Origin of the sequence: Nocardia harenae NBRC 108248 (genome assembly GCF_001612885.1) — a bacterium.
Classification (GTDB): Bacteria; Actinomycetota; Actinomycetes; order Mycobacteriales; family Mycobacteriaceae; genus Nocardia; species Nocardia harenae.
The window spans coordinates 1-55,481 of record NZ_BDBH01000017.1 but is presented as its reverse complement, the minus strand read 5'-3'; the positions used below and the strand labels follow the sequence as shown (position 1 = coordinate 55,481).

General features: G+C 70.7%; 53 protein-coding genes, 1 tRNA gene and 1 pseudogene (1 of these 55 running past the window's edge). 26 read left to right on the top strand and 29 right to left on the bottom strand.

Annotation, left to right across the window (positions count from 1 at the left end):
- Positions 1-336, top strand: partial view of a S1 family peptidase gene (locus tag NH2_RS27065; RefSeq protein ID WP_157103997.1) — the 3' portion only. The gene continues 933 nt to the left of window position 1, outside the view; 336 of the gene's 1,269 nt are visible here — the last part of the coding sequence; the start codon falls outside the window, past its left edge; the stop codon is at positions 334-336.
- Positions 337-646: 310 nt separating this feature from the next.
- Here NH2_RS27065 and NH2_RS27060 read toward each other — a convergent pair whose 3' ends face one another.
- On the bottom strand, positions 647-1,378 hold the full coding sequence (locus tag NH2_RS27060) for a DUF8020 domain-containing protein (protein ID WP_067660512.1): 732 nt from the start codon (positions 1,376-1,378) through the stop codon (positions 647-649).
- 472 nt (positions 1,379-1,850) lie between these two features.
- On the opposite strand from NH2_RS27060, the gene NH2_RS27055 reads away from it, so the two are divergent.
- Positions 1,851-5,444 carry a (Fe-S)-binding protein gene (locus NH2_RS27055; RefSeq protein ID WP_067660509.1) on the top strand — a complete coding sequence of 1,198 codons (3,594 nt, stop codon included), beginning with the start codon at positions 1,851-1,853 and terminating at the stop codon, positions 5,442-5,444.
- Between the two features lie 70 nt (positions 5,445-5,514).
- Here NH2_RS27055 and NH2_RS27050 read toward each other — a convergent pair whose 3' ends face one another.
- The 3 genes from NH2_RS27050 to NH2_RS27040 form a co-directional block, all read right to left on the bottom strand.
- Complete coding sequence (locus NH2_RS27050) at positions 5,515-6,732, bottom strand: acyl-CoA dehydrogenase family protein (protein ID WP_084505938.1); 1,218 nt, start codon at positions 6,730-6,732, stop codon at positions 5,515-5,517.
- Positions 6,732-7,961 (bottom strand): acyl-CoA dehydrogenase family protein, encoded by a 1,230-nt coding sequence (locus tag NH2_RS27045; protein ID WP_067660505.1) that lies wholly within the window; start codon positions 7,959-7,961, stop codon positions 6,732-6,734. The genes NH2_RS27050 and NH2_RS27045 overlap by 1 nt, the downstream gene beginning before the upstream one ends.
- Before the next feature lie 78 nt (positions 7,962-8,039).
- A complete protein-coding gene (locus NH2_RS27040; RefSeq protein ID WP_067660537.1) occupies positions 8,040-8,543 on the bottom strand; it encodes a YdcF family protein in 504 nt (167 codons plus the stop codon).
- 187 nt (positions 8,544-8,730) lie between these two features.
- On the opposite strand from NH2_RS27040, the gene NH2_RS27035 reads away from it, so the two are divergent.
- Both NH2_RS27035 and NH2_RS27030 read left to right on the top strand, forming a co-directional pair.
- The gene (locus NH2_RS27035) at positions 8,731-10,053 is read left to right on the top strand and encodes a UDP-glucose dehydrogenase family protein (protein WP_067660499.1); all 1,323 of its coding nucleotides are present in this window, start codon (positions 8,731-8,733) and stop codon (positions 10,051-10,053) included.
- A gap of 145 nt (positions 10,054-10,198) precedes the next feature.
- A complete protein-coding gene (locus tag NH2_RS27030; protein ID WP_157103996.1) occupies positions 10,199-11,539 on the top strand; it encodes a DUF7159 family protein in 1,341 nt (446 codons plus the stop codon).
- A gap of 339 nt (positions 11,540-11,878) precedes the next feature.
- On the opposite strand, the pseudogene NH2_RS27025 reads toward NH2_RS27030, so the two are convergent.
- The 3 genes and pseudogenes from NH2_RS27025 to NH2_RS27015 form a co-directional block, all read right to left on the bottom strand.
- Positions 11,879-13,153: pseudogene (locus NH2_RS27025) on the bottom strand (YibE/F family protein); the annotation flags it as partial.
- Between the two features lie 302 nt (positions 13,154-13,455).
- Positions 13,456-14,703 (bottom strand): pyridoxal phosphate-dependent aminotransferase, encoded by a 1,248-nt coding sequence (locus tag NH2_RS27020; protein WP_067660496.1) that lies wholly within the window; start codon positions 14,701-14,703, stop codon positions 13,456-13,458.
- Positions 14,704-14,790: 87 nt separating this feature from the next.
- Positions 14,791-16,149 (bottom strand): helix-turn-helix domain-containing protein, encoded by a 1,359-nt coding sequence (locus NH2_RS27015; RefSeq protein ID WP_084505937.1) that lies wholly within the window; start codon positions 16,147-16,149, stop codon positions 14,791-14,793.
- 250 nt (positions 16,150-16,399) lie between these two features.
- On the opposite strand from NH2_RS27015, the gene NH2_RS27010 reads away from it, so the two are divergent.
- Entirely contained in the window at positions 16,400-16,837 is a 438-nt protein-coding gene (locus tag NH2_RS27010) for a hypothetical protein (RefSeq protein ID WP_067660490.1), read from the top strand.
- Between the two features lie 36 nt (positions 16,838-16,873).
- On the opposite strand, the gene dcd is transcribed toward NH2_RS27010, so the two are convergent.
- Positions 16,874-17,473, bottom strand: coding sequence for a dCTP deaminase (gene dcd, locus NH2_RS27005; protein WP_067660487.1), 600 nt, complete (start codon positions 17,471-17,473; stop codon positions 16,874-16,876).
- A gap of 128 nt (positions 17,474-17,601) precedes the next feature.
- Between dcd and NH2_RS27000 the strand changes: the two genes are divergently transcribed.
- The 5 genes from NH2_RS27000 (at position 17,602) to NH2_RS26980 (ending at position 20,426) form a co-directional block, all read left to right on the top strand.
- Positions 17,602-18,375, top strand: coding sequence for an SDR family NAD(P)-dependent oxidoreductase (locus NH2_RS27000; protein WP_067660484.1), 774 nt, complete (start codon positions 17,602-17,604; stop codon positions 18,373-18,375).
- Positions 18,375-19,202, top strand: coding sequence for a deoxyribonuclease IV (locus NH2_RS26995; RefSeq protein WP_067660481.1), 828 nt, complete (start codon positions 18,375-18,377; stop codon positions 19,200-19,202). Before NH2_RS27000 ends, NH2_RS26995 begins: the two co-directional genes overlap by 1 nt.
- 60 nt (positions 19,203-19,262) lie before the next feature.
- Positions 19,263-19,333 (top strand) — tRNA-Gly (locus NH2_RS26990).
- A gap of 72 nt (positions 19,334-19,405) precedes the next feature.
- Complete coding sequence (locus NH2_RS26985; protein WP_067660478.1) at positions 19,406-20,047, top strand: DUF433 domain-containing protein; 642 nt, start codon at positions 19,406-19,408, stop codon at positions 20,045-20,047.
- Positions 20,013-20,426, top strand: a complete 414-nt coding sequence (locus NH2_RS26980) for a PIN-like domain-containing protein (protein WP_067660475.1) — start codon at positions 20,013-20,015, stop codon at positions 20,424-20,426. Before NH2_RS26985 ends, NH2_RS26980 begins: the two co-directional genes overlap by 35 nt.
- Before the next feature lie 4 nt (positions 20,427-20,430).
- Here NH2_RS26980 and NH2_RS26975 read toward each other — a convergent pair whose 3' ends face one another.
- Together NH2_RS26975 and NH2_RS26970 are read right to left on the bottom strand one after the other, a co-directional pair.
- Positions 20,431-20,847 carry a nitroreductase family deazaflavin-dependent oxidoreductase gene (locus NH2_RS26975; protein ID WP_067660470.1) on the bottom strand — a complete coding sequence of 139 codons (417 nt, stop codon included), beginning with the start codon at positions 20,845-20,847 and terminating at the stop codon, positions 20,431-20,433.
- Positions 20,848-20,853: 6 nt separating this feature from the next.
- Positions 20,854-21,258, bottom strand: coding sequence for a VOC family protein (locus NH2_RS26970; protein WP_067660465.1), 405 nt, complete (start codon positions 21,256-21,258; stop codon positions 20,854-20,856).
- A 108-nt stretch (positions 21,259-21,366) separates the two neighbouring features.
- Here NH2_RS26970 and NH2_RS26965 point away from each other — a divergent pair, with 108 nt between their 5' ends.
- Positions 21,367-21,675, top strand: coding sequence for a hypothetical protein (locus NH2_RS26965; protein WP_157103995.1), 309 nt, complete (start codon positions 21,367-21,369; stop codon positions 21,673-21,675).
- 172 nt (positions 21,676-21,847) lie between these two features.
- Here NH2_RS26965 and NH2_RS26960 read toward each other — a convergent pair whose 3' ends face one another.
- The 5 genes from NH2_RS26960 to NH2_RS26945 form a co-directional block, all read right to left on the bottom strand.
- Positions 21,848-22,345 carry a flavin reductase family protein gene (locus NH2_RS26960; protein WP_067660459.1) on the bottom strand — a complete coding sequence of 166 codons (498 nt, stop codon included), beginning with the start codon at positions 22,343-22,345 and terminating at the stop codon, positions 21,848-21,850.
- Entirely contained in the window at positions 22,338-22,853 is a 516-nt protein-coding gene (locus NH2_RS26955; protein WP_067660456.1) for an NADPH-dependent FMN reductase, read from the bottom strand. The genes NH2_RS26960 and NH2_RS26955 overlap by 8 nt, the downstream gene beginning before the upstream one ends.
- Positions 22,850-23,017 carry a hypothetical protein gene (locus tag NH2_RS29110; RefSeq protein ID WP_157103994.1) on the bottom strand — a complete coding sequence of 56 codons (168 nt, stop codon included), beginning with the start codon at positions 23,015-23,017 and terminating at the stop codon, positions 22,850-22,852. The genes NH2_RS26955 and NH2_RS29110 overlap by 4 nt, the downstream gene beginning before the upstream one ends.
- Entirely contained in the window at positions 23,017-24,129 is a 1,113-nt protein-coding gene (sfnG, locus tag NH2_RS26950) for a dimethylsulfone monooxygenase SfnG (RefSeq protein ID WP_067660453.1), read from the bottom strand. Before sfnG ends, NH2_RS29110 begins: the two co-directional genes overlap by 1 nt.
- Before the next feature lie 134 nt (positions 24,130-24,263).
- Positions 24,264-25,646, bottom strand: coding sequence for a styrene monooxygenase/indole monooxygenase family protein (locus tag NH2_RS26945; RefSeq protein WP_067660450.1), 1,383 nt, complete (start codon positions 25,644-25,646; stop codon positions 24,264-24,266).
- Between NH2_RS26945 and msrC the strand changes: the two genes are divergently transcribed.
- Positions 25,609-26,232 (top strand): free L-methionine (R)-S-oxide reductase MsrC, encoded by a 624-nt coding sequence (gene msrC, locus NH2_RS26940; protein ID WP_369690068.1) that lies wholly within the window; start codon positions 25,609-25,611, stop codon positions 26,230-26,232. The two genes, NH2_RS26945 and msrC, sit on opposite strands and share 38 nt — an antisense overlap.
- A 13-nt stretch (positions 26,233-26,245) precedes the next feature.
- On the opposite strand, the gene NH2_RS26935 is transcribed toward msrC, so the two are convergent.
- From NH2_RS26935 to NH2_RS26925, 3 genes are all read right to left on the bottom strand, one after another.
- Positions 26,246-27,454, bottom strand: coding sequence for an acyl-CoA dehydrogenase family protein (locus NH2_RS26935; protein WP_067660444.1), 1,209 nt, complete (start codon positions 27,452-27,454; stop codon positions 26,246-26,248).
- Between the two features lie 67 nt (positions 27,455-27,521).
- A complete protein-coding gene (locus NH2_RS26930) occupies positions 27,522-27,848 on the bottom strand; it encodes a hypothetical protein (protein WP_067660441.1) in 327 nt (108 codons plus the stop codon).
- A 75-nt stretch (positions 27,849-27,923) separates the two neighbouring features.
- Positions 27,924-28,511 (bottom strand): TetR/AcrR family transcriptional regulator, encoded by a 588-nt coding sequence (locus NH2_RS26925; RefSeq protein ID WP_067660438.1) that lies wholly within the window; start codon positions 28,509-28,511, stop codon positions 27,924-27,926.
- 94 nt (positions 28,512-28,605) lie between these two features.
- Here NH2_RS26925 and NH2_RS26920 point away from each other — a divergent pair, with 94 nt between their 5' ends.
- A complete protein-coding gene (locus NH2_RS26920) occupies positions 28,606-29,382 on the top strand; it encodes an alpha/beta fold hydrolase (protein ID WP_067660435.1) in 777 nt (258 codons plus the stop codon).
- Here NH2_RS26920 and NH2_RS26915 read toward each other — a convergent pair whose 3' ends face one another.
- Genes NH2_RS26915 through NH2_RS26905 form a run of 3 tightly spaced genes read right to left on the bottom strand, consistent with a single transcriptional unit; the run spans position 29,383 to position 32,312 of the window.
- Positions 29,383-30,021, bottom strand: a complete 639-nt coding sequence (locus NH2_RS26915) for a TetR/AcrR family transcriptional regulator (RefSeq protein ID WP_067660432.1) — start codon at positions 30,019-30,021, stop codon at positions 29,383-29,385.
- A 3-nt stretch (positions 30,022-30,024) separates the two neighbouring features.
- The gene (locus NH2_RS26910; RefSeq protein ID WP_067660429.1) at positions 30,025-30,789 is read right to left on the bottom strand and encodes a crotonase/enoyl-CoA hydratase family protein; all 765 of its coding nucleotides are present in this window, start codon (positions 30,787-30,789) and stop codon (positions 30,025-30,027) included.
- The gene (locus NH2_RS26905; RefSeq protein WP_067660426.1) at positions 30,786-32,312 is read right to left on the bottom strand and encodes a TLP1 C-terminal extension domain-containing protein; all 1,527 of its coding nucleotides are present in this window, start codon (positions 32,310-32,312) and stop codon (positions 30,786-30,788) included. Before NH2_RS26905 ends, NH2_RS26910 begins: the two co-directional genes overlap by 4 nt.
- A gap of 210 nt (positions 32,313-32,522) precedes the next feature.
- Here NH2_RS26905 and NH2_RS26900 point away from each other — a divergent pair, with 210 nt between their 5' ends.
- Both NH2_RS26900 and NH2_RS26895 read left to right on the top strand, forming a co-directional pair.
- Positions 32,523-33,629, top strand: a complete 1,107-nt coding sequence (locus NH2_RS26900) for a glycoside hydrolase family 183 protein (protein ID WP_067660423.1) — start codon at positions 32,523-32,525, stop codon at positions 33,627-33,629.
- Between the two features lie 22 nt (positions 33,630-33,651).
- Positions 33,652-34,323, top strand: coding sequence for a class I SAM-dependent methyltransferase (locus tag NH2_RS26895; protein ID WP_067660421.1), 672 nt, complete (start codon positions 33,652-33,654; stop codon positions 34,321-34,323).
- Here NH2_RS26895 and NH2_RS26890 read toward each other — a convergent pair.
- Positions 34,312-34,911: an alpha/beta hydrolase family protein gene (locus NH2_RS26890; protein WP_067660536.1), complete on the bottom strand. Its 600-nt coding sequence runs from the start codon at positions 34,909-34,911 to the stop codon at positions 34,312-34,314. The genes NH2_RS26895 and NH2_RS26890 overlap by 12 nt on opposite strands.
- A gap of 167 nt (positions 34,912-35,078) precedes the next feature.
- On the opposite strand from NH2_RS26890, the gene NH2_RS26885 reads away from it, so the two are divergent.
- Both NH2_RS26885 and NH2_RS26880 read left to right on the top strand, forming a co-directional pair.
- Positions 35,079-36,911, top strand: coding sequence for an acyl-CoA dehydrogenase (locus NH2_RS26885; RefSeq protein ID WP_067660418.1), 1,833 nt, complete (start codon positions 35,079-35,081; stop codon positions 36,909-36,911).
- Positions 36,912-37,045: 134 nt separating this feature from the next.
- Complete coding sequence (locus NH2_RS26880) at positions 37,046-38,143, top strand: glycoside hydrolase family 183 protein (RefSeq protein WP_067660414.1); 1,098 nt, start codon at positions 37,046-37,048, stop codon at positions 38,141-38,143.
- A 71-nt stretch (positions 38,144-38,214) separates the two neighbouring features.
- Here NH2_RS26880 and NH2_RS29105 read toward each other — a convergent pair whose 3' ends face one another.
- The gene (locus tag NH2_RS29105; RefSeq protein WP_157103993.1) at positions 38,215-38,409 is read right to left on the bottom strand and encodes a hypothetical protein; all 195 of its coding nucleotides are present in this window, start codon (positions 38,407-38,409) and stop codon (positions 38,215-38,217) included.
- A 209-nt stretch (positions 38,410-38,618) separates the two neighbouring features.
- On the opposite strand from NH2_RS29105, the gene NH2_RS26875 reads away from it, so the two are divergent.
- Genes NH2_RS26875 through NH2_RS26865 form a run of 3 tightly spaced genes read left to right on the top strand, consistent with a single transcriptional unit; the run spans position 38,619 to position 41,466 of the window.
- Complete coding sequence (locus NH2_RS26875; protein ID WP_369690067.1) at positions 38,619-39,281, top strand: response regulator; 663 nt, start codon at positions 38,619-38,621, stop codon at positions 39,279-39,281.
- Positions 39,248-40,423 (top strand): sensor histidine kinase, encoded by a 1,176-nt coding sequence (locus tag NH2_RS26870; protein WP_067660411.1) that lies wholly within the window; start codon positions 39,248-39,250, stop codon positions 40,421-40,423. Before NH2_RS26875 ends, NH2_RS26870 begins: the two co-directional genes overlap by 34 nt.
- A complete protein-coding gene (locus NH2_RS26865; protein WP_067660409.1) occupies positions 40,420-41,466 on the top strand; it encodes a DUF8320 family protein in 1,047 nt (348 codons plus the stop codon). The genes NH2_RS26870 and NH2_RS26865 overlap by 4 nt, the downstream gene beginning before the upstream one ends.
- A gap of 52 nt (positions 41,467-41,518) precedes the next feature.
- On the opposite strand, the gene NH2_RS29100 is transcribed toward NH2_RS26865, so the two are convergent.
- Complete coding sequence (locus NH2_RS29100) at positions 41,519-41,884, bottom strand: hypothetical protein (RefSeq protein ID WP_067660406.1); 366 nt, start codon at positions 41,882-41,884, stop codon at positions 41,519-41,521.
- Positions 41,885-42,184: 300 nt separating this feature from the next.
- A complete protein-coding gene (locus tag NH2_RS26855; RefSeq protein WP_084505933.1) occupies positions 42,185-44,116 on the bottom strand; it encodes a VanW family protein in 1,932 nt (643 codons plus the stop codon).
- A gap of 1,135 nt (positions 44,117-45,251) precedes the next feature.
- Here NH2_RS26855 and gnd point away from each other — a divergent pair.
- The 3 genes from gnd to NH2_RS26840 all read left to right on the top strand — a co-directional run bounded on the left by gnd (position 45,252) and on the right by NH2_RS26840 (position 47,801).
- Positions 45,252-46,280, top strand: a complete 1,029-nt coding sequence (gnd, locus tag NH2_RS26850) for a phosphogluconate dehydrogenase (NAD(+)-dependent, decarboxylating) (RefSeq protein ID WP_067660532.1) — start codon at positions 45,252-45,254, stop codon at positions 46,278-46,280.
- Between the two features lie 151 nt (positions 46,281-46,431).
- Positions 46,432-46,629 (top strand): helix-turn-helix domain-containing protein, encoded by a 198-nt coding sequence (locus NH2_RS29570; protein ID WP_067660403.1) that lies wholly within the window; start codon positions 46,432-46,434, stop codon positions 46,627-46,629.
- Positions 46,626-47,801 carry a type II toxin-antitoxin system HipA family toxin gene (locus NH2_RS26840; protein ID WP_067660400.1) on the top strand — a complete coding sequence of 392 codons (1,176 nt, stop codon included), beginning with the start codon at positions 46,626-46,628 and terminating at the stop codon, positions 47,799-47,801. The genes NH2_RS29570 and NH2_RS26840 overlap by 4 nt, the downstream gene beginning before the upstream one ends.
- Positions 47,802-47,859: 58 nt before the next feature.
- Here the strand turns inward: NH2_RS26840 and NH2_RS26835 are convergent, their stop codons facing one another.
- Positions 47,860-49,158, bottom strand: coding sequence for an acetyl-CoA C-acetyltransferase (locus NH2_RS26835; RefSeq protein WP_067660397.1), 1,299 nt, complete (start codon positions 49,156-49,158; stop codon positions 47,860-47,862).
- A 108-nt stretch (positions 49,159-49,266) separates the two neighbouring features.
- Here NH2_RS26835 and NH2_RS26830 point away from each other — a divergent pair, with 108 nt between their 5' ends.
- Positions 49,267-50,631: a 3-oxoacyl-ACP reductase gene (locus tag NH2_RS26830; protein ID WP_067660394.1), complete on the top strand. Its 1,365-nt coding sequence runs from the start codon at positions 49,267-49,269 to the stop codon at positions 50,629-50,631.
- Positions 50,628-51,506, top strand: coding sequence for a MaoC family dehydratase (locus tag NH2_RS26825; RefSeq protein WP_439951795.1), 879 nt, complete (start codon positions 50,628-50,630; stop codon positions 51,504-51,506). The genes NH2_RS26830 and NH2_RS26825 overlap by 4 nt, the downstream gene beginning before the upstream one ends.
- A 142-nt stretch (positions 51,507-51,648) precedes the next feature.
- On the opposite strand, the gene NH2_RS26820 is transcribed toward NH2_RS26825, so the two are convergent.
- The 3 genes from NH2_RS26820 to NH2_RS26810 all read right to left on the bottom strand — a co-directional run bounded on the left by NH2_RS26820 (position 51,649) and on the right by NH2_RS26810 (position 54,608).
- Positions 51,649-52,758 (bottom strand): DUF5685 family protein, encoded by a 1,110-nt coding sequence (locus NH2_RS26820; RefSeq protein ID WP_067660391.1) that lies wholly within the window; start codon positions 52,756-52,758, stop codon positions 51,649-51,651.
- 8 nt (positions 52,759-52,766) lie between these two features.
- On the bottom strand, positions 52,767-53,366 hold the full coding sequence (locus NH2_RS26815) for a TetR/AcrR family transcriptional regulator (protein WP_067660388.1): 600 nt from the start codon (positions 53,364-53,366) through the stop codon (positions 52,767-52,769).
- Positions 53,367-53,456: 90 nt separating this feature from the next.
- A complete protein-coding gene (locus tag NH2_RS26810; protein WP_067660385.1) occupies positions 53,457-54,608 on the bottom strand; it encodes a glycoside hydrolase family 3 N-terminal domain-containing protein in 1,152 nt (383 codons plus the stop codon).
- A 326-nt stretch (positions 54,609-54,934) separates the two neighbouring features.
- On the opposite strand from NH2_RS26810, the gene NH2_RS26805 reads away from it, so the two are divergent.
- A complete protein-coding gene (locus NH2_RS26805) occupies positions 54,935-55,474 on the top strand; it encodes an MSMEG_0572/Sll0783 family nitrogen starvation response protein (protein ID WP_157103992.1) in 540 nt (179 codons plus the stop codon).
- Positions 55,475-55,481: the final 7 nt, after the last annotated feature.

Genomic DNA, 55,481 nt, shown 5'->3' with positions numbered 1-55,481 from the left:
CCGGTCGTCGGCGCCCCCGTCTGCAAGTCCGGTTCGCGCACCGGCTTCAGCTGCGGCGTGGTGAACGCCATCGACCAGACCGTCCAGGTCGGCGACCGGGAACTCACCCAGAGCTTCTCCGCCACCATCTGCGCGCTGCCGGGCGATTCCGGCGGCCCGCTGGTCTCCGGCCGGATGGCGCTCGGCATCTCCAGCGCCTCGTCGGTCGCCGATTACCCGGTGTGCGAGATCCCCAACCTGATCGGCGCGCTCACCGGCAATGTGCCGCAGCTCTTCGCGCAGCCCGTGAGCGTCGTGCTCTCGGACAACCCCGGGCTCCGGGTGCGTACCGGCTAGCAGTTACCGGGCAGGAGCAGAGAAGGCCGGGAGCGGTTGCGCTCCCGGCCTTCTCGCTGTCTCAGAGCCGGTGGGTATGGCCGAAACCGCCGCGATGCGACTCGGCGCAAAACGTCACTGTGCGACTGTGGTTTCCGCTCCGCTACCGCCGGGGCCGGAGGATTTCCGGGGCGCTGAGCGCCACGCTCGCGCATCGGAGCGCCGACCGCAGGGTCCCGGTACCCCTCGGCGCGGAGAGCGCCGCACAGCGCGGGAACACGAAACGGCCCGGACCTCGAACGAGGTCCGGGCCCTCCCGGAATCGACGTGCTTACTTGGGCTGGTCGGCCGGCTTCGGCTTGTCGGCCCACTTGGTGGTGCCTTCGGGCGCGGCGATGGTGTTCACCAGGTCGATGCCCGCGATAGCGAGCGCGGGGCCGCCGATGGCGATGGTGCCGAGGATGCCGCCGATGCCCGCACCCGCGATAGCGGCCGGGATGCAGCCGACACCGAAGAGCGGGAGCCCGAGGATGCAGCCGGTCACGCCGCCCGCGATGGCGCCGATGGCGGTGCCGAGGAAGCTGCCGACCGCGGTCGCGATGCCGAACTGGCTGGCGAACTCGTTCTGCGCCCGCTGGTTCTCGATCGGCGAGGCGATCGGCTTGACGTTCACGTTGACCGTGTTCGCCTTCTCCTCGGGCAGCGCCGGCTGCACCTCCGGGGTCAGCTCGAGGACCTTGCCGTCCTCCTTGACCACGGGCTTCACCGGGACCGAGATGTCACCGAGGGAGAAGTCGACCGGCAGCGTCATGACGACGTTGCCCGCGCCGTCCTTGACGTTGTAGTACTCGACCTCGTCGGTGCCGTTGGTCTCCTTGGTGAGCTCGAAGGTGCCGCCCTTGAGCGTGGTGACGACCGTCTTGTCGATCAGCTTCACCGAGTAGTTGATCGGGTCCGCCGCAGGATCGGCAGCCGGTGCGGGGTTCGCGTACGCAGTGCCCGCCCCCACGGTCAGCGCGCCGATGACCAGCGCGGCAGCCGCGGCGGTTCTCCGGAGATTCAATGCAGTGTCCAATCCATTCTCAGGGGATGTTCGCGGCCCGCTCTCTCCATACGCGAGAGCTCGTCATCCCGGAGCACAGGCGACCCGGGACCTCCCCGAGCGGTGTGGAAATCGGGCACGGCGAACAGAACGTCGTGAGCCTAATGGAACGGACCCCGGGATGCGAGATTCCTTACTATTGCTAGCCAGTTAGCGTGCCCTTATCGAGCTGGGCCCTCGCCACTGCATTTACCGTGATCATTGCCCCGCCGCGGGGTGGGCGCGCAGAATTTCCCGTGACGTTCATCACAGGCATTTTTCCGGTCAAGCCCCAGTAAGACGGGGCAAACAGCCGGAGGACGATCGTACGATGGACAGGGTAAGTTACTGGTGGGTAACTTACCCCGGGTTAGGATACGAGCCATTCGAGCACCGGCCGGTTTCCGCGCCCGGCTCGACCCTGCTCGTGTTGCTTCTAAAGAAAGGTCGCGACATGAATGCCCTGACAGTGACGCTGGGCACGATTGGAGCGGCGCTCAGCCTGCTGTGCTGGGCGTCGTTCTTCGGCGGCGTCCGGGACATCGTCCGCGCCATCATGATCGGCCAGCCCGCCCCCGATCGCTGGCGGCCGTTCTTCCCGCGCTTCAAGCAGATGGTGATCGAGTTCCTGGCGCACACCAGGATGAACAAGTTCCGCACCGTCGGCTGGGCGCACTGGCTGGTGATGATCGGCTTCATGGGCGGCGCCATCCTGTGGTTCGAGGCGTACGGGCAGACCTTCGACCCGGCATTCCACTGGCCGATCATCGGCAATACCGCCGCCTATCACCTGTGGGACGAGATCCTCGGCATCGGCACCATCGTCGGCATCGTGACGCTGATCGTCATCCGGCAGCTGAACCACCCGCGCGTGCCCGACCGGCTCTCCCGCTTCAGCGGCTCGAAGTTCGGCCCCGCCTACGTCATCGAGGCCATCGTGCTGCTCGAGGGGCTCGGCATGGTGATGGTCAAGGCGGGCAAGATCGCGACCTACGGCCACGCCAACGCCTACACCGACTTCTTCACCATGCAGGTGGCCAAGCTGCTGCCCGCCAGCCCGACCATGGTGTCGATCTTCGCCTTCATCAAGCTGATGTCCGGCATGGCCTTCCTGTACTTCGTCGGCCGCAACATCACCTGGGGCGTCGCCTGGCACCGCTTCTCCGCCTTCTTCAATATCTACTTCAAGCGCGAGAACGACGGCGGCGTCGCGCTCGGCGCGGCCAAGCCGATGATGTCCAAGGGCCGTGCCCTCGACATGGAGAACGTCGACCCCGACACCGACACCCTCGGCGCGGGCCGGATCGAGGACTTCTCCTGGAAGGGCTGGCTGGACTTCACCACCTGCACCGAGTGCGGCCGCTGCCAGAGCCAGTGCCCGGCCTGGAACACCGGCAAGCCGCTCTCGCCCAAGCTGCTCATCATGTCGCTGCGCGACCACGGCAAGGCGGTGGCGCCGTACCTGCTGGCAGGCGGGCGCAAGGATCCCGGCGGCGACGAGGTCGGGCTGGTCGACGCCGACGGCAAGCCGGACGAGGCCGCGCTGGCGCGCATCTCGGACGCCGCCAAGGCCGAGGCCGAGCGGCCGCTGATCGGCGATCACGAGGCAGGCGGCATCATCGACCCCGAGGTGCTGTGGTCCTGCACCACCTGCGGCGCCTGCGTCGAGCAGTGCCCGGTGGATATCGAGCACGTCGACCACATCATCGACATGCGCCGCTACCAGGTGCTGATCGAGTCGGAGTTCCCCTCCGAGCTGGCCGGGCTCTTCAAGAACCTGGAGAACAAGGGCAACCCCTGGGGCCAGAACGCCAAGGACCGGCTCAACTGGATCAACGAGCTGGACTTCGACGTCCCGGTCTACGGCAAGGACGCCGAGAGCTTCGACGGCTACGAGTACCTGTTCTGGGTCGGCTGCGCAGGCGCCTACGAGGACCGGGCCAAGAAGACCACCAAGGCCGTCGCCGAGCTGCTCGCCACCGCGGGCGTCAAGTACATGGTGCTCGGCCAGGAGGAGACCTGCACCGGTGACTCCGCTCGCCGCGCGGGCAACGAGTTCCTCTTCCAGCAGCTCGCCATGCAGAACATCGAGACGCTGAACGCGGTCTTCGATGGCGTCGACGACCGCAAGAAGAAGATCGTCGTCACCTGCGCGCACTGCTTCAACGCCCTGAACAACGAGTACCCGCAGGTCGGCGGCTCGTACGAGGTGGTGCACCACACCCAGCTGCTGAACCGCCTGGTCCGGCAGAAGAAGCTGGTCCCGGTCGCGCCGGTGGCGCAGAACATCACCTACCACGACCCCTGCTACCTCGGGCGGCACAACAAGGTCTACAACGCGCCGCGCGAGCTCATGGCCGCCTCCGGCTCGACCCTGGTCGAGATGCCGAGGCACGGCGAGCGCTCCATGTGCTGCGGCGCCGGTGGCGCGCGCATGTGGATGGAGGAGCAGCTCGGCAAGCGGGTCAATATCGACCGGGTGGACGAGGCGCTCTCGACCTCGCCGACCAAGATCGCTACCGGATGCCCGTTCTGCCGGGTCATGCTGCACGACGGGGTGACCGCGCGGCAGGAGAGCGGGCAGGGCGAGGGTGTCGAGGTCATCGACGTCGCGCAGCTCATGCTCGATGCCATCGAGCGGGTCGATTCGGCGGTGCTCACCGAGAAGCTGACGGTTGTTCAGGAGCCGAAGGTCGAGGAGGAGCCGGTCGCCGAGCCGGAGCCCGTCGTCGCGGAGACCGAAGCCGAGCCGGAGGCCGAGCCCGCTGCTGCCAAGCCCGCCGGTGGCGGGCTGGCCATGAAGGGCGGCAAGGCGCCCGGTGGCAAAGGGCTTGCCATGAAGGGCCCGGCGAAGACGCCCGGGGCCAAGGCCGCGGCTCCTGCTGAAGCCACCGAAGCTCCCGCTGAGAAGAAGCCTGCGGCGAAGGCCGGTGGGCTCGCCATGAAGGGCGGCAAGGCGCCCGGCGGCAAGGGGCTCGCCATGAAGGGCCCGGCCAAGGCGCCCGGCGCCAAGGCAGCGGCTCCGGCCGATGCCTCGGATACGGATACCGCGACCGCTGAGTCGGCTGCCGAGGCTCCGGCCGCTGCTCCGGCGAAGCCGGTCAAGGGGCTGGCCATGAAGGGTGGTGGCAGGGCGCCCGGCAAGGGCGCGCCCAAGCCGCCCGGCAAGAAGGCCACGGCCGCCGCCGTGACTCCCGCGTCTTCCGAGGCCGACGCGACCCCTGCGTCTTCGGACGCTGTCGCGACCCCTGCGTCTTCGGACGCTGTCGCGACCTCTGCGTCTTCGACGGCGGAAGCGCCCTCCGCGGCACCCGCCGAGGCGACCGAGAGCAAGCCCACCGTCGCGGCCAAGGGCCTGGCTATGAAGTCCGGCTTCAAGAAGGCCGCGCCGAAGGCGCCGGGCGCACCCAAGCCGGGCGCACCCAAGCCGGGCGCCACCGAAACCCCGGCTCCCACCGAAACTTCGGCCGCGGCCGAAGCCTCGGCTCAGGCTGGCTCGCAGCCCCCGGCCGAATCGCAGGCGCCGGCCCAGGCCGATGCCACGGCGACGGCGGAATCCGAGGCTCCCGCTCCGGCGACCGAGAGCAAGCCGACGGTCGCCGCCAAGGGCCTGGCTATGAAGTCCGGCTTCAAGCGCCCCGGCCCCAAGGCCCCCGGCGCCCCCAAGCCGGCCGAGCCCAAGGCAGAGGACTCACCCGCCCCCGTGGCGGAAGAATCCGACGCCCCACAGGCCGAGGAAGCCCCGGCGTCGACGGCCTCCGAGTCCCCCACGCCGCAGGCTGCGGAGACTCCGGAGCCGCAGGCCGAGGAGACCCCCGCACCGCAGGCCGAGGAGACCCCCGCACCGCAGGCCGAGGAACCCTCCAGCTCGGAGCCGGAAACCGCCGAAACCGACACCGCCGAACCGGCGACCACGGCATCCGCCGAGTCCACGAACGGCGCCAACGGCCACAGCGGCAACGGCTCCACCGGCACACCCCCGCCGACCGCCAAGCCCGGCGGCCTCGGCTTCAAGTCCGGCGCCAAGTCCCCCGGCCGCAAGGGCTGACCCCCAACGCGAAAGGCGCCCGGATCACACGATCCGGGCGCCTTTTTCGTTCCCACTCGATCTGCCCGAGCTACCCCGATACACAATCTCCAACGGCACCCGCGCCGCAGGCTGCCTGCTCCGGGCTGGAGCAGTCCCGGACTGAGCGAGAGAGCTTCGCGTACCGCGCCAGATGCTCGTCCGCGGTCCCGAACTCCCGCTGAATAGCCGTGAGCCGCTTGAAGTAGTGCCCGATGGCCAGCTCCTCGGTCATCCCCATGGCCCCGTGCAACTGCACCGCGTTCTGCCCGATGAACCGCGCGGCACGCGCAATCGTCACCTTCGCGGCGGAGGCGGCACGAGCGCGCGCGGCCGGTTCGGCGTCGAGGGCGGCGGTGACCAGGTGCGAGGCGGCGATGGCCTGCTCCAGCTCCATGTACATATCGACCATGCGGTGCTGCAGCGCCTGGAAACTGCCGATCGGCACCCCGAACTGCTGCCGCTGCTTGGCGTACTCCACGGTGTCGGCGAGCACCTTGCCCATGGCCCCGACCGCCTCGGCGGAGACCGCGGCGATGGCACTGTCGATCGTCGGCGCGATCACCTCCCAGGCGGCGCCCTCGACGCCGAGCAGCGCGTTCGGCGGCAGCCGCAGCCCGGTGAAGGTGAGATCCGCGCCGACCCGGTCATCGATGGTGCGGTAGGAGTGCACCTCGACCCCGGCGGGCGGGTTCGCGGCGTCGAACTCCAGCAGGAAGAGCGAGATGCCGCGCTCGTCCCTGCGCTCGCCGGAGGTGCGGGCCGAGACGATCAGGTGGGTGGCGAGCGGCGCGCTGGTCACGACCACCTTGGCGCCGTCGAGCACCCAGTCCGCGCCGTCGCGGCGCGCGGTGGTGCCCACGTCGTGCAGCACGTGCCCGGCGGTCGCCTCGGTCGCCGCGAAGGCGATCCTGGCGTCACCGGAGACGATCTGGGTGAGCACCTCGTCGGCCCGGTCGCCACCGGCCCGGTCGAGCAGCCCGGCGCCGACCACCACGGTGTCCAGGAACGGCTCGACCACCAGCGCGCGGCCCAGCTCCTCGGCGATCACGCGCAGCTCGACCGCGCCGCCACCGGAGCCGTCCACCCGCTCCGGCAGCGTGGCGCCGAGAATGCCGAGTTCGTCGGCGAAGCCGCGCCAGACCGCGGGCTGCCAACCCAGATCGGACTTGGCCGCAACGCGGCTCTTCTCCAGGTCGTAGCGCGCACCGAGGTACGCGGCGAGCGCGGAGCGGAGCAGCTCCTGCTCCTCGGTCAGGGTGAAGTCCATCAGAGCCCCAATGCTGCTTTGGCGAGGATGTTTCGCTGAATTTCATTGCTGCCGGCGTAGATCGAGCCCGCGCGGTCGTTGAAGTAGCGCAGCGGCGCGACGGCCTGCCACTCGGCGCCGCTGTGGTAGCCGTCGGCGGGCGGGGTGTAGCCGGCGACCGGGCCGCCGGGCATGGCCGCGTGCGGCTGGTACACCCGGCCGCGCGGCCCGGCCGCCTCCAGCGCGAGCTCGGTGAGCTGCTGGCTCAGCTCGGTGCCGAGCACCTTGAGCATCGAGGAGGCCGGGCCGGGGTTCTTCCCCGCGGCCATGGCCGCGAGCGTCCGGTACTCCAGCACCTCGAGCACGTCGGTGCGGATCCGCACGTCGGCGAGCTTGGCGGCGAAGGCCGGGTCGTCGATGAGCGGGCGGCCGTCCGGGCCGGGCTGCTCGGCGGCGGCATCGGCCAGATCCTGCGCCAGCACCTGCAGCCACGGCGCCGCGGCCCCGCCGCGCTCGTGCACCAGCAGGTACTTGGCGACGGTCCAGCCCTCGTCGATCTTGCCGAGCACATTGCTCTTCGGCACCCGCACTCCGTCGAAGAAGACCTGGTTCTGCACCTCCTCACCGGAACTCATGACCAGTGGGCGGATCTCGATCCCCGGCTGGTTCATGTCGATCAGCACGAAGGTGATGCCCTCCTGCTTCTTCGTGCCGCGGGTGGTGCGCACCAGGCAGAAGATCCAGTTGGCCTCGGTGGCGTGCGTGGTCCAGATCTTGCTGCCGGTGCAGACGAAGTCCGCGCCGTCGTCGACCGCGGCCATGCGCAGCGACGCCAGGTCGGAGCCGGCCTCCGGCTCGGAGTAGCCCTGGCAGAAGAAGACCTCGCCGGTGAGGATGCGCGGGAGGAAGAACTCCTTCTGCTCCGGCGTGCCGAAGGCGATGATCGCGGGCGCCACCATCCGGATGCCCATGGGCGAGAGCGCGGGCGCGCCGGCCAGCGTGGACTCCCTGGCGAAGATGTGGTGCTGGGTCAGGCTCCAGTTCTGCCCGCCGTGCTCCACCGGCCAGTGCGGCGCCGCCCACCCCTTGCGGTGCAGGATGCGCTGCCACTCCATGCTCGCCTCGTGGTCCGGGTAGACGCTGGTCGCCAGCCTGCCCGCGCGCCGGATCTCCGGCGTCAGCTCGGCGTCGAGGAACGCCCGCACCTCGTCTCGGAAGGCCAGATCGGCCTCGGACCAGTCGTATTCCATCTGTCCTCCCGGAGGGTTGTCCTTTCCCGCACTCTAGAGCAAAACTGATGGCGTCCGCCAGCACATGTATTTCGCTGGTCAGCAGCCATGCAAGGTGAGTTCGGTGAACGCCTTCGCATACCCGGCCGACTGATAGAGGTAGTCCCAGGCGAAGCGGGCCGGGGAGAGCCGGGGCCGGGGGTCGGCGAAGAGCAGTTCGCCGGACCAGCACCGCCCGAGGATGTAGCGGGCGCGGGAGATGTGCGGGGTGAAGGTCACCACGATCACCCGGCGCCAGCCGCGCTCTTCGGCGAGCCGGGCCAGCTCCCGTCCCTCGCCACGGGTGGTGCGCGGGCTCGGGTCGAAGCAGCGGACCTCGAAGCTGTAGCCGCCGTGGCAGATGCGGTTCACGAGGGGGCTGCCGTCGTACGGGTCGGAGAGGAGGACGAGCGGGGCGTAGCCGTCGCGGGCCAGCCGCAGGGCCAGTTCCTCGCGGCCGTCGTGCGCGCCGCCGAGTACCAGGATGGCGTCGGCCGGGGCGGGTTGATCGCGCTGCGGGGTCACGTAGACGGGCCAGAGCGCGGCGACTACCACGGCGGTCATCACCCCGAGGAGCAGCGCCGCGCGACGGAACCCGGTCACCGCGCGATGCTAGCCCAGCGCCCAGCGCAGCGACCCGACCTGGGACAACGCACCACAAAACGCGACTTCTCCGCATGTACATCTACTGTTGCGTCCCCCCTTGCCTCACTGACGTGGCGCGGCCACAGTCGCGGCTTACCAATCGATCATGCGATGCACAGTCTTCGGAACCGGGTACCTGGGCGCTACGCATGCGGCGTGCATGGCCGAACTCGGGCACGACGTGATCGGCGTCGATGTCGACCCGGGCAAGGTCGCCAAACTCTCCGACGGTGTGACGCCGTTCTACGAACCCGGCCTGGAAGCGGTACTGCGCCGCAACCTCGACGCGGGCAGGCTGAAGTTCACCACCTCCTACGCCGAGGCCGCCGCGCACGCGGAGGTGCACTTCCTCGGCGTCGGCACCCCGCAGAAGAAGGGTGAGTACGCCGCCGACCTCGGTTACGTGCACGCCGTCGTCGACACCCTGGCCCCGCTGCTGGAGCGGCCGTCGGTGATCGTCGGCAAGTCGACGGTCCCGGTCGGCACCGCGGCCGCGCTCGGCGAGCGGGCCCGCGCGCTCGCCCCGGTCGACGTCGAGGTCGCCTGGAACCCGGAGTTCCTCCGCGAGGGCTTCGCCGTGAAGGACACCCTGCGCCCGGACCGCCTCGTCCTCGGTGTGGACCGCCAGCGCGACGCCTCCGCCTGGGTCGAACAGCAGGTCCGCGAACTCTACGCCGACCTCCTGCACGCCGAGGTCCCGTTCCTGCTGACCGATCTCGCCACCGCCGAACTGGTCAAGGTCTCCGCCAACGCCTTCCTGGCGACCAAGATCTCGTTCATCAACGCCGTCTCCGAGGTCTGCGACGCCACCGGCGCCGACGTCACCGTGCTCGCCGACGCCCTCGGCTACGACGAGCGCATCGGCCGCCGATTCCTCAATGCCGGACTCGGTTTCGGCGGCGGCTGCCTGCCCAAGGACATCCGCGCCTTCATGGCACGGGCCGGCGAACTCGGCGCCGGGCACGCCGTCGCCTTCCTCCGCGAGGTCGACAACATCAATATGCGCCGACGTAGCAAGGTCGTCGACATGGCCGCGCAGGCCTGCGGTGGCTCCCTGCTCGGCGCCAATGTCGCGGTGCTCGGCGCCGCCTTCAAGCCGGAATCCGACGACGTGCGCGATTCGCCCGCGCTGAACGTCGCCGGAATGATCCAGCTCAACGGCGCCGTGGTGACGGTCTACGACCCCAAGGCGCTGGAGAATTCGCGCCGCATCTTCCCCACCCTCAACTACGCCACCTCGGTGGTCGAGGCGTGCGAGCGCGCCGACGTGGTGCTGGTACTGACCGAATGGGACGAATTCACCGCGCTGCGTCCAGTTGACCTGGAACCGGTCGTGCGGGCCAAGCGCGTCATCGACGGGCGGAACTGCCTCGACCGTGACGTTTGGCGTCAGGCCGGATGGGTATACGCGGGACTCGGCACGTCGTAGAGTTGACGTCGGGCAGGAGCGACTGCCGGACGACCAGTCCTGCCGCCGGCAACGTCGGACGACGACGGTATGTTCGAAGTGAGCTTACCGTCGGCAACCGGCGGGGGCTCGCATGTCGTGCGGTATTCGACGAGATGGGCAGCTGATGAGTTCGGTACTGGGAGTTTCGGTGGGGGCAGGGGCCGTCCGTCTGGCGCGCCCGCACGCCGGCTCCGCCCCCCAGGCCGGCCCGGCCTATGACATCCAGACCATCCCGGTCGGTCGTCAACCGGTCGAGGAGCTGACCGCCGAGGCCATCGGCGTCACCTGCGAGGCCACCCCCGATATCGGCGCCACCGCCATCTCCTACCGCAGCGAACAGCAGGCGCGGGCATTGCGCGCGGCCATGGCGCGGCAGCAGCTCACCAACTACGAGCTGGTGCCCGAGGTGGTCGCCGCGCTGGAGTACGTGCACCGCACCGGTGAGATTCGCGGGATCTCCTCGCTCGTCGTGTACGACCTGGGGAGTTCCGGGCTCACCGTCAGCGTGGTCGACGCGCAGAACCGCGAGGTCAGGCACAGCGAGCGCACGAGCGACATCAGCGGCGACTACCTGGATTCGCTGATCCGGGAGCAGCAGATCGCCTCCGGGCGCATCGCGCACCCACAGGATCCTGCCGGGCTCGCCGCCCTGGACGCGCTCTGCCGCGAGGCCAAGGAGCAGCTCTCCAGCAATACCGCGGTCGCGCTTCCCAGCGAGCAGGGCTTGGTCCTGTTGGCGCAGGAGAACTTCGAGGCTTTGATCATGCTGGCGATCGAGTCGTCGGCGCGGATGGCGCGGGACGTGATCGTGCGCTCCGATCGGCCGGTGCACGGTGTGCTCGCCATTGGCGGGTGCGCGCGGATTCCGCTGGTGGCCAAGGTGCTCGAGCGCTGGATGGGCGTCCCGGTGATCGTGCCCGCCGAGCCGGAGACGGTGATGGCGCGCGGCGCCGCGCTGCTCGCCCGGCCGGTTCGGCCGGTCGCGCCGCCGCAGCAGTCGCAGCCCGGGCACCCGCTCGTCGCGGTACCCGGCCAAAACCGTCTCGACGACGCCGATCTCGCGCCCGCCTGGCTCTCGGCGCCCGCTGCCCGGGGGGAGCGGCGCGGTGTCAGCGGTGCGGTGCTCGCGGTGAGCGCGCTCGCCGTCGTCGCCGCCATCGGCCTCGGGCTCGGGTACGGGCCGCAGGTGCTCGAGCGCGATTCGCACCAGCAGGGTGAGGGTGACACCGCGGTGCCGACCACCAGCGTTCCGCGCACCACGACACTCGACCCGTCCATCGCGGTCGCGCCCGCTACCACCACCGAGACAGTGCACGAGTCGGTCGCTGTCCCGCCTCGGCGCTCCGAGACCACCGAGGATCAGGCCCCGGCTCCCGCCCCGCCCGGGCCGAACACCTTCGTGGTCCCCGGCCTCCCGCCGATCGTCGTTCCGACGATCCCACCCCTCTTCCCACCCCCGCGCTAGCGCATCCACGGGGCCGGCTTCGGGTGGGGACCGCCGCGCCCGAGCCGGCCGGATGCTCCGACGTTCGACGTGTTGGATCTGCCGCTACCGCTCGGGTGAGCCGCCCTACTCGCGCGAGTGCCGCGAGCGAGGCGGCTCATCGTTCCGCGGCCAACCCTGCGGCGGGGGTGTGGGGGCCCGAGTCCCCTGCGGCGGCGTCGGGGCATCCGCCCAGGACGAACTCGGCTTCATGGGCCGCCGCCTCCCGGACTCGTTGGTCCGAGAAGACGAACCCCCGGAAGGCCGCCGCACCCGCTCTGTCCCCTGCCCCGGTGTCCGCGAACCCGCCCGTGCGGGCTTCCGCGCATCGACCGGACGTCGCGCCGCACGAACCGGCTCCTTCGCCTTCCCCCCGAACGGCCGCGCCAGCAATGTCGCGATAATCGTCGTCAGCGGCACCGACAACGCCAAAGCAATACCACCGACCGCGGAACGAGCGATCTCGATCGCTACCGCATCCCCGACCAGCACATCCCGGATGGAACGCCCCGCAACGCTGAACAACAGCAGCAGCGGCAACGCCCCACCGGCGTAGGCGAGCACCAGCGTGTACACGGTGCTGGCGATGTGATCCCGCCCCACCCGCATGGCAGCGGCGAAAATCTCCCGCCGCGAAGCCTTCTCGTCCAGCGCCGCCAACTCGAAAGCAGCAGCCGCCTGCGTAATGGTGACGTCGTTGAGCACACCGAGCGACCCGATGATGAACCCCGCCAACAGCAGCCCGGTAATGCTCACGTGCTGCAAGTACGTGGCGACGTTGGTGTTCTGCTCCTCGGAGAGACCGGTGATCCGCGTCATCTCGATAGCGACCCAGGAGAGCACCGCCGCCAGCACCATCGAGGTCAGCGTGCCGAGCAGCGCCGAACTGGTCCGCAGGTTCACCCCGTGCGCCAGGTACAGCACCGAGTACAGAATCAGCGAACCGGCGACCAGCGCAACCGGAATGGCCGGTTTGCCATCCAAGAGCGCCGGCAGCATGAAGACCACGAGCACCCCGAAGGCGAAGCCGAGCCCGAGCAGCGCCCGCAACCCACGCCACCGCGCGACCGCGATGATCACCACAACGAAGACGATCACGATGAGCGTCAAGGGCAGCCCGCGCGCGTAGTCGTCGAAGGAGTACATCGGCGCGCCCGAGGGGTCGGTCTGCCGGACGATCCGAATCTCGTCACCGACCCGCAGATCCGGCTGCCCGGGCCCGGGCGCGATCTCGAAGAGCGTGCGATTCCCCTGATGCACCCCGGAGTCGATGCTGATCAGCGAACGCTGGCATTCGTAGGCATTCACCCGCGGCGCCTCGGGCACATCGGCGAAGACCTTGCCCTGCGACGGGCTGCCACACGGCCCGATGTCCTGCTGAACCACCGTCCCGGCCTCGGTCTGCACCGCGCCGCCGCCCGCGTTCTGCATGGGCAGCGGGATCTCGACGTGCTGCTTGCTCGGCCACAGCAGCACCGCACCGGCCACCACCAGGACGCCGATCACGGCGAGCAGGCCGACGACCACCCTGGCCGCGGTCGCGCCGATCGCGATGGGACCGGAGTGGTCGTGATGGTGGTGGTGATGATCGCTCACCGGGCGAGCTTAAAGGATGTGGTTGTCATCTCCGCGACCAGCGGGAGGGCGGTGCGGAGGGGGAATTCGGGAAGGGGCGGCGGAGAGCAGGGGGATGTCTCCGCCGCCCGCGAGCCGACGGCCCAGGGGGGTAGGCGGCCGGACCCGATGATCGGATTGTCCAGGGGGGGTAGACAATCCGACCGGGCACTCGAAGTGCCGAGGCCCACTGTACACAAACGTCCTCGTTTTGCGCTAGTCAGTCTTCAAAACTCGGTTGTATCCATACATAAGGTTTGTTTCACCCCGCTTAAACAGGGGACTTACTGCCTGTAGGAGGAGAGGAAGTTCCCGAAGCGCTCGATGGCGACCGCCAAATCGCGGGCCCACGGGAGCGTCACGATGCGCAGGTGGTCGTGGTTCGGCCAGTTGAAGCCGGTGCCCTGGACCATCAGGATCTTCTCCTGCAGCAGCAGGTCGAGCACGAGTTTCTGGTCGTCGTGGATCTCGTGCACCTCGGGGTCGAGGCGGGGGAAGGCGTAGAGCGCGCCCTTGGGCTTCACGCAGGAGACGCCGGGGATCATATTGAGCCGCTCCCACGCGACATCGCGCTGCTCCAGCAGCCTGCCGCCGGGCAGGATCAGATCCTCGATGCTCTGGTGCCCGCCGAGCGCCACCTGGATGGCGTGCTGCGCGGGGACATTCGGGCAGAGCCGGGAGGAAGCGAGCAGGTCGATGCCCTCCAGGAAACCGGCGGCGTGCTCCTTGGGGCCGGTGATGGCGAGCCAGCCGGAGCGGTACCCGGCCACCCGGTACGCCTTCGACAGGCCGTTGAAGGTGAGGCAGAGCAGGTCGGGGGCCATGGTGGCGAGCGAGATGTGCTTGGCGTCGTCGTACAGGATCTTGTCGTAGATCTCGTCGGCGAGCAGCAGCAGCTGGTGCCTGCGGGCCACGTCGGCGAGCTGCTGCAGCACCTCGGCGGAGTAGACCGCGCCGGTCGGGTTGTTCGGGTTGATCACCAGCAGCGCCTTGGTGCGGTCGGTGATCTTCGACTCGATATCGGCGATATCCGGCTGCCAGCCGTCCGCCTCGTCGCAGAGGTAGTGCACGGGGGTGCCGCCGGCCAGGCTGGTCATGGCGGTCCAGAGCGGGTAGTCGGGCGCGGGGATGAGTACCTCGTCGCCGTTGTCGAGCAGCGCCTGCATGGTGATGGTGATCAGCTCGGAGACGCCATTGCCCAGGTAGACGTGGTCGACGTCGAGCTCGGGGAAGCCGGGGACCAGCTCGTACCTGGTGACGATGGCGCGGCGGGCGGGCAGTATCCCCTTCGACTCCGAGTACCCCTGGGCATTCGGCAGCGCGGCGATGATGTCGCGCATGATCACGTCGGGGGCCTCGAAGCCGAAGGGCGCGGGGTTGCCGATATTGAGCTTGAGGATGCGGTGCCCCTCGGCCTCCAGCCGTGCCGCCTGCGCGTTCACCGGTCCACGGATCTCGTAGACGACGTTCTGCAGCTTCGTGCTCTGCTCGAGCACACGCGGGGCGGGATGACTGGGGCTCACCCGCTCCATGGTGCCACCAACCGCAACCGGATATCCGGTCCGGCTACCCTCCGGTAGCGAAAGGGTCCAGTTTTCGCCGACCGGACTCCTCGCAGGTCAGCCCTGGCCCCCCGCAATTCCGCGGACCGCGGTGCTCGCGCAGAACTCCTCGATCCGCTCGTCCAGTTCGCGCGCGCCCGCGGCATCCCGGAAGTGCGGCGCGGCGATCCGCCTGCGCACTCCGCCGAGCCGCTCCTGGAGCTGCTTGATCCGCTTGTCCTCGTCCAGCCTGAGGACAGGCACCAGCGCCTCGGCGGCGCCGTCCAGGCTGCCATTGACCAGGTGCGCGGTGGCATTATCCACTCGGGCCAGCGATTCGGCGCCGTACGAGCGCTGGTGCGACGGCCCGCTGGCGTAGAGCTCGATGGCCTGCTCGGTGGCGGCCAGCGCCGGGTCGGCGCGGCCGAGGTCGATCAGGGTGGCGCCCGCGTAGTACTGCGCCTTGGCCGCGCCGAAGCCGAAGACTCCGCCGATCTCATCGTGCAGCAGGTCGACGGTGCCCGCGCCCGCCTTGGCGTCCTCGGCGGCGCGGATGCAGCGCTCCACGTCGTCGGCGCTGCCGAGGCGGGACCAGATGCGCGCCTCGATATTCAGCAGCCGCACCCGCGCGGTCGGCGAGTCGGCGTAGGCGAGCCCGCTGCGGGCGAGTTCGACGCCGCGCCGGGGGCGGTCCGACCAGTACTCGACGAGCGCGTGCATGCCGCGGGTCCAGGCGCGTAAGCCGTTGTGCTTGCTCAGCTCGCCGTAGGCGAAGGCCGCGCGCACCTGATCGCCCGCGGCGTCGTAGTGCCCGAGATCGGTGCTGGCATTGGCCAGCAGCCCGGAGAGGATGCCGGCGAGGAGATAGAGGTGGCTGGTGTCGGCGGGCTGCTGGCGCCCCTCGAGTAGTCGGTAGACGCGGCGGCGCACGCGCATCATCTCGACCGCCATCGGCACCGGGGGCACGTGCACGTAGTCGTTCGCGATCCGCGACACATCCGCGTCCAGCTGTTCCAGCGTGGTCGCGCCCACATTCGTCCCCTCGGCCCGGCCCGCGTGTTCGCTGGCCTCATGGGCAGCAGCCATGATCAGATCCCTCTCCGAAACAGCGGTCAGCGCATCGCCTCTCAGTGCGCCCGCGTCTATCAGGGCGAGCAGATCGGCGTCGCTGGAGTACCCGATGCGCGCTCCGGCGCGAGCGCGCTGCTGGTTGTCGGGCTGCTGGTGATCGGGCTGCGGAACGGAAGGGCGTTCCTCCTGCGCGTGCTCGATCAGCGCCGCGAAACGTGCCCGCACGACATCGTCGGACCTGGCGAGGGATGTATCCAGAGCGGCTTGATTGATCGGTCGTGGGCGGACCCGGGCGCCGCCCGCCTCCCACTTCGATACCAGGCGTTCGTGCACGCCGAGATGGGCGGCGAACTCCCGGATACTCATGCGCTTGGCATCGCGAAGGGCCCGGGCCTCTCTTCCTGACCAGTGCCGGACCACGATGTCATCCCTTCCCGCACGAACTCTCCCTCCCAGGGTACGGGCGGTTTGTGGGTGCGGCCACAGGGAATTCGCAATCGCTATCAGTGGCAGTGCGAGTGGGGCAGCGCAGGGGCAGCGATGCGCTGGCGCGGGTGCGCTGCCGGGGCCGGGCGAACCGCCCATCCTGGGTCCATGGCAGGGCGAGGAGGCGGCCATGGGCGTCGACCGACCGATCACCACGGCGGAGTGGGTGACCCACTACCGCGAAGAGTACGGCCTACCCGTCGCCGAGCGCGGCGGCTACCTCATGCTGCCGATCACCGGGCGGATCGGGGTGGTGCACGTGCCCGCCATCCGCGCGCACCGGGTGCGCGCGGCGCTGGATCGGCACGGGTCGAGGGGTCCCGTGCTGGCCAGGCAGATTCGCTGGAGCTTCCTGGCCGAGCCGGATATCGCGCCGGGGCCGCAGGTGCTGGAATCGCTCGGGCGCAACGACATCGGGCTGCCGGGGATCGGCAGCGCGGTCATGCTCCCCACCGGGCTCGGGCGCTGGACCAGGGAGGGGTGCCACTGGGTGATCCCGCCGGAGCGCGACGCCGCGCTGCCCGCGCTCTCCACCGTGCTGCGCACCGCGCTGGCCGCGACCGCCTGACAGCGGCCCACCCGATGACCGCGGCGAGCACCCGGCTCAGCGCCGCTCGGTGCCCTCGACGACCGCGGGCGGCAGCGAGAAGTTCAGGTAGGAGCGCGACGGTGTCGGCCCACGCTGGCCCTGATATTTCGACCCCGCGGCCGCGCTGCCGTACGGGTGCTCGGCCGGGCTGCTCAGCCGGAACAGACAGAGCTGGCCGATCTTCATGCCCGGCCAGAGCGTGATCGGCAGATTCGCGACATTCGAGAGCTCCAGCGTGATGTGCCCGCTGAACCCCGGGTCGATGAAACCCGCCGTCGAGTGCGTGAGCAGCCCGAGCCTGCCCAGGCTCGACTTTCCCTCCAGGCGGCCCGCCAGGTCGTCCGGGAGTGAGCACACCTCCAGCGTCGAGCCGAGCACGAACTCACCGGGGTGCAGGACGAAGGGCTCGCCGTCGGGCGGCTCGACCAGGCTGGTCAGCTCGTCCTGGCGGCGGGCCGGGTCGATGTGGGTGTAGCGGGAGTTGTCGAAGACCCGGAACAGCCCGTCCAAGCGGATGTCGATGCTCGACGGCTGGACGGCGTTCTCCAGCAGCGGCTCGACGCCGAGCCGGCCGGCGGCGATCTCGGCGCGCAGGTCACGATCGGAGAGGAGCACGGGGTGAGCGTATCGTCCGGCCGATCCGGCCGGCCCGCCCCGGGTGCGACGACGAGGCAGATATCCTCGCACCTGTTCACCGGCGCGCCCGTCCTGCCGGTATTCGCCAGCGACCGGAGGTTGTGCCGATGACCGACTCGAACCCGTTCGACCTGACCGGGCATGTGGCTGTGGTCACCGGCGGAAACTCCGGGATCGGGCTCGGCTTCGCCCGCGGGCTCGCTCGTGCCGGGGCCGCCGTCTGCGTGATCGGGCGGAATGTCTCGCGCAACGAGGCCGCGGCCGCCGAGCTGCGCGGTTTCGGCGGCGAGGTGCTCGCGCTGGCCTGTGATGTGGGCGAGGAACAGCAGATCGCGGACACCATCGGCCGCGCCGCCGCCGAGCTCGGCCGGATCGACTCCTGCTTCGTGAACGCCGGTGTTCCGCAGACGACCACTCCATTCCTGGAGACCAGCCTCGCCGATTTCCGCTCGGTGACCTCGATCAATCTGGACGCCGCGTTCGTCACGCTGCGCGAGGCCGCCAAGGTGATCGTCGCGCAGGGTGACGGTGGCAGCCTGGTCGGCACCGCCAGCCTCGCCGCGCGGCAGGGCCCCGCGCGCGGGCAGTCGTATGCCGCGAGCAAGGCCGGGCTGATCGCCATGATGAATTCGATCGCCGTCGAGCTCTCGCGGCACGGGGTGCGGGCCAACTCGGTGCTACCCGGGTGGGTGGAGACGCCGATGACCGAGGGGATCTTCGCCTGGGATCGGTTCCGGGAACGGGTGCAGCCGCGGGTTCCCGTCGGCCGCTGGGGCACGACCCGGGACTTCGAGTCCGTCGCGGTGTATCTGGCCAGCCCCGCCAGCGCCTTCCACACCGCCGACACGCTGCTCATCGACGGCGGATACAGCGTCTTCTGATGGCTCCGATCGGCGCGGCCATCCGGGTGTCCGGTGGGCTGATGAAGACCGGGGTGCGGGAGACCGCGGCGATCGGAGCGGAGGTGGTGCAGTTCTTCTCCGGAAATCCGCGGGGGTGGAAGGCGCCTGCTCTCGATCTCGCGGATGCTTCGGCCTTTCGCTCGTACTGCGGTGCGGCTGGGATTTCCGTTTACATCCACGCGCCCTATTTGCTGAACGTGGGCTCGCCCGACCCCGCCGTCCTGGCCAATTCCCTTGCCGCGCTGGCCGAGTGTCTGCGGCGGGCCGCTCTGGTCGGGGCGCTCGGCGTGATCCTGCACGCCGGGTCGTCCATTACCCCTGATTTTCGAGGTGAGGCGCTGCGGCGGCTACCCGATGCGCTCGGGCCGCTGCTCGATGCCGCGCCGCCCGGGCCCTCATTGCTCATCGAGCCGACCGCGGGTGGCGGGGCCGCGCTGGCCTCCGACAGTGCCAGCACCGTCGAGTACTTCGCGGCCTTGAACGATCCCCGGGTCGGTTTGTGCCTCGACACGTGTCACCTGCACGCTGCCGGTGAGGATCTCTCCACGCCGTTCCGGCTCAGGAAGGTGCTGCGCGGGTTGGCTACCGCTGTCGGGCGGCTGGATCTGTTGCACGTCAATGACAGTCAGGATCCGCGGGGGTCGAAGCGGGATCGGCATGCGTCGCTCGGGAGCGGGTTTCTCGGTGTCGCGCCGCTGCCGGGGTTGTTCGGGTCGCCGGTACTGCGGAAGGTTCCGATGCTGGTGGAGACGCCGGAGGCGGGGGCCGGGGTTGCGTTGCTCAAGGAGCTCAGGAGCCGGCGCTGACGCGGGATTTGCCTCGTCCACCGCCCGATCTGCTACGCTGGCGGTCGCGCTCCGGCGCATGCCGATGTAGTTCAATGGTAGAACTTCTGCTTCCCAAGCAGATGGCGCGGGTTCGATTCCCGTCATCGGCTCTACAGTATGGCCAGGGCCGATGCCCTGGCCATACTGCTTTCGTCGACCAGCGCAGGTAGGGAGGTGCGGGGGTGGTCGATCGCTTCAAGGACGCGCTGTTTACTCCCGGCGAAGTCGCGCACCATCTGGTCATTCCGCCGAGCACCGTGTACGGGTGGCTGGCCGACGACGCGCCCGGCGGACCACTGGTACATCGGGTCGAGCCCGAGCGGCGCGGACGGACCAGCGTGCCGTTCATCGCCATGGTCGAGGCGTACGTACTGCGGGTGCTGCGGACGGATCTGCATTTCAGCAAGCAGCGTATCCGGCAGGCCGCCGACGAGCTGCGCCGGGAATTCGCGACGCCCTACGCGCTGGCGAGCAGCAAGATCGCGACCGACGGTATCGATATATTCCTGCAGCACAGCGATGGGGAATTCGCGCGGGTCGGGGACCGGCAGATGCCGGTGCGCGAGGTGATCGAGGGCAGTTTGACCTACATAGGGTGGGACGAGGACGGGTACGCGAACCGTCTGCGATTGCGGCGCTTCCCGGATGCGGCGCCGGTGATCATCGATCCGCGGTTCAGTTGGGGGGATCCGGTCGTTGAGCGGAACAAGGTGCAGGTGCAGGCGATCGTCGACCTCTGGCGGGCCGGGGAGTCGCTGGACGTCGTCGCCGAGAACTACGGCCTGACGCGTGCGGAAGCCGAAGCGGTCTGCCGCGCAGCCTGAGTTCTTCATCGACCGCAATCTCGGCAAGCTCGTTCCGGAGGGGCTGCGGGCGCTCGGGTGGCAGGTGCACCTCATCGCCCACCACTTCGCGGACGATGCCCAGGGCACCGCGGACGAGGAGTGGATCCGGTACGGGCTGGAGCGCGGCTGGATTCCGCTCTGCAAGGACGGCAAGATCCGCTCCCGGCCGGTCGAACGGCAGCCGTTGATCGATTACAGCGCTCCGCTCTTCTACCTGGAAAGCCGTCAACTAAAGGTCAGCGAGATGGTGGAGCGGCTGCATGCCGCGCGGCCCCGGATCCACCGCGCCGTCGCCAAAGGTGGCCCGGCGGCGTACGCGGTGGGCGCGAACGGGCAAGTCACCAAGCGCTGGCCGTAGCGCACTACCGAGCCGCGAGGCGGACCAGGGGATACTCGCGGTCCGACTTCTTCTGGTACTTCGCGTACCGCGGCTGCGCCTCCACGATCCGCGCCCAGGCCTGCTCCCGCTCGGCACCATCGAGCGGGGTGGCGGTGACGGGGGTGGGTGATGAGCCGTGCAGCTCGATGGCGACCCGCGCGGGGTTGGCGCGCAGGTTGGCGTACCAATCGGGGTTGCGGTCGCCGCCGCCGGAGGCGACGACCAGCCGGTCGGCGCCGTCGGCGAACCAGCTGAGCGGGGTCTCCCGCGGCTCCCCGGACCTGCGACCGACGGTGTGCAGGATCAGCATCTCCATCCCCATCATGGCCCCGCCCTTACGGCGGATGCGGGTGGCGGTGCGGGCGTTCGTCGTGCGCTGGAACCAGAGCGAGAGGGACATGAGAGCTCAACCCTTCTGGTTGATCCGGACGAGGTTGCCCGCGGGGTCGCGGAAGGCGCAGTCGCGGACGCCCCACGGCTGGTCGGTGGGCTCCTGGACGACGTCGGCGCCCGCGGCCTGGATGCGGTCGAAGACGGCGGTGAGGTCGGGGGTGGCGAGGTGGATGCGGGCGTAGCTGCCCCGCTCCATCAGGGCGGCGATGGTGCTGCGCTCGGCGGCGGCGAGGTCGGGGTCGCCGTCAAGGGGGTAGAGCACGATCGAGGTGGCGCCGGGCGGGGCGACGGTGATCCAGCGCATGGCGCCGGAGCCGACGTCGTTGCGGACCTCGAAGCCGAGTGCGTCGCGGTAGAAGGTGAGCGCGGCGTCGGGGTCGGTGTGCGGGAGGAAGGTCTGGTCGATGCTGAGTTCCATGCGGTCAACGCTAGGAGCGCGGCCGCTACCTGCGCTTCTCGATTCCTGATCGGTTCGCACGAGGCCGAAATTCGTACGAAAAGCATTCGACCGCTTACTATTCCGCCCATGAGGAAAATTGCGATGCTGGCGGGGACGGCCGCGGCCGCGGCGCTGACCGTGGCGGGGGCCGGGAATGCCGCCGCGGACCCGGTGATCGAGGCCTACGTGCAGGCGGCGACGGCGGCGTGTGCGGAACAGGGCTACACCTACGACGCACAGCAGGCGGCCACCGGTTACCGCCCGGCCACCGTGCAGTGCGTCAACCGCAAGGCGTTCGCGCTGGTCTTCGTGCCGATCGCCGACGGCACTCCGTGCACCATCCTGGACGGCTTCAACCCCCGCGAGGGGTCGGCCGCGGGCGGGCTCTGTGTTTGATTTGCCCGGCTTCGTTTGATTTGCCCGGCTTCGCCGGGCGGGTTCGCGGCCCCTGGGAGTCCCGTCGTTCAGCGCTCGAGACTTGCGCCTGCGGCGCGTGCGCTTCGAGCGCTGAACGACGGGACGGGCCGCGAACGGGGCTCGTATTGCTCGCCCCCTTCGGGGTGGGTTTCTAGCCGGCTAGCAGCCGGCGGAACTTGCTGCCTTGGAAGACCAGGGGCTCGATATCGGCGCGGGTGGCTATGCGGTGGATCCGCAGGATGACGACGCTGTGGTCGCCCGCGGGCACCTCGGCCTCCGGCACGCCCTCGATCCAGGCCGAGGCGCCGTCGATGAAGACCGACTCGCCGGTGCCCCGGTGCAGCTCGGAGCCGTGGAAGCGGTCGCCCTCGCGGGTGCCCAAAGCCTTGGCGGCTGCCTGCTGGTCGGTGCCGAGCAGGCTCAGCCCGAGGTGCCCGGCCTTGGCCAGCAGCGGCCAGGTCGAACTCGAGTTCTGCACGCAGAAGGAGACCAGCGGCGGGTCGAGTGAGACCGGGACGAAGGTGCTCACGGCGAGGCCGTAGGGCGTGCCGTCGATCTCGGCGGCCACCGCGACCACCCCGCTGGGGAAGTTCGCGAAGGCCCGGCGCAGGCCGGAGCCGTCGGCGGGGAATTCGAAGAGGTCATGCATGATTCGCCGCTCCCGTGCCGAGGATGAGCGCGTCGACCACCGGCCGCCAGCGCTCGGTGTACGCGGTCAGGACTCCGTCCTCGGCGAAGGTGCGGTCGGCGAGGTAGAGCCCGGGTAGCGCGGTGGTCGCGCCGATCTCGGTCAGTACCGGCTTGAGCAGCAGGTCCGGGGCGAGCGCGTGGGCGGGCCCGGCGCCGAGCATGAGCGGGACGGCGACTACACCGGCCAGGCCGGTGCCGCCGTCGAACTGCTCGAGGAAGAGCTTGAGCAGCCCGGTGTAGGTGGCTTTGAAGGTCGGGCTGGCGACGATCACCAGATCGGAGGCGGCTACCCGCTCCTTGGCGGCGGTGACCGCGGGATCGCCCCAGCCGAGCAGCCCCGCGCCGAACTCGATCAGGTCGACCACGGCGGGCTCCTCGCCCGGTCGCAGCCCCTTGGCCAGCAGGGTCGCGGCGGTCAGGGTGCGCGAGGCCGGCTTGGGGTTGCCGACCACGACGGTGACTGTCATGTCCTCTCCTTCCGCACGTTCCGGATGACGCCGTGCAGCGGTGGCGGCGTGCCCCGCAGCGGGGCACGGCCGATGTGCTGATACTTCCACCGCACGTCGTGCCGGGTGTGCGTGCGCGCAGTGCGCCGGAAGTGGTCGATCCGGTCGGCGGCGACCGCGGACATCAGCTGACCGCGACCGGCTGCTCGGCGGCCTCCAGCTCGCGCACCAGCGGGAGCACGCGCGCGCCGAAGTACTCGATCTCCTCTTGGAAGTGCAGGAAGCCGCCGAGGATCAGGTCGACGCCGAGCTTCCGGTAGGCGACGATGCGCTCCGCGACCTGCTCCGGCGTGCCGATGAGCTGGGTGCGGAAGCCGTCGTTGTACTGGACCAGGTCCTCGAAGGTGGAGTCGGCCCACATGCCCTTGCGATCGCCGGTGGCGGCGCCCGCCTGCTGCACGGCCTCCCGGAAGCCCTCGACCGCGGGTTTGTTCGCCTTGGCGATGATCTCGCGCAGCGTCTCGCGGGCCTCCTTCTCGGTGTCGCGGGCGATGATGAAGCCGTTCAGCCCGAAGTTCACCTCGCGGTTCCGCTCGCGGGCGTGCCCGCGCACGTCGGTGAGCTGCTCGATGACGCCGTCGAAATCCTTGCCGTTGGAGAAGTACCAGTCGGCGTAGTAGCCGCCGTTGCGGCGGGCCGCGCTGGAGTTTCCGCCCTGGAAGAGCTCCGGGTTCGGGCGCTCGGGGGTGTTCAGCGGCTTGGGCTTGAGGGTGAAATCGCGGATGCGGTAGAAATCGCCGCCGTAGTTCACCTCGTCCTCGGTCCAGATCTTGCGGATCACCTCGAGGAACTCGCCACTGCGGCGGTACCGCTCGTCGTGCTCCAGCCACGGCTCGCCGAGCGCCTTGAACTCGCCTGCGAACCAGCCGGAGACCACATTGATGGCGAACCGGCCGTTGGAGAGATGGTCGGCGGTGGCGCCGAACTTGGCGAGCACCGCCGGGTGCCAGAGCCCGGGGTGCACGGCGGCGATCACCTTGAGCCGCTCGGTGGCGCCGAGCAGCGCCAGGCTGAACGAGGTGGATTCGTGCTGGAACTCGGCGCCGTAGGAGGCGGTGTAGCGCACCTGGGAGAGCGCGTAGTCGAAGCCGTTGTTCTCCGCGGTCTGCGCGAGCTTCCTGTTGTACTCGAAATCCCAGCTGGTGCGCTGCTCGATGTCGCTGGTGACCAGCCCCCCGCTGACATTGGGCACCCAGTAGGCGAACCGGATCTGCTCGGCGATCTTCTCGGTGGTCATACGTGTCTCCTAGCGTCGGCCGCGCCCGGCCGGGGTCGTCTTCCATGTCAGCACCGGCGACCGGATCGGCCGAGGGTTTGAATCCCCGCGATCCGATCGGCGGTGCCATCGATGCCCGAGGCGGGGGCGTAACGTCAGGCCGGGACGGCGTCGGCCTGGTACTCCGAGCGCGCGAAGCGGCCCGCGGGGGCGAACTTCGCCAGCAGTTCGCCCGCGTCCTCGCCGGTGATCAGGGAGATGTAGGCGAGGGCATCGTCGACGGACTCGATCTCGGCGAAGGGCTGCGGCCGGTGCAGCAGCCCGACCAGCGCCGAGGCGAACCTGGGGTGTACCGCGGCGGCGGCGAAGAAGGCATTGCCGATCTCGCCGAACTCCGGGTCGCTGAGGAAGAGCCGGGTCACCTTGGCGGCGGCCTCGGCGCGGTAGGCGAGGAACTCCGCGTACCGCGCGCCCAGCCAGGCGGCGTCGAACGGCCCGTCGTGCACGGCGGCCGCGGCGACCAGCCGCTGCGCCTGCACCAGCCCGCCCTGCGCGCCCTGCCCGGCCACCGGGTCGTGCGCCACCGCGGTGTCGCCGAGCGCGCCGACGGCGTGGCCGCTCGCGGTGTACCCGACGCCCTCGCGCACCACCGGGCGCACGGCGCCCCTGAGCCACGAGTGCGGGTCCTCGCTCAGGTGCCGGGTGGCGAGCACCTCGGGCAGATCCCATTCGAGGTAGTCGCGGTAGAGCTGCTGCACGATGCGGTGCGCGGACTCGGCGGAGTCGGCGGCGGCGAAGCGCTGCTCCCAGTCGCTGCCCGGCCGCGCCCAGCCGATGAAGGCCCAGGTCCAGCCGACGTCCTTGTGCAGGTACGGCCCCCACCAGACCTCGCCCTGGTCGGCGACGATGGAGAAGAGGCTGTGCGCGCCGCCGGCCGGGCTGCGGTGCGCGAAGACCTCGCGCCCGGCGCCGAGCCCGCCGACGGTGAGCGCGAGCAGGCTGCGCTGCGGCTCGTCGTAGACGGTCCGGGCGCTGTCCACCGGGAAGAGGTCGACGAGCCCGGCCTTGCCGGTGGCGACCAGGGTGAGGTCGTGCTTCGCGGCGATGCCGTCCAGCGCCTCCGGGGTCACCGCCTCGACCACGAAGGTGCCGCCCCTGCTCCGGAACTCGGTGAGCCGCTCGTCGGCCTTGAGCCTGGTGTCGACCGCGACGCCGACGTAGCCGTCGAAGGTGCCGTCGAAGCCGATGAGCTCGGGGCGATCCGGGCCGGGGCCGGCGATGCGCACGCTGAGCCCGGTGTGCCGGGGCGCGCGGCCGGTGTAGCTGTCCAGCCCGAGCGCGGATTCGGCCTGCTGCACCTCGCCGAACTCCAGCGCGGTGCCGGTGGCCGGGACGTCGTCGCGCAGCGCGCGCTGGTCTCTGTCGCTGTACAGGGTCACGTCGAACCCGGCGTCGAGCAGGCCGAGTGCCGCCGTGACACCGGTCTGTCCGGCGCCGACGATGGCCGCGCTGCGGATGGTGGAGGTAGTCGATGTCATATCCGAATGGTGCGGGCGGCGCGCACGGCACTGGAGTATTGCGATCAGAGAGAATGGATTCCGGCTATTGCCCGGCGGTAGCCCTACCATCGGCGGTATGTCGTTCGATATCACCGAGCTCAGCGGCGGCCGGGCCGAACAGTACCGTCAGCTGCGGGAACAGGCCGAATCGCTGCTCGCCGGGGAAACCGACCGGGTGGCCAATTCCGCGAATCTCGCGGCGTTGATATTCCACGCCCTCCCGGATCTGAATTGGGCCGGTTTCTATTTCACCCGGGGTGCGGAACTGGTGGTCGGACCATTTCAGGGGAAGCCCGCGTGTGTGCGGATCGCGTGGGGGCGCGGGGTCTGCGGGGCCGCGGCGGCGAGCGGGGAGACGCAGGTCGTGCCGGATGTGCACGCCTTCCCCGGGCACATCGCCTGCGACGCGGACAGCCGGTCGGAGATCGTGATTCCGCTGCGGCGCGGGGGCGCGGTGCTGGGGGTGCTGGATCTGGACAGCCCGAAGCCCGGCCGATTCGACGAGGTCGATCGGGCCGGGCTGGAGGAGCTGGCGGCGGTTTTCGTCGCCTCGCTCGGCGACTGAGCGCGGCGCGCGGTCAGGCGGGTTTCCGCTCGCCCGCGCTCCAGGCGAAGGGCAGCTCGGCGCCGTTCAGCAGGTGGTCGCCGATGGCGCGGGCCTTCTGGATGGCCGGGTTGTGCACCGAGATGGTGCGGGCATTGCGCCAGTGCCGGTCCAGCCGGAGCTTCTCCGAGGTGATCGAGGCGCCGCCGACCTCGAAGAGCAGCGAGGTGGCGGGCAGCACGGTCTCGATGACGCCGATCTGCGCCTGCGCGGCGGCGAGCTCGACGGCCACCAGGTCGCGCTCGTCGGTGGCGCCCGCCGCGAGCACCCGGTCCAGCTCGTCGGCGACGGCGAGCACGGCGGCGCGGGCGGTGAAGGCGGCGGCGGAGAGTTTGCCGATCACCTGCTGCACCAGCGGGTCGTGGCGGGGCAGGTCACCGGCGGAGTGGGTGTAGCCGCGGGTGCGACGGGCCACCCATTCGCGGGTGTCGGCCTCGGCCCGGGCGGCGATCCCGGCCAGCACCGCGAGCTGGAAGAGCTGCAGGTAGCCGGTGGAGTAGGTAGCGCCGGGGTTGCCGTAGCCGGGGCCGAGAATCCGGTCCGCCGGGACGACGACCCCGCTGAACTCGGTGGTGCCGCTGGCGGTGAGCCGCTGCCCGAAGCCGTCCCAGTCGTCGTGCCTGCGCACGCCGTCGGCATCGGCGTCGACCAGGATGCCGAGCCGCTCGCCGTCCCGGTCGGCGGCGACCAGGATGTGATCGGCGTAGAGCGAGCCGGTGCTGTAGTACTTGGTGCCGTCCAGCACCCAGTCGTCGCCGCGCTTCGTGAGCCGGGTCTGGTAGCGATCCACCGCGCCGACGCCCGGCTCGGTGATGGCATTGCCGACCAGCGTCCCCTCGCCGATCCTGCGCAGCCACTCGTCCCGCACCTCCCCCGCCTCGGCGATCAGCTGGTCCTCGACGAAGACGAAGTGCACCCGCAGTGCCTGCGGCAGGTTCGACTCCGCCGCGGCCAGGTCGATGAGCAGCCGGAACAGCTGCCGCACGCTCGCGCCGTAGCCGCCGGACTCCACCGGGGCGCGCAGCGCGCCGAAGCGGGCGGCGCGCAGCTGCGCCACCTCGTCGTACACCAGTCTGCGGTCCACTTCGCGCTCGACCGCGCCATCGGCGATCCGCGCGAAGATCGGCTGGAAGATCCGGTCGAGTTCGGCGTCTGTGGTCTGCTGCGACTGGGTGGAGGTCATGGCCCAACGATGACCGAGCCCGGCCGCCGCCTCACCCATTGCGGTCAGGCGGATCGGAATCCGGTTTTCAGCGCGCTCCGGCCACGCACTCGGTGCCGATCTTGCCGCGCGCCTCGCGCGACTTGGCGGCGTCGTCGGCGCTCATTCCCATGTTCTCCGGATCGGACTGCACGGCGGCCTGGTCGTCGCTGATCAGCGTGCGCAGCCCGGCCTGCGAGATGCCCGCGTCGACGAAGACCCTGGCCGCGCAGTCGGCCAGCGCCGCGTCCCTGAGGCCCTTGTCCTGCAGCGACTTCGAGAGGTCGGCGGCGGTCAGCTGCGGCTCGTCCGCCCCGCCGCAGCCCGCGAGTACCGGCAGCGCGATCAGTGCCGCGACGATCAGGGTTTTCCGCACCCGAATCCTTCCCTCTGCGTGTGCTTTCGCTGCGGATCATGCCGCACGGGCGACGCCGGGCACCAGCCCCCGCGGTCACCGGGTGAGCGGACCGAGGTAGCGAGTGGCGAAGGCGCGCAGCGCGGCCTCGTCGCGCAGGTCCGACCAGCCGTCCGGGGTGAGCACGGCGGACTGGGCCAGCCGCAGCGCGATCTCGGCGGCGGCGTCGGCCTCGAAGTCCGGGCGCAGCGCGCGGCACTGGGCGACCAGGAATTCCCGGCAGGCGCGCAGGATGGGCGCGCCCTCGGTGGTGAGGTGCGGCAGGAAGGTCTCCGGCTCGCTGCGCAGCAGCCTGCCGATCAGCGAGTCGGTGCGGACCAGCAGCACCGCGCGTACGAACCCCTCCACCAGCCGCTCCCCCACAGTCGGACGGTTCGCGACCTCGGCGGCGATCTCCCTCAGCACGCGCAGGATCCAGCGCTGCAGCGCGGCGGCGATGAGCTCGTCCTTGGTGCCGAAGCGGCGGTACACGGTGGTGCGGTCGACCTTCGCGCGGCGCCGGATGTCCTCCACCGAGACCCGGCGCAGCCCGTGGTCGCCGAGCTCGGCCAGCGCCGCGTCCAGGATGCGAGCGGTCACCGGATCGCGCCCGGTGCCCGGCTCCTCCAGCAGCGCGAAGCTCACGCCGCCCCGCGCGGGACCGCCACCTGCTCTGCTGAAGACATAGAGCAACAGTAATTGACCATTTGTTGCCTCGCAATGGGCTAGGGTTCCGGCCATGGTGAAGCTGAACCACCGCCGCGTCGGCTCCGGCGAACCGCTCGTGCTGGTGCACGGCATCGGCAGCCGCTGGCAGGTGTGGGAGCCGCTCTTCGACCGGCTGGCGGAATCGTTCGAGGTCATCGCGGTGGATCTGCCCGGGTTCGGCGGCAGCGAGCCGCTGCCGGTGACCACCGTCGAGACGCTCACCGACGCGCTCGGCGCGTTCATCGCCGCCGAGGGGCTGGAGCAGCCGCACCTCGCCGGGAACTCGATGGGCGGGCTGATCACGCTGAACGTGGCCGCGCGCGGCCACGCCCGCTCGGTGACGGCCTTCTCCCCCATCGGCTTCTGGGGCACCGCGGGCCGGGTCTGGTGCCAGCAGTCGCTGGGCCGGGCGCGCGGCCTCGCGCGGGCCATCGAGCCGAAACTGCCCGCGCTGCTCGGCAACCCGGCCGGGCGCACCGCCTTCCTGGAGCTGGTCTTCGGCAAGCCGTGGCAGGTCACGCCGGAGGTCGCGCTCGCCACCGTGCGGGGCGCGGTGAACGCGCCCGGCTTCCCCGGGGCACTCGAGTCGTTTCGCGACGCGAGGCCGCGCCAACTCGGCGCGCTCGCCGCGATCCCGGTAACGGTGGCCTGGGGCAATCGGGACATCCTGCTCACCTACGCCACCCAGAGCCGGAAGGCGCGGCGGCTGCTGCCGAACGCCAGGCACATCACGCTGCCGGGCAGCGGGCACACGCCGTTCTACGACGACCCGGCCGGGTGCGCGCGGGTCCTGCTCGACCAGCGCTGATCAGCCGCGGCGCGGGGCGAGCGAGGCCGGGTCGGCGGTGCCGAGCAGCACCCGCACGGCGGTGTCCCAGCGCCGCTGGATCTTCCGGTTGCCCGCGACGTCGCCGGTGAGCATGGCCCGCATGGCCAGCCCGGTGACGATCTCGATGGTGAACTCGGTGATGATCGGCACCCGGCTGTCGTCCGGGAACTCGCTGCGGAACGCCTCGCGCACCCGGCTCTGCATCTGCTCGAAGAGCCGGACCTCCAGCGGCAGGAACTCCGCGCGCAGCTCCGGGTCGGTGCGCGCGGCCACCCACATCTCCAGCGCCGCCAGGAATTCCGGGCCGGAGAGCATGCGCACGGTCATGTCGACCGCGCGGGCGAGCCGGTCCGCGCCGTCGGGCAGCGCGTCGAACTCGGTCTCCAGCTGGGCGATCCGGCGCAGCGCGACATGCTCGACCGCACCGGCCAGCAGGTCGGCCCTGGTCGGGAAGTGGTGCTGCAGGGTGCCGCGCGGCACCTGGGCCCGCTTCTGCACCTCCAGCGTGGTGGTGCCCGCGTACCCGACCTCGACCAGGCTGGCCACGGTCGCGTCGAGCAGCCGCGCCCGCATCCGGGTGCGGCGCTGCTCCTGCGTCTCGCGGACCTGGCCCGGCACCGATCAGCGGCCCTGCCAGACCGGTTCGCGCTTCTGCGCGAAGGCGATCGCGCCCTCGGCGGCGTCGGCGGAGATCAGCGCGGGCAGCGCGATCTCGCCCTGCTTGGCGAAGGCCTCTGCGCTCGACCAGTCCGGGGACTCGTCGATGATCCGCTTGCTCGCCGCCACCGAGAGCGGCGCCGCCGCCACGATCTCGGCCGCGAGTTCCAGCGCGACCTCGAGCGCGGTGCCCGGCTCGACCACCCGGTTCAGCAGCCCGAGGTCGTAGAGGCGCTGCGCCGAGATCTGCCTGCCGGTGAGCGCGAGCTCGGCGACGATCGGGCGCGGCAGCCGCTGGGTCAGCCGGAGCACGCCGCCCGCCGCGGCCACCAGCCCGCGCTTGGCCTCGGGAAGCCCGAAGCGCGCGGTGCCTGCGGCGACGATCAGGTCACCGGCGAGGGCCAGCTCGAAGCCGCCGGCCAGCGCGTACCCCTCGACCGCCGAGATCATCGGCTTGGCAGGCGGCTTGGCGGTGATGCCGAGCGGGCCGCGCTTCTCGGTGATCGGCATCTCGCCCTTCGCGGCGGCGATCAGGTCCATGCCCGCGCTGAAGGTGCCATCGGCGCCGGTGAGGACCAGCACGCGGGCGGTGTCGTCGGCCTCGAACTCGTCCACCGCGGCCTCGATGGCGCGGGCGGTCGCCAGGTCGATGGCATTGCGCGCCTTCGGGCGGTTCACGGTGAGCAGCGTGATCGCGTCCCGCTTCTCGACCAGCAGCGAGTCGGTCATCGCACAGTCCTTTCGGTGAGCAGGGCGAGCCGGTCGGCGGCCGCGATCTCGACGCCTGCGCCGAGCGGGTCGCCGTCGGCGAAGGCCGCGATGGTCTCCGGGTCCGAGGCCCGCACCAGTATGCGGGCACCCGCCGGGTTCAGGGCGCTGATCACGACGGCTTCCGGCTCGTCGGCGCCGTCCCCGCCCTTCCGGTACGCGACGGTGTACGACTCGACGGTGGCCGGGCCGGTGTAGCCGGGCGCGGTCGCCCGGCGCGCGGCGGGCACCTCCGGCTCCTCGGCCCGGAAGCGCGCCGCGGGCGGCCGGGTGGAGAGCACCGCCGCGCCGTGCTTGGTGAGGTACCAGCCGACCGCGGTGGCCAGCCCGAAGTCGCCCGGGTGCGCGCGCAGCACCTGGACCAGGGCGGCGAGCGAGTGCGTCGCGTAGTTGTTGCCGGGGCCGCCTGCGAAGGTCAGCCCGCCGGTGCGGGTGAGCGGGCGGGCCGGGTCGTCCAGCGCCAGCCCGAGCGCCTCGGCCGCCACCTGCACGGCGACCGGGAAGCAGGAGTACAGGTCGATGTGCGCGACCTCGTCGATGCCGACGGCCGCGGCGCGCAGCGCGGCGCCGCCCGCCGCGGCGATGGCGGGCGAGGCGGCCAGGTCGGCGCGCTCGGAGACGAACCACTCGTCGGTGGCGGTGGCGATGCCGTGCGGGAAGACCCAGCGGTCGTGCGGGACGCCGGCCGCGTCGGCCGCGGCCGCGCTGCAGACGATCAGCCCCGCGCCCTGGTCGACCGTCAGGTTGGCGGTGAGGAGCTTCGGGTACGGCGTCGCCACCAGGCGGTTCGCCGGGTCCGGCGTGATCAGCTCGGCGACGGTTCTGCGCGCCGGCTGCCAGGCGAAGGGGTTCTCGGCGGCGACCGCGGAGAACCGCGACCAGAGCGCGCCGATCCGCTCCAGGTGCGCCTCCTCGGTCAACCCGAGCCGGCCGCGCAGCGCGGTCTCCATGAGCGCGTAGAAGTACACCGGGCCCCAGAGCCCGGCGGCGTTCTCCATCTCCGAATTCGGGCCGCGGTCGGTGCCGACGACCTCGTCCGGCGCCGCGCCCGCGGGCTCGTCCGGCCAGCTCGGGATGATGCCGGTGCGCGCCGCGGTGATCCCGGCGGCCACCGACTCCGCCCCCGTGAGCAGCGCGACCTCGGCCTTCCCGTCGGCGATGGCCTGCGCCACCCGGCCGAGCAGCTTGATCGGGGCGTCGCCGCCGAAGCGCACCGACTGCAGGGTGCGGGCGGGGGTGGCGCCGAGTTCGGCGGCGGCCAGCGCGCCCAGGTCCCCGTACGGCTTGCTCACCGGCGAGACCGCCGCGACCAGGTCGGCGGCGCGCAGCAGGCGGTCGCCGGTGCCGCTGTCGGCACCCGCGCGGCGCAGCGCCTCAGCGGCGAGTTCGGCGGGGCCCGGCAGGCCCGGCTCCTTGCCGCGGTGCACCACCTGCCCGGCTCCGACCAGGACCGGGGTTCGCGGATCCACTCCGGCTGGCAGCATCGTTCCTCCGCTCGTCGCCAATAACCGTCAACATTGACGGTAACTTGGGTGCGGCGGATCGGCCAGGGAATGACGGCGGCAAGCCCTGGATTTTCCGGGCAGCGCTGTTAGCATTCGTTCGATTTGCCAGACAGTCGGGGTGTGGCGCATCGCATGAACGGCGGGGGTGTGCGGCACGGGTCCCCGGCACGACGCCGGAGGCTCCCCACCGTGCAGAAGACCGCGAGCTTGCTGCTGTCCGCCCTCACCGGACTCTCCGCGCTGCTCCTCACCACGGCGACGCCCGCGGCGGCGAACCCGAACGCCATCAACCCGATCCCGGTGCTGAACGGCAGCACCGGGCTGCCGAACCTGAACGGCCGCGCCCGCGCCGTGTTCCAGGTGACCGGCATGGCGAGCCCGAACAACACCCAGACCTACAACGTGCTCGGCACCGACCTCGGCATCATGTGGGACAACGGCAACGGCGAGATGCTCACCGCCTTCGGCGACACCGCCGGCCTCGGCTTCCCCAACCTGCTCGCGGGCAGCGTGTGGGCCTGGCGCAGCAATATCCTGCTGCGCAGCGACACCAGGAACCCGGCCAACGGCATCTACTTCGACAGCGTCGTCCGTGACATCTTCGGCCAAGCGCGGGATCTGATCCCCAGCCCCAAGGTGCCGTTCCTGGAGATCAGCCGGATTCCGACCGCGGGCATCGCGGTCGGCGGGGTGCAGTTCATGAGCCTCATGTCCATCAAGACCTGGGACGCCGCCGGCCAGTGGACCACCAACTTCTCCGGGCTCGCCGCCTCCGCGGACAACGGCGAGACCTGGGCCGAGCTGCCCGCCACCAAGCGCCCGAACGAGGGCGGCAACGCCAATTTCCAGATGAACGCCTTCGTCGGCCACGGCGAGTGGGTATACGAGTACGGCACCCGCTCCGGCCGCAACAACGCCGCCTACGTGGCCAGGGTGAAGGGCGCCGACATCGGCAACCTGGCCGAGTACGAGTACTGGGACGGCGGCGAGTGGCGCAAGGACGACGTGAACGCGGCGGCCCCGATCATGGGCGGCGTCGGCGAGCTCTCGGTGCTCTACAACGAGTACCTCGGCCAGTACGTCTCGCTGACCACCGACCCGTTCAACTCGGTGGTGCTGCGCCGCTCCCCATCGCCGGAGGGGCCGTGGAGCCCGCCGGAGGTCATCATCGACACCCGCGAGCTGCCCTCGGCCTACGCGCCGTCGATCTTCCCCTACCAGACCGGGCGCGACCTGTACTTCATGACGACGGTGCACAGCCAGTACAACGTGGTGCTCATGCGCACCACGCTCTGACCCGCTTCCTAGACTGGGCGGCATGGATGCCGCCGCCTGGGACGAGCGCTACGCCAGCACCGACCTCGTCTGGGGCGCCCCGCCGAACAGCACCGTGGTCCAGCACATCCACGGCCTGGAGCGGGCGCGGGAGCTGATCGCCGACCCGGACGGCACCGTGCCGGAGTCGCCGCGCGCGCTCGACCTGGCCTGCGGCGAGGGACGCAATGCGCTGTGGCTGGCCACGCACGGCTGGCAGGTGCACGCGGTGGACTGGTCGCAGGTGGCGGTGGACAAGGGGCGGACCGTCGCGACCCGGCTCTCCCGCTCGGTGCGCGCCCGCATCACCTGGGAGTGCGCCGATCTCACCGATCCGGCGGTGCTCGCCGGGCGGTACGAGCTGGTGCTCATGGTCTTCCTGCACCTGCCGCCGGGCGAGCGCCGCGCACTCGTGCGCCGGGCCGCCGAGGCACTGACGCCCGGCGGCACCCTGCTGGTGCTCGGACACGACACGACCAACATCAGCGACGGGTACGGCGGGCCGCGGGACCCGTCCATCCTGTTCACGCCGGACGACATCCGGGCCGATCTGGGGCCGCTGTCGGCGCAGGTCCGGATCGCGGTGGCGGAGCGGGTTCGCCGTCCGACGGACGATCGCGATGCCATCGACGCGCTCGTGGTCGCGCGGAAAAGGGACCATCCCTCAGCGGGCTGACCAGCGGCGGAGCCAGGGCTCGACCACCGTTTCGATCTCGTCGAAACCGCGCCGGAACGCGTGCGGCTGCCCCGTGATCACGTGCAGCTCCGCGACGTCGCCTGCCTCCGGTATCCCGAACGGATCACTGCCGCCACTGATCACCACCACCTCCGCCGCGGACGCGGCAAGCAGCTCCGCGCGCCGCGACTTCTCCGGCTTCCCTGGCGGATGCAGCGGGAACGAGAGCGCGAGCACCCCGCGCGCCCCGGCCGCGGTCGCGGTCCGGCAGGCCACCCGCGCCCCATTGCTGCGCCCGCCCTGCACCAGCGGCACCGGCCCGTAGCGCCGGCGCAGCGCGGCGACGAGCTCGAGCCACGCCGCGTCCTGCTTCTCCGCCGACCCCGGCGCCCGCGCCCCGGCCACCCGGTACGGCTGGAGCACCCGAGCGACCACCGCGCCACAGCGAACCGCCAGGTCACGGACGGTGAGCAAGTCCCTGGCATCGACCCCGCCGCCCGCGCCGTGGGTCAGCAGCACCAGCAGCGACGGCGCGGAAACGTCGTCGATTTCGAGCGAAGCGGGCCCGGCACTGGTGTCGATGCGCACGGTCAACGGTAACGACTCGATGTTCCGCGCATCACATCGACCCATTCCACTTTGCTACGTCATTACCAGCCAGTAATATGGAGAGTAAGTTACCCGCGAGTAGCTGCAACATGGGCGGGAACGGCAGACAACCGACCGCACCAACTCAACGGAGAGTGAGTACCGACATGGGTCACTACAAGAGCAATATCCGCGACCTGGAGTTCAACCTCTTCGAGGTCCTCGGCCTGGAATCGCTGCTGGAGACCGGCGCGTGGGGCGACCTGGACGCCGACACCGTGCGCGAGATGCTCGCCGAGGTGCGCCGCCTCGCCGAGGGGCCGCTCGGCGAATCCTTCGCCGAGTCGGACCGCAACCCCCCGACCTTCGATCCCGAGACCCACACCGTGCACCTGCCGGAGCCCTTCAAGAAGAGCTACCGCGCACTGCAGGACGGCGGCTGGGACCGCCTCGGCGTACCGGAGGAGCTCGGCGGCCTGCCGATGCCGCGCGCCGCCTACTGGGCCTTCGCCGAGCTGATCCTCGGTGCACAGCCCGCCGCCTTCATGTACGCCGCGGGCGCCAACTTCGCGCAGATCTTCGCCGCCAACGGCACGGACGAGCAGAAGGAATGGGCGAAGCTCATCGCCGAGCAGGGCTGGGGCTCCACCATGGTGCTCACCGAGCCGGACGCCGGCTCCGACGTCGGCGCAGGCCGCACCAAGGCGATCCAGCAGGAGGACGGCTCCTGGCACATCGAGGGCGTCAAGCGCTTCATCACCAACGGCGACTCCGACGACCTCTTCCCGAACATCATGCACCTGGTGCTGGCCCGCCCCGAGGGCGCGGGGCCCGGCACCAAGGGGCTCTCGCTCTTCTTCGTGCCCAAGTTCCACTTCGACCCGCAGACCGGTGAGCGCGGCGAGCGCAACGGCGTCTTCGTGACCGGGCTGGAGCACAAGATGGGGCTCAAGGCCTCCTCCACCTGCGAGGTGACCTTCGGCGGGCACGGCGTCCCGGCCAAGGGCTGGCTGGTCGGCGAGGTGCACAACGGCATCGCGCAGATGTTCAACGTCATCGAGCACGCCCGCATGATGGTGGGCACCAAGGCCATCGCCACCCTCTCCACCGGCTACCTGAACGCGCTCGACTACGCCAAGCAGCGCGTCCAGGGCGCCGACCTGACCAAGATGGCCGACAAGGCCGCGCCCCGCGTCACCATCACCCACCACCCCGACGTGCGCCGCAGCCTGATGATGCAGAAGGCGTACGCCGAGGGGCTGCGCGCGGTCTACCTCTACACCGCCGCGCACCAGGATGCCGCGCTCGCCGAGCGGATCTCCGGCGCGGACGCCGATCTCGCCGCCCGGGTCAACGACCTGCTGCTGCCGATCGTCAAGGGCGTCGGCTCGGAGCGCGCCTACCAGTACCTGACCGATTCGCTGCAGACCCTCGGCGGCTCCGGCTTCCTGCAGGACTACCCGATCGAGCAGTACATCAGGGACGCCAAGATCGACTCCCTGTACGAGGGCACCACCGCCATCCAGGCGCAGGACTTCTTCTTCCGCAAGATCGCCCGCGACCGCGGCGTCGCGCTCGGCCACGTGGCCGGGCAGGTGCAGAAGTTCATCGACTCGGAAGCGGGCAACGGCCGGCTCAAGGGCGAGCGCAAGCTGCTCGCTACCGCGCTGGAGGACGTGCAGGCCATGGCCGCCACCCTCACCGGGCACCTGATGGCCGCCCAGGAGAACTCGGCCGAGCTGTACAAGGTCGGGCTCGGCTCGGTGCGCTTCCTGCTCGCCGTCGGCGACCTGCTCATCGGCTGGCAGCTGCTGCGCCAGGCCGAGCTGGCGATCGCCGCGCTGGACAGCGGGGCGGGCAAGGACGAGGCGTTCTACACCGGCAAGGTCGCCGTCGCGCAGTTCTTCGCGCGCAACGTGCTGCCGGAGCTGACCGCCACCCGCGCCATCCTGGCCACCCTGGACACCGAGATCATGGAGCTCGACGAAGCGGCGTTCTGATTCGCGTTCAGCTGCTCGGCAACGGCCCGGTTCACCCCGGGCCGTTGTCGTTTCCGGGTGCGCCCCCTTCCCAATCCGGGGACAGCAGGCAGAATGGGCCACGCCGACCCGGCTACGCAGAAGGGACCGCCTGGATGAAACGCTCGCTGTCAGCCCTGGTCACGGCTGGTGCGCTGGCCCTGACGCTGTCCGTCACCGGCGGTGCGCCCGCCGGGGCCGACCCGAACAACGTCAACCCCATCCCCGGCATGAACGGCCAGCCGCGCGGCCTGCCGAAGCTGCCGGGGCAGACCGAGGCGGTCTTCCAGGTCACCGGGATGGACAGCCCGAACCGCACCGAGCAGTACAACATGCTCGGCACCGACCTCGGCGTCATGTGGGACGGCGCCGGCACGCTCTTCACCGCCTTCGGCGACAGCGCCGGGCTCGGCTTCCCGAACCTGCTCGCGGGCAGCATGTGGGCCTGGACCAGCAATGCGCTCGCCCGCTCCGGCAACCACGACCCGGCGAGCGGGCTGCGCTTCGACAGCTTCGTGCCGAATCCGCTGCCCAGCCCCAAGATCCCCGGCATCGAGATCAGCCTGATCCCGACCGCAGGCGTCGCCGTCGGCGGCGACCAGTACCTGAGCATGATGTCGGTGCGCGAGTGGGGCGATCACGGCAAGTGGGACACCAACTTCGCCACCCTCGCCGTCTCGCACGACCACGGCCAGACCTGGCAGCAGCTCACCACCACGCGCCGGGCCAATGTCGACGGCCACGAGCGCTTCCAGCAGAACGCCTTCCTGAAGCGGGACGGCTTCGTCTACCGCTACGGCACCCCGGGCGGCCGGAACAACCCCGGCTTCGTCTCCCGGGTGCGCGAGCCGGAGATCGCGAATATCGACGCCTACGAGTACTGGGACGGGAAGGAGTGGAAGCTCAACGATCCGCTCGCCTCCGCCCCGATCGTCGGCGGCGTCGCCGAGCTCTCGGTGAACTGGAGCGGCTACCTCGGCAAGTACGTCATGACCACCACCGACCCCACCAACTCGGTGGTCGCGCGCACCGCCGACGCGCCGGAGGGGCCGTGGAGCGAGCCGCGCGTGCTGATCGACACCCGCGACCTGCCCAGCGCCTACGCCCCGATGATCTGGCCCTACCAGACCGGCGACGACCTGTACTACCTGCTCACCGTGCACAACCAGTACAACGTGCTGCTCATGCGCACCCCGCTGGACGTGCTGCGCTGAACGCGCGGTGCCGACCGCACTGAATCGGCCCGTCGCGGGGAGCTCCGCGACGGGCCGATCTGCGTCGCGGGTCAGCCGATGCCGCTGTCCGCGCCGCCGCCGGTGGAGGAGCCGGTGCCGAGCAGGCCGAGCAGCGCGGTGAGGATCACCGTCAGGCTGTCACCCTGGCTGGGCGGCGGCGTGGCGGGGGTGGCGGAGGCCGGCCCGGCGCCGAACATCAGCGCGGTGGCGGCAAGCACGGTGACAGCGGCGGCACGTACTTTCATGGAGCGATCCCATCTTCCGATCTGAAACGGCGTCGTTTCGCCGTCCGTCCGGACTGTCTACCAGAGTTCCGGTGCCAACAGACCGGTTTGTCGAGATGTGAATCGAGACACTTCCGGTTTGATTCTTGTCCGTTGCTGTCCGGTACCGCTGTTCATTTCGTCAGGAGACCCTAAGATCGGGGCCCACTAGGGGATCAAAGGGGAAAAGTTTGTCGGTCGATGAACGGATACCGGTGCGGATCGGCGTCGTCGAGGATCACGCCGTCATGGTGGCCGGGCTGCGGATCATCCTCGCCCCGCACCCCGAGCTACGCATCGAGGCCGCCGCGGACACCGTCAAAGAGCTACTGACCCAGCGGGTTCCGCTGGACCTGGTCATTCTCGACCTGCGGCTGAACGACGGCTCGTCGCCGGGCGACAATGTGAACCGGCTGCGCGCGGCCGGGCTGCGCACCCTGGTCTACACCTCCGGCGAGGACCCGTACCTCATGCGCGCCGCGGCACGGGCGGGCGTCGGCGGCATGGTGCTCAAATCCGAGCCGCCCGAGCGGGTGGTCGAGGCGGTGCGCGCCGCCGCCCGCGAGGACGGCGAGCTCGGCACCGAACTGGCGCTCGCCATCGACGGCGACGAGGATTTCGCCGTCGACCTGCCGCCGCAGCTGCGCCAGGTGCTCGAGCTCTACGCCTCCGGCGAGACCGCGGCCAGGGTCGCGCACCTCATGGATATCGCCGAGGACACCGTCACCGAATACCTCAAGCGCATCCGCCGCAAGTACGAGGCCGCGGGGCGCCCCTCCGGAAACCGCGCCGAACTGCTGAAACGAGCCGTGGAGGACGGATGGCTACCGATCCCGCGCCGCCGGGGGAGATGAGCACCGAACTGCGCATGAAGCGGCTCTTCGCCCGCTTCGTCGCCTTCGGCTACCTGGCGTACTTCCTGGTGCTCGCCTCGGACATCGCGGAGAGCGCGCGCCCGACCGCCGACTGGTGGCTGCCGCTCGCCGTGCTGTCGGTCTTCGCGCCCGCGCTCGGCCTCGTCGTGGCCGCCGCCCCCGAACGCCCCGACCGGCTCGGGCTCGCGGTCTCGGCCGCCGCCGCCGGATTCCTGCTCGCCGTCGCCACCTGGCCGCTGGCCTGGAACGGCCGCGAGGTCGATATCGACCACGGCGTCTGGCTTTCGACGGTCCCCGGGCTGCCCGCGCTCGCCGTCGCCATCGTCTGGCCGCCGCTGCCGACCGTCGCGCTGCTCGCGGTGGCCACCGTCGGCGCGCAGCTGATCAATGCCGTGCTCCGGGTGGACCCGCCGAACCCGTTCGTCGAGATCCCCTGGTCCTTCTCCTTCACCCTGCTCTATACCTGCGCCGCGCTCATGGCCCTGCGCACCGCCCGGCTGCTCGACCGCACCCGCTCGTCGGCCGAGGCCACCGCGGCGACCGCATCGGCGCGCGAGGCCCAGCAGGTCGAGCGGGCGCGGATCGACGGGCTCACGCACGACTGGGTGATGAGCGCACTGCTCGCCGTCGCCCGCACGCCGGAGGACCCCGGCGTGGTGCGGCAGGCCGAGGAGGCGATCCGGCAGGTCGAGCAGCTGCGCTCCGGGGGGCTCAGCGACGCGCCCTTCGACGCGGAAGCCGCTGCCGCGCATCTGCGTTCGGCCGCGGCGGCCGTCGACGCGCAGCTCGGCATCGAGCTGGAGGTGGCGGTGGCGAGCTCGTACCCGGCCGAGGTGGTGCGGGCCATGGGGGCCGCGCTGGCCGAGGCGCTGCGGAACAGCCTGCGGCACGCGGGATCCGATGCCGACCGGGCCGTGGCGCTGCGGTTCGAGCCGCGGGCGCTCACCGCCGTGGTGACCGATGACGGGCGCGGTTTCGACCCCGCCGCTGTCCCGCCGGAGCGGCTCGGGGTGAGCGTCGGCATTCAGGGGCGCATGCGGCAACTGCCCGGCGGGGCCGCCGCGGTGACCTCCGCGCCGGGGATCGGGACCAGTGTCCGGCTCACCTGGCAGGCGGCATGAGCCCCGCCGTGAGCGGTGACGCCTGGCAACTGCTCGGTGCCCGCACCTGGGTGGCCTGGGTGCTGACCGGGTGCTATCTGCTGGCCACGGTCGCGCTGCCGCTCGCCTCGTTCGACACGTACACCCGGTGCTGGCCCGTCGTCGGCGCCGTGCTGCTCTTCGTCCTGGCCGGGGTCGTTCTCGTCGCCACCCCCGGTGATCCCATGCCGCTCTGGGCCACCGTGGTGCTCGTGGTGGCGTGCCCCGCGGCGTGCGCACTGCAGTTCAGCGCGTTCTCGTTGCCGCTGCAGACGCCGCACCAGCTGTGGCCCGTCGGGGCTTCCATCGTGCCGTACACGTTTCTCTGCGTGCGCCGCCGGATCGTGGCCGGGTGGATCGGCGGGGTTTCGCTCACCCTCGTCTGCCTCGGGTGGACCACGCTCACCGGGCAGTCGGCGGGCAAGGCCATCTCCATCTCGGTGCTGAATGCCGGGCCGCTCATGATGAGCACGCTTTTCGCGGTCACCGTCGTCCCCGCCGCGGACACGATCTATCGGCTGCGGGCCGAGAACACGCGGCGGGCCGCCGCTGATGCCGCCGCCGGTGCGGCGCTCGCTGTCCGGGATGCGCGGTTGCGGCGGTTGGATCGGTTGGTTCGTCCGGCGTTGGATCGGATAGCCGCCGGGCCGCCGTTCCTCGATTCGGAGGTTGCCGAGTTCTTGGTGCTCGAGGCGCATTTGCGGGACACACTGCGGGCGCCCGGGTTGGTGGGGGCGGAGTTGGATGCCGCTGTGCGGGCGGCCCGGGAGCGGGGGGTTCGAGTGCGGCTGCACGACGATGGCGGGCTCACCGGCACCGATCCCCTTGTGCGGGAGCGGATTCACCGGCGGATCGTCGAAGAGTTGGGTGGTGTCACCGATGGTGTGGTGACGGTGCGGATTCTGCCACCCGGGCGGCGGCGAGCCGTCACCATGGTGAGTTCCGCGACCGAGGCGGTGCGGCGGCTGGATCTCGGCCGCGATGGAGTCGCCCTCCAGCCCGCCGACAGCGCGCCATCCTCGTGATTTCGCGCCGCCTGCCGCGGGGGCCCTCCGCGGCAGGCGAGGCGCGCCGTCTCTACTCGGGGGTGGTGCCCGTGGGCTCGCTCTCCGCGGAGCCGGTGATCAGCGCCTGAATGAGGGCGGGGAGGCCCTCGGCGGAGCCGGTGCCGGGCTCGTCGTCCTGGATGGGCGTCGCGGCCGAGGTGGTGCCCGCGCCGGCGCCCCCACCGGCGCCCGCGCCCCCACCGGCGCCCGCGCCCCCACCGGCGCCCGCGCCGGCATCCGCGGAGCCGGTGGAGAGGAGTTCGATCAGCGCGGGCAGCGCCTCGGCCGAACCGGTCCCGGGGGTCTCCGGATCCTGCGCGGCCGCCATCCCGCTACCCGCGATCGCGATGCCCGCCGCAGCGGCGAGCGCGAAACCGAACGAACGAATCTTGGTCATTTCTTGTGCCCCTCGAAGGTTGCCCTGAACGCCCGCCGTGTGCGGGCGACGAGCTTTTCTACCACGAAGTTCCGATTAAAAAGCCAGCTCTTTCACCATCGATTGCGGGCAGATAACCAAAGGCTTCGGAATGAAATCTTCCAGATCGGCGAATCCCGCTTCTGTGCAAGCCGGATAAATCCTCCTACCAGCGGTTTTCCTACCCCGACCGAATCCGGGGGACTATAGGTAAGAAAACCGACTCGGAGTTCGCCGAGACGCGGCCCCGAAAATTCGTGGCCTTCCCCGGGGGGAAATCGGCTACTCCCCCTCTTTGTCCTCGTCCTTCTTCTCGCACTTGACCACCGGAACCGGGTCGTATTTCACGGTGCGGGTGTGCCGGGAGAGCTCCTGACCGGTCTTGGCATCGCGGATGATGCGGGTGTCGGAGATGGTGAAGCCGGGGGCGCCCGCGGAGGCGATGCAGTCCTTGCCCTCGGGGAGGGTGACGGTGGTCGGCTCGGTGGGTTTGGTGCGGTCGCCGGTGATGGATTCGACGTTCACGGTCTTGGTGCCCCAGAGCCGGACGGTGATATCCGAGCCGCCCGCGAGGGTTTCGATATAGATGCCGTTCTCGGTGTTGTTGCGGAACTGCAGATCGATGGCGCCGTCGAAGACGGTGGCTTCGCGGGCGGCGGGGTAGCGGGAGATGTAGTAGCTGTGCTCGGTGTGGCCCGCGTCCTCCATGCCGGCGAAGTACGCGGCGTTGTAGAGGGTGGTGGCGAACTGGCTGATGCCGCCGCCGACGGCGGTGCTCGGCCTGCCGTGGTCGATGATGCCGGATTCCACATACCCCTCGGCGGCGCCGCGGGGACCGGTGAATTCATTGAGCGAGAAGGTGTCGCCTGGCTTCACGACGGCGCCGTTCACCTTCGCGGCGACGGTGCGGATATTCACGCCCGAGGGGCCGCTGAAGCCGCTGGTGGTGAATTGGCCGACCGGTTCGACGATGCGCAGCGCCTCGGCGGCCTGCGTGGTGAGCTTCGGCTCGACCTTCTCGTACACGGCCTGACCGGTGCGGCCCTGGCCGGAGGCGACGGCGAGCGCGGCGAGCTGTTCCAGGGTCTTCGGCCAGTTCACCTTCTCGCCGACGACGGCGGGTACCACCCTGGCCGTGCCGCCGCCGACGGCGAACGTAGCGTCCTTCGGCTCCACCTCGGACTTGGCCAGCTGCGGGGCGAGCAGCCCGGTGAGCGCGGGCACGTCGAAGACGGGGGCGAGGCCGCCGGAGCCGTCCGGGACGAAGGTGAGGACGGTGGCGGTCTGGGCGGGGGTGAGCTCGGCGTCGCCGTCGCGGCCCGTGAACTGGATGGGGGCGCTCACGGCCGGCTCCGCGACGGCCCGCAGTGTCTCGTCCACGGCCTCGGGGCGCACGGTGAGGGGGGCGGGCATGACCGGGAGGTCGAGGGACTGCGCGGTCACCCAGCCGGCGAGCAGGGTGTCGCGGGCGCCGGCGCCGTCGAGCACCCGGCCCTGCACCGGGGGGACGCCGATCGGGCGGGTGCCGTCGAAGCGGATGGTGCCCTCGACGGTCGGGATGTCGTGCACCCGGATCTCGGTGAAGGTGCGGTCGAGCGCGGCCTCGTCCACGGCGGTGGCCATGGGGACCTCGCGGGTGGTGAAGAAGGAGGCGAGGCGGGTGAACGGGTTGGCCGGTTGGTCGCCGACCCCGGCCCAGGTGCCGTCCCAGTCGATCTCCAGGCCCGCGGCGGCGGGGACGATCTGCTCGCGGACGTCGGCGATGGTGAGGTCGAGCGGCTGGGTGGAGCGGGCCTCGAAGCGGGAGCGGAGGACGACGTCGGCCTTGGCGGTGTCCATGCCGCCGATATCGATGCCCGCGACGACGGTGCCGCGGGGGACCTGGCCGGAGGAGAGGAACCAGTCCGCCGCGTAGGCGAGGCCCGCGACGGCGAGTACCGCGCCCGCGGCTATGCCCGCTCTGCGGGCGGCGTTGGACTTGAGGAGGTCGGCGAAGGTTCGGTGTTGCGGGCGGGGGGCGCGCGGGTTGCCCCCGGGACGGGGGCGGGTGTCCGTGGTGCCCCTGGCGCGGGAGCCGACGGCCGCCGTGCCGTTGCGGGCGCCGTTGCGGGCGCCGCGCCGGGCGGTGGCGGGCCGTGGATCGCGGTCCTGGTATCCGGGCCCGTTCGAGCGCGGGCCGGAGTCGAAGCCGGATTCGTCACGGGCGCCCGGCATTGCGCCAGCACGGTTGCCGGGGCCCGCGTCGAAGCCGGACCGGCTGCCGGGGGCGGAGTCGGGACGGCCGCCAGGGGCGGAGTTGAAATCAGGACGACCGTCCGGCGCGAAATCGCCGTCGGGACGGCTGCGAGGGGCAGAGTCGAACTCGGGACGACCGCCGGCGGTGGAGTTGAAACCGGGACGACCGTCCGGCGCGAAATCGCCGTCGGGACGGCTGCTAGGGGCAAAGTCGCCGGTGGGACGGCTGCCAGGGGCGAAGTCGCCGGTGGGACGGCTGCCAGGGGCGAAGTCACGGTCGGGACGGCCCGGCGCGTAACCGTTCGGACGGCCGCCGGGAACGAGCGGGCCATCGGGCCGCGTACCGGGCACGGAGCCACCGTCACGGCGCCCGCCCGGACCGGCACCCCCACCGAGCTCGGACCGTCCATCCCCCTCCGGCTCCCCCCAGAAGGCGAACCCGGCCCCGGCACTGCGCACCGGCGCCCCGCGCGGCGGACTCTGCGGCGGGGCCGCGGCGCGCGGATTCCACGCCGCGAGCTCCTCGGTCTCCGGCTCACCGGGAATGGCGGGGCCGGCGCCCCGCCCGCGCGGCACCTGCGTCGGATCCCGATGATTGGCGAACTGCTCGGTTGGGTATTGATCGGTGGGTGACACCGGAGCGGAGGGAGCGGCACCCGGATTGGGCACCTGGGTACCTTCGAGGAGCCTGCGCAACCCCACTTCGGTCCCGGAACGGCGGTCGCGCCGCCCCGAACTCGACTCGTCGGTCACGAACGGTCCTCCCCGCTGGGATGCACTTGTCGGACCCGCACGGTGCGGATCCTCGCCCACGATAATGGGCCGCCCCGACGTCGGCAGCACGGGCGCACAGTGGCAAATCATCCGCAACGCCGGTGGCCGACACGCCGAAGGGCTCCGCGCAGTTGCCGGGTCGGGGGTCTGGCAACTACGCGGAGCCCACCTGCATATCGGCACCCCACACGGGGCGTTACACCCGGGCGCGAAATTTCTTCGGGTTCTCGCGATCGCACCGGCGTGCGAGTTCCCGCCCCCGCGCGGAAGAATCGAGGCCACGACCCCCGTGGTCGTCGCAGCGCGGATACCGGCACCGAGCAACGAGGAGTGGAACGGCATGCAGCTGGGAATGATCGGCCTTGGCCGGATGGGGGCGAACATCGTCCGCCGGGTCGTCGCGGACGGGCACACCGCCGTCGGTCTCGACAAGCAACGCAGCAACATCGAGGCGCTCACCGGCGAGCTCGGCGCCGACTTCGTCGGGACCACCGAATTGGCCGACTTCGTCGGTGCGCTGTCGGCGCCGCGGGTGGTGTGGGTGATGATCCCGGCCGGCGCGACCAGCGCCGTCATCGACCAGGTCGCCGAGTTCCTGGAGCCGGGCGACATCGTCATCGACGGGGGCAACAGCCGGTACCACGAGGACATCGTGCGGGCCGCGAAGCTGCAGCCGCTCGGGCTGCACTACGTGGATATCGGCACCTCGGGCGGGATCTTCGGCCGCACCCGCGGGTTCTGTCTGATGATCGGCGGCGAGGCGGAGGCGGTCGCGCACCTGGACCCGCTGCTGAAGTCGATCGCGCCCGGTTTCGAGACCGCCGAGCGGACGCCGGGGCGCACCGGTGCGCCCGCGCCCGCCGAGCAGGGGTACCTGCACTGCGGTCCGGCCGGGGCGGGGCACTTCGTGAAGATGGTGCACAACGGGATCGAGTACGGGGCGATGGCGGCGTACGCCGAGGGGCTGAACATCCTGCACCGGGCGAACCTCGGCACGGTCGACCCCGGGGAGTTCTCCGCCGAGGAGACGCCGCTGGAGCGGCCCGAGCTGTACCGGTACGACCTGGACGTGCCGGAGATCACCGAGGTGTGGCGGCGCGGGTCCGTCGTCGCCTCCTGGTTGCTCGATCTCACCGCCGCGGAGTTGCACGGCGATCCGAATCTGGACGCGTTCGGGGGGCGGGTCTCCGATTCCGGGGAGGGGCGGTGGACGCTCGATGCCGCCATCGACACCGGGGTTCCGGTACCGGTCCTCGCCTCGGCGTTGTTCGCGCGGTTCTCCTCGCGGGGGGAGGCGCAGTATGCGGACAAGGTGCTCTCCGCCATGCGGAAGGCGTTCGGGGGGCATGAGGAGTTGGCGGGGGGCTGATTCGGCAGAATTCTGCCGAAATGACCGGTTACACGAGATTCGACCCCCGGAAACCGGTGAATCGGTTGAATTCTGCCGATTCGGCGTGCGATGGTTCCCCGAAGGGCCGTCAGCAAGGAAATCAGCAGGATTTTGCCGATCGGGAGGGCACGTGTCGGTGCGGGAGATCGGCAGCGCCATTCGCGCTGCCCGGCGCCGGTATCAGCTGACCCAGGAGCAGCTGGCGGAACTCGCGGGCACCTCGACCCGCACGATCCGGGAGATCGAGCACGGCACCGGCTCGACCGGCATCGGCACCGTCGCCGCGGTGGCGGGAACGGTGGGCCTCACGATCGGCATCGTCGAATGAGCGATCTCCAGCACCTGCGGCACGTCACCGCGGCCGACGTTGTCAAGGCGGGCCGCCGCGCCGCCCGGCTCACCCGGACTCCGGACGGCGGTATCGACTTCGGCTACCACCCCGACTACCTCCAGGGCGGCGAGCCGATCGCCTTCACCCTCCCGACCGGGCCGCAAATACTGCACAACCCGGCCGGGGCGGTGCCCGCGTTCTTCGCGGGGTTACTGCCGGAGGGACGGCGCCTCACGGTCCTGCAGCGAGCGGTGAAGACGAGCGCGGACGACGAGCTCAGCCTGCTGCTCGCCGTGGGCACAGACGCCCCCGGCGACGTGCAGGTGGTACCCGCCGGGCAGCGCCCCGCCGATACGCCCGCGTTGATCCAGGGCGCGACCCCGGCAGAGCTGGAGTTCGGCAAGCTGCTCGATTCCGTCGACCCGCACGCCATCCCGGGCGTGCAGCCCAAGGCCAGCGCCTCGATGATCAGCCTTCCGCTGACCACCCACCACGGCAGCTTCATCCTGAAACTGCCGCAGCCGGAGTATCCGCACCTGATCGAGAACGAGTGCGCACACCTGCGAGCCGCGCACGACCTGCGCATACCGGTCGCGAGAGCCGAGCTGGTGACCGATCGCACCGGCACCACCGGACTGCTGGTCCGCCGCTTCGACCGGACCGCCGAATCCGGTCGCCTGGCCTTCGAGGACGCCGGCCAGGTGCTCGGCCTGCCACCGGCATCCAAGTACCTACCCGAGAGCGCCGCCGTCGTGCGCGCACTGTCCGGCGTCACCGCTGCACCCGCGGTCGCGGTGCGGAACCTGTACCTGCAGTTCTTCTTCGCCTGGCTGACCGGCAACGGCGATCTGCACGCCAAGAACGTCGGCGTACTCCGTGCCGCCGACGGCAGCTGGGCGGTAGCGCCGATCTACGACATCCCGAGCACCCTGATCTACGACGATGACGCCATGGCGCTCCCGATCGCGGGCCGCACCCGCAATCTGCTCGCCAGGGACTGGATCGCCTTCGCCGCCGACATCGGACTCGCCGAGCGGGCCGCCGCTTCTGCCAGGACCATTGCGCGGCGCGCGGCCGAGGCTGTCGACCACCTCCCCTTCACCGGGTCACCCCTGCGCCGTCTCGAACGCGAACTACGAGCCCGCCGCTCCGAGCTGGACCGCTTCTGATGCAACGAAAACGGCACCCGGGCGGAAACCCGGGTGCCGCAACGAGAAAGGCGAGGAGCTAGCGCTCGATGATCGCCACCACTCCCTGCCCACCGGCAGCACAGATGGAGACCAGCGCCCGGCCCCCACCGTTCTCCGCGAGCAACTTGGCGGTCGAGGCCACGATCCGCCCGCCGGTGGCAGCGAACGGATGCCCCGCGGCCAGCGAGGAACCGTTCACATTGAGCTTGCTGCGATCGATCGACCCGAGCGCACCGTCCAACCCGAGCCGCTCCTTGCAGTACGCGTCCGACTCCCAGGCGGCGAGGGTGCAGAGCACCACGGAGGCGAAGGCCTCGTGGATCTCGTAGTAGTCGAAGTCCTGCAGGGTGAGCCCGTTGCGGGCCAGTAGCCGGGGGACGGCGTAGGTGGGGGCCATGAGCAGGCCGTCGGGGCCGTGGATGTAGTCGACGGCGGCGACCTCGCTGTCCACCAGGTGCGCGAGCACGGGCAGGTTGCGCTCGGCGGCCCACTCCTCGCTGGAGAGCAGCACCGCCGACGCGCCGTCGGTGAGCGGGGTGGAGTTGCCCGCGGTCATCGTGGCGCCGCCCGCCTTGACGCCGAAGACCGGCTTCAGGGTGGCGAGCTTCTCGACCGTGGAGCCGGGGCGCAGGTTGTCGTCCCTGGTCAGGCCGAGGAAGGGGGTGATGAGGTCGTCGAAGAAGCCGCGATCGTAGGCGGCGGCCATGTTCTTGTGCGAGAGGTAGGCCAGCTCGTCCTGCGCCTCGCGGGCGATGCCGAACTCCTTCGCCGTGATGGCGGCGTGCTCGCCCATGGAGAGGCCGGTGCGCGGCTCGGCATTGCGCGGGATCTCGATGCCGACCATCCCCGGGCGCAGCCTGCCGACCAGCTTGGCGCGATCGGCGCCGGTCTTGGCGCGGTTGATGTCGAGCATCCACTCGCGCAGCCCCTCGCTGACGCCGATGGGGGCGTCCGAGGTGGTGTCGGTGCCGCCGCCGATGCCCGCCTCGATGCGGCCGAGCGCGATGGCGTCGCCGACGGTGACCACGGCCTGCAGGCCGGTGCCGCAGGCGAGCTGCAGGTCGTGCGCGGGGGTGTAGGGCGAGAGGGTGCTGCCGAGCACGCTCTCCCGGATCAGGCTGTGCTCGCCGACCCGCTTGAGCACCGCGCCGCCCGCCACCATGCCGAGCCGCTCGCCCTGCAGCCCGAACCGGCTCACCAGCCCGTCCAGCGCGGCGGTGAACATGTCCTGGTTCGAGGCGTGCGCATAGGCCCTGTCGGAACGGGCAAACGGAATGCGGTTGCCGCCCACGATCGCGACCGGGCGCGTGGACGTGTTCTTGGCTGAGGTGGTCACTCGTGTCTCCCCGTCGTGGTCGGTGTTTACACTAAACTTACTCTGGAGTAAGTTATTTGTCGACACAGCACCCCAGCACGCCGACACCCGAGAGAATAGGTAGGAACAGTGGCCAAGTCCTCTGCCGCAAAAGGTGCGCCCAACCTCTACGGCTCCTTCGTCCACTCCGGTCCGGGCAAGTTCCTGGCGGGCAAGCTGGGGCTGCCGCAGCCGGAGGCGCTGCGCCGCTACCAGCCGGGTGAGCCGGCGCTGCCTGGCCCGGTGCTGCTCGGCGGCAAGGGCCGGGTAGCCGAGCCGATCCGCGCGCTGCTCACCGACTACACCTTCGCCGACACGCTCGCCCAGGGCACCAAGTACGGCGCGCTGGTCTTCGACGCCACCGGCATCGGCACGGTCGAGGAGCTGTCGCAGCTCTTCGAGTTCTTCCAGCCGGCCATGCGCAGCATCGCGCCCTCCGGCCGGGTGCTGGTCATCGGCACCACCCCGGAGCTGACCGCGTCGGCCGACGAGCAGATCGCGCAGCGCGCGCTGGAGGGCTTCACCCGCAGCGTCGGCAAGGAGCTGCTCCGCGGCGGCACCGCGCAGCTGGTCTACCTGCACCCGGAAGCGTCCCCCGCCGCGACCGGGCTGGAGTCCACGCTGCGCTTCGTGCTCTCGGCCAAGTCGGCCTTCGTGGACGGCCAGGTCATCCGGGTGGGCAAGGACGACGCGGCGGTCACCGGGCTGGACTGGGATCGGCCGCTGGCGGGCAAGGTCGCCGTGGTCACCGGTGCGGCGCGGGGGATCGGCGCCACCATCGCCGAGGTCTTCGCGCGGGACGGCGCCACCGTGATCGTGGCCGACATCCCGGCCGCGGGCGAGGCGCTCTCGCAGACCGCGAACAAGGTCGGCGGCACCGCGCTGGCGCTGGACGTCACCGCGCCGGACGCCGCCGAGAAGCTGGCCGAGTTCGTCACCGGCCGCTTCGGCAAGCTCGACATCATCGTGCACAACGCCGGCATCACCAGGGACAAGCTGCTCGCCAATATGGACGAGGGCCGCTGGAACGCCGTCATCAACGTCAACCTCGCTGCGCCGCACCGGATCACCGAGGGCTTGGTGGCGCGGGGCGCGCTCGCCGAGGGCGGCCGGGTGATCGATGTCTCCTCGATCGCGGGCATCGCGGGCAACCGCGGTCAGACCAACTACGGCGCCTCCAAGGCGGGCGTGATCGGCATGGTGAACGCCGAGGCGCCGAAGCTGGCCGAGAAGGGCATCACCATCAACGCGGTGGCGCCCGGCTTCATCGAGACCGCCATGACCGCGGCCATCCCGGTCGCCACCCGCGAGGGCGGGCGGCTGCTCAGCTCGCTGCTGCAGGGCGGCCAGACCGTCGACGTCGCGGAGGCCATCGCCTACTTCGCCTGCCCGGCCTCGAACGCGGTGAACGGCAATATCCTCCGCGTCTGCGGCCAGGCGATGATCGGAGCGTGACGGTGCCCGTGCGCACAGGGACCGACGTGATCACCATCGACCAGCCGAGGTCGAACGGCAGCCTGTACCTGAAGGCGGCGCTCGGCGCGGTGCCGCTCGGCAAGCGCGGCTCGGCCATCCCGGACCGCGCGATCAAGCTGGACGGCCTGCGGGTCGATCCGGAGCACCTGGCCGCGTACTGCCGGGCCACCGGGCTGCGCTTGCGCGACGCGCTGCCGCTGACCTACCCGTTCATCCTCACCTTCCCGGTGGTGATGCAGCTGGTGGTGGCGCGCGACTTCCCGTTCGTCGCGGTCGGCGCGGTGCACGCGGAGAACCTGATCGAGCGGGCGAGGGACATCTCGGTCGCCGAGCCGCTGGACGTCACCGCGCACATCGAGAATCTGCGCGAGCACCCGAAGGGGCTGCTGGTCGACGCGATCAGTGAGATCAGCGTGGGGCGCGAGCTCGTGTGGCGACAGGTCACGACCTTCCTGCACCAGCAGCGCACCTCGCTCTCCGGCGGACCGAAGGGCGAGCCGAAGCCGGACGAGGTTCCGCCGCCGCCGCTGCTCACCTGGCGGCCGGATCAGCAGCAGATCAACCGGTACGCGGCCGCCTCCGGTGACCGCAACCCGATTCACGTCTCCGCACTCGGCGCCAAGGCGTTCGGGTTCCCGCGGCCGATCGCGCACGGGATGTGGTCGGCGGCCAAGATTCTCGGTGCGGTCGAGGGGCGGGTGCCGGGGAAGGTGGCGTACGCGGTGAAGTTCGGGAAGCCGATTCTGCTGCCCTCGTCGGTGAATGTGTACGCGGACAAGGTCGAGGGTGGGTGGGATCTCGCCCTGCGGCACCCGAAGAAGGGGTATCCGCACCTGACCGGCACGCTGCGCTGAGTCTTCGCCGCTTCGGGCGGCGGGAATGTCGAAGGGCCGCACCTCCCAGGGGGGAGGTGCGGCCCTTCGCATTCGGTGAGTTGCGGCCGGGGGCGGCGGCTTCACGTCAGGACAGGCCAGGGGCGGCGCGATTCCGGGCGGGTCAGCAGTTGCAGTCGCAGCAATCGCAGTCGCAGCAGCAGTTGCTGCAGTCGCAGCACTCGCAGGCGTCGCCGCAGTCCATGCGGGAGAGCCAGGAATTCTTGCGCTCGCCGCTGCACGGGCGCCGGTGCGAGGCGAAACAGGCGTAGCCGGTGGGGTATTGAAAAAGCAGGCCGATTCCCTCCAGCAGCCCGGGCTTCGGGGCGGGGGCCTGCGGGAAGACGGCGACCGGGTTGTGCCGCGGCCGCCGCCTGGCGTGCAGCACGCCGAGTTCGTGGCCGAGGCGGTGCAGCAGCCCCTCGAGCGGGTCGAGCAGCACCCAGCGCACGGTCGGGGTGGTGTCGAGCCCGGCGTCGGTGATGGCGGTGTGCAGGCCGCGCTCGGCCTCGCGCATGGCGCGGTAGGCCTCGACGCGGGTGGTTCCGGTGGCGGCGAGCGGGTTGAACTTGCCTGCGGCGAGGTCGTCGTCGAGGTCCTCGACGGCGTCGGCGAGGTGGGCCAATGCGCCGAAGTGGCGACCGGTCGCGCGCAGCGCTTCGGCGTTCTCCGGCTTGCCCGCCAGCACGGCGGTGTGCGCGGTGAGCTCGCCCGCGCAGAAGGCGCTGGGCGCGAGCAGGTCCTCCAGCGTGAGCTGGGAGTGCGATTCCAGGGCGGACTGTTCGGCGATGGCCATGACCATCGGACCGATGTCGAGCCCGATCGAATCCGCCTGGAGCGCGGCCCGCCTGGCCCAGCGGCCGGAGACCGCGGCGACCGGCCGCCTGGCCCCGCGCCGGATGTCGCCGTCGCGGACGTGGTCCTCCAGCTTGGCCGAGCCGAGCAGCAGCGAGGCCGTACTCGCCAGCCGCACCCCCGGCGACACAGCCACCTCGGCCTTCCGCATACCGCGCAGCGCGCACGGCCCGACCCCGCTGCGGGCCGGGACGGCGGGCGACTGCGCCTCGGTGAGCACGGTCAGCGCCATGGCGTCGGTGTTGGTCGCGGTCCGGGCGAGCTGCCCGTGCTCGTCGCGCAGCCCGAGGCAGAGCCCGCAGAGCTGGGCATACCACTCGCCGGGGGCTATCCCGTGCCTGACCGCGCCGTGCGCACACGGCGTGAGGACTCCGAACATCGCAACCTCTACTCGGACTTCTTGCGGCCCGCCAGACCGCGCCAGGCCAGGTCGTCGAGGAGGTCGACGGCCTCGGCGACCTCGATGCGGCCCCCGGCGACGCGGTCGGCGATGGCCTCGCCCGCACCGATCACGGCTGCGGCGACAATATCGAAGTTGGTGCCCGGTTCGGCATACCTGGCGCTGGATTCCAGCAGCTTCGCGGTGAGTTCGATGACCCGCTCCCTGGCGTTCTCGATCTCGGAGGCGAAGGACTCCTGCCCGATCGCCTGCCGGTAGAGCACCTGCCAGGATTTGCGGTTGCTGTCCACGAAGCCGAGGAAGCCCTCCAGCGCGGTGCGGAGCTGCTCGTGCGGAGTGAGCTGGGGATTTCCCGCCGGCGCGACGGATTCGATGAAGCGCAGCCCCTCGCGCTGGATGCAGGCACGGAAGAGCTCGTCCTTGGAGCCGTAGTAGAGGTAGAGCATGGGCTTGGAGATCTGCGCCTCGGCGGCGATGGCATCCATCGAGGTGTCGTGGAAGCCCTTCCGCGCGAATACCTCGACCGCGGCGTCCAGCATCTGCTGCTCCCGTACCGCCCGAGGGAGCCGCTTCGTTCCGCCCGCCATCCACTCTCTCCTACCACATGGTGAGGCTCTTATATTACTCCAAGGTAAGTTCGCGCCGACCCGGAATAGCCCAGCATTCGCCGGGTGCGCTCAGCAGGCCGGAAGCGCGCCCTTGTAGGCGGCCATGCGCAAAACCGAGGCATCGACCCGGGAAATCGGCAGCGTACCCGCGGCGACGGCCTGCTCCAGCCGGTCGAGCACGGACGGGACGGCGTCGGTGCTGATCCACAGCGCATTGTCGGCACCGGCGACCAGGGCCGCCTCGACGGCGTCCTCGATCGACATGCGGTCGGTGATGGCTGCCATGCCGCCGAGGTCGTCGGTGAAGATCGGGCCGGTGAACGGAGCGGCGCCGTAGCCGGTGCCGGTGCGCAGCAGCTGCATGACCTGGGGGCTGATGCTGGCGGGGACGTTCGCGGTGGTCAGCCCGGGCACGTCCAGGTGGCCGATCATGACGCCGAGGCCGGAGCCGACCAGGTTGCGGAACGGCACCAGGTCGCTGGCCTGCAGCTGGGCGAAGGGCGGGGTGCGCACGGCGCCGGTGTGCGAATCGCCGGAGCCGGAGCCGTGGCCGGGGAAGTGCTTGAGCACGCCGCCGACGCCGGTCTCGTGCAGCGCGCGGATGTAGGCGTCGGCGTAGACGGTGACCTGCTCCGGGTCGTCGGAGAACGAGCGGTCGCCGATCACGGTGTCGTCCGGCTGGCTGCTCACGTCGACGTCGGGGGCGAAGTTCACGGTGACGCCGAGGTCGCGCAGCTTGGTGAGGCGCTGCACCGAGGCGGCGTAGAACTCGTCGGGGGACATGGTCTGCGCGACCACGCGGGCGGACGGCGCGGGGCCGATCAGGTCCTTCACCCGGGAGACGCGGCCACCCTCCTCGTCGATGGTGACCATGAGCGGGATCGGCGAGGCCGCCTTGACCGGGTTGATCTGGCCGCCCGCGAGCAGCGCGCGGTCGGTCCAGCCGCCGATGAAGATGCCGCCGATCTGCTCGCTGCGCACCACGTTCGCCGCGTCCGCGGCGTCGGTGACGCCGACGGTGAGCAGCTGGGCCAGCTTCTGCCTGGTGCTGAGGGTGGCGAGGAACTCGGCGCCGCAGTCGCGGGCGACGGTGGTGGCCGTCGCCGGCGCGGGGGCAGGGGCGGAGGTGGTGGTCTCGGTGGCGGTGCGGGTGACATCGCCGCTCGAGCAGGCGGTGGTGAGCGCGGCGACGAGGGCGAGCAGCAGCAGGGGTCTCCGCATGGGGGTTCACGGTAGCGGGGGGTGCCGCGGGGGTTCGCGGCGGGTGGATTGCGGGAGTGTTTCGCGGTGTGTTCCGGGCGTGACACGGGTCGGCGGGGTGCGCCGGGGAGGTGTTTCGTGGTCATTTCAGGCACAGCGCACCGGTTCCCGCCTCCCGCAGTAGGTGTTCGGTAAAGCGTTGCTGCGCAATGCTTTACGGGTATTCCCGAGGCTGGGATTCGGTGAGAAAGCAGACATGCGCACTTGTTCCCGAGGTAACCATTCGGCAATACCGCGCTCGTGTACTCGATGTCATCCCGAAACGCCCTATTCCCCGAGGAGACCCGGTGTCCGCACCCACCACCACCGATATCGACAAGGCCATCGAGGCGAATATCGCCGCGTCGCTGGCGGAGATCCCGCACCCGGCGCTGCCGAAGGGCAGCAATATCTACGGCGCCACCAAGATCTTCCCGGACTACAAGGCGGAGGCGGGCGAGACCTACTTCACCCTGGTGCACGGCATCGCGCACGAGTCGTCGGTGAGCTTCGTCGCGATCCTGCAGGCCACGCGGGCGCTGCGCAAGGGGTTCGAGTCGGCCATCTACTTCTACGGGCCCGGCGCCATCAATGCCATCGCCACCCGCGGCTTCCCGACCACCGGGGACAGCGGCTTCCCGGGCGAGCAGAACATCAACGACGCGCTGGCGACCTTCATCAAGGAGGGCGGCAAGGTGTTCGCCTGCCGGTTCGGGCTGGCGCTGCACGGCGCGCGCGAGGAGGACCTGATCGAGGGCGTCATTCCGGCGCACCCGCTGGATGTGCAGGACGCGCTCATCCACTACGCCCGCAAGGGCGCCATCATCAACTCCACCTACCAGCTGTAGGGGCCGG

What these genes read in the sequence shown, in the direction of transcription:
- NH2_RS27055 (WP_067660509.1), top strand. Translation starts at nt 1,851, where the DNA reads ATGAATGCCCTGACAGTGACGCTGGGCACGATTGGAGCGGCGCTCAGC.
- NH2_RS27050 (WP_084505938.1), bottom strand. Translation starts at nt 6,732, where the DNA reads ATGGACTTCACCCTGACCGAGGAGCAGGAGCTGCTCCGCTCCGCGCTC.
- NH2_RS27045 (WP_067660505.1), bottom strand. Translation starts at nt 7,961, where the DNA reads ATGGAATACGACTGGTCCGAGGCCGATCTGGCCTTCCGAGACGAGGTG.
- NH2_RS27040 (WP_067660537.1), bottom strand. Translation starts at nt 8,543, where the DNA reads ATGACCGCCGTGGTAGTCGCCGCGCTCTGGCCCGTCTACGTGACCCCG.
- NH2_RS27035 (WP_067660499.1), top strand. Translation starts at nt 8,731, where the DNA reads ATGCGATGCACAGTCTTCGGAACCGGGTACCTGGGCGCTACGCATGCG.
- NH2_RS27030 (WP_157103996.1), top strand. Translation starts at nt 10,199, where the DNA reads ATGAGTTCGGTACTGGGAGTTTCGGTGGGGGCAGGGGCCGTCCGTCTG.
- NH2_RS27020 (WP_067660496.1), bottom strand. Translation starts at nt 14,703, where the DNA reads ATGGAGCGGGTGAGCCCCAGTCATCCCGCCCCGCGTGTGCTCGAGCAG.
- NH2_RS27015 (WP_084505937.1), bottom strand. Translation starts at nt 16,149, where the DNA reads ATGAGTATCCGGGAGTTCGCCGCCCATCTCGGCGTGCACGAACGCCTG.
- NH2_RS27010 (WP_067660490.1), top strand. Translation starts at nt 16,400, where the DNA reads ATGGGCGTCGACCGACCGATCACCACGGCGGAGTGGGTGACCCACTAC.
- NH2_RS27000 (WP_067660484.1), top strand. Translation starts at nt 17,602, where the DNA reads ATGACCGACTCGAACCCGTTCGACCTGACCGGGCATGTGGCTGTGGTC.
- NH2_RS26995 (WP_067660481.1), top strand. Translation starts at nt 18,375, where the DNA reads ATGGCTCCGATCGGCGCGGCCATCCGGGTGTCCGGTGGGCTGATGAAG.
- NH2_RS26975 (WP_067660470.1), bottom strand. Translation starts at nt 20,847, where the DNA reads ATGTCCCTCTCGCTCTGGTTCCAGCGCACGACGAACGCCCGCACCGCC.
- NH2_RS26970 (WP_067660465.1), bottom strand. Translation starts at nt 21,258, where the DNA reads ATGGAACTCAGCATCGACCAGACCTTCCTCCCGCACACCGACCCCGAC.
- NH2_RS26965 (WP_157103995.1), top strand. Translation starts at nt 21,367, where the DNA reads ATGAGGAAAATTGCGATGCTGGCGGGGACGGCCGCGGCCGCGGCGCTG.
- NH2_RS26960 (WP_067660459.1), bottom strand. Translation starts at nt 22,345, where the DNA reads ATGCATGACCTCTTCGAATTCCCCGCCGACGGCTCCGGCCTGCGCCGG.
- NH2_RS26955 (WP_067660456.1), bottom strand. Translation starts at nt 22,853, where the DNA reads ATGACAGTCACCGTCGTGGTCGGCAACCCCAAGCCGGCCTCGCGCACC.
- NH2_RS29110 (WP_157103994.1), bottom strand. Translation starts at nt 23,017, where the DNA reads ATGTCCGCGGTCGCCGCCGACCGGATCGACCACTTCCGGCGCACTGCG.
- sfnG (WP_067660453.1), bottom strand. Translation starts at nt 24,129, where the DNA reads ATGACCACCGAGAAGATCGCCGAGCAGATCCGGTTCGCCTACTGGGTG.
- msrC (WP_369690068.1), top strand. Translation starts at nt 25,609, where the DNA reads ATGGCCGCGCTGCGGATGGTGGAGGTAGTCGATGTCATATCCGAATGG.
- NH2_RS26945 (WP_067660450.1), bottom strand. Translation starts at nt 25,646, where the DNA reads ATGACATCGACTACCTCCACCATCCGCAGCGCGGCCATCGTCGGCGCC.
- NH2_RS26935 (WP_067660444.1), bottom strand. Translation starts at nt 27,454, where the DNA reads ATGACCTCCACCCAGTCGCAGCAGACCACAGACGCCGAACTCGACCGG.
- NH2_RS26920 (WP_067660435.1), top strand. Translation starts at nt 28,606, where the DNA reads ATGGTGAAGCTGAACCACCGCCGCGTCGGCTCCGGCGAACCGCTCGTG.
- NH2_RS26910 (WP_067660429.1), bottom strand. Translation starts at nt 30,789, where the DNA reads ATGACCGACTCGCTGCTGGTCGAGAAGCGGGACGCGATCACGCTGCTC.
- NH2_RS26905 (WP_067660426.1), bottom strand. Translation starts at nt 32,312, where the DNA reads ATGCTGCCAGCCGGAGTGGATCCGCGAACCCCGGTCCTGGTCGGAGCC.
- NH2_RS26895 (WP_067660421.1), top strand. Translation starts at nt 33,652, where the DNA reads ATGGATGCCGCCGCCTGGGACGAGCGCTACGCCAGCACCGACCTCGTC.
- NH2_RS26885 (WP_067660418.1), top strand. Translation starts at nt 35,079, where the DNA reads ATGGGTCACTACAAGAGCAATATCCGCGACCTGGAGTTCAACCTCTTC.
- NH2_RS26880 (WP_067660414.1), top strand. Translation starts at nt 37,046, where the DNA reads ATGAAACGCTCGCTGTCAGCCCTGGTCACGGCTGGTGCGCTGGCCCTG.
- NH2_RS29105 (WP_157103993.1), bottom strand. Translation starts at nt 38,409, where the DNA reads ATGAAAGTACGTGCCGCCGCTGTCACCGTGCTTGCCGCCACCGCGCTG.
- NH2_RS26870 (WP_067660411.1), top strand. Translation starts at nt 39,248, where the DNA reads ATGGCTACCGATCCCGCGCCGCCGGGGGAGATGAGCACCGAACTGCGC.
- NH2_RS26865 (WP_067660409.1), top strand. Translation starts at nt 40,420, where the DNA reads ATGAGCCCCGCCGTGAGCGGTGACGCCTGGCAACTGCTCGGTGCCCGC.
- NH2_RS29100 (WP_067660406.1), bottom strand. Translation starts at nt 41,884, where the DNA reads ATGACCAAGATTCGTTCGTTCGGTTTCGCGCTCGCCGCTGCGGCGGGC.
- NH2_RS26855 (WP_084505933.1), bottom strand. Translation starts at nt 44,116, where the DNA reads ATGCCGGGCGCCCGTGACGAATCCGGCTTCGACTCCGGCCCGCGCTCG.
- gnd (WP_067660532.1), top strand. Translation starts at nt 45,252, where the DNA reads ATGCAGCTGGGAATGATCGGCCTTGGCCGGATGGGGGCGAACATCGTC.
- NH2_RS26840 (WP_067660400.1), top strand. Translation starts at nt 46,626, where the DNA reads ATGAGCGATCTCCAGCACCTGCGGCACGTCACCGCGGCCGACGTTGTC.
- NH2_RS26820 (WP_067660391.1), bottom strand. Translation starts at nt 52,758, where the DNA reads ATGTTCGGAGTCCTCACGCCGTGTGCGCACGGCGCGGTCAGGCACGGG.
- NH2_RS26815 (WP_067660388.1), bottom strand. Translation starts at nt 53,366, where the DNA reads ATGGCGGGCGGAACGAAGCGGCTCCCTCGGGCGGTACGGGAGCAGCAG.
- NH2_RS26810 (WP_067660385.1), bottom strand. Translation starts at nt 54,608, where the DNA reads ATGCGGAGACCCCTGCTGCTGCTCGCCCTCGTCGCCGCGCTCACCACC.